Below are 56438 nucleotides of genomic sequence, written 5' to 3' on the forward strand. Positions count from 1 at the left end.
CACCTCGGCGAGGGAACGGCCGGTGGCGGCCGTCTCCGCGGCGGCCCGGCTCACCAGGTCCTTGGCGGCGGCCTTGCCCAGGACGGGTGCGAGCACGGCCGCGAGCCGCTCGGCGACGATCAGGCCGCCGGTCAGCTCGAGGTTCGCGCGCATCCGCCCGGGTGCCACCTCCAGACCGGCCAGCAGCTCGCGCGCGGTGTGCGCGGCGCCGCCGGCCAGCCGCAGGCACTCGCGCAGCGGCTGCCACTCGGCGTGCCAGGCCCCCGCCGAGCGCTCGTCCTCCGAGAGCATGGCCTGCGCCAGTACACCGGCGTACGCGGGCACCTGCAGGGCGGCCGACCGGATCAGCGTGGCCAGCGCGGGGTTGCGCTTCTGCGGCATCGCCGAGGAGACTCCACGGCCCGCCGCGGCCGGCTCGGCCACCTCGGCGGTCTCGGTGCGGGCCAGCGACTGCACGTCCACGGCGATCTTCCCCAGCGCCCCGGTGACCAGGGCGAGTTCGGCGGCCAGCGCGGCGACGGGTGCCCGGTGGCTGTGCCAGGGCAGCAGCGGGGCACGCAGGCCCGTCTCCGCGGCGAACCGCTCCGTCAGCCGCCGCGCGTAGTCCTCGGTCACGGGCTCCCCGCAGGCCTCGCGGTGCAGCCGCTCGTAGGCGACGTAGCCCGCGAGCGTCCCCGCGGCGCCGCCCAGTTGCACCGGCAGGCCCTCGGCGCGCAGCCCGCGCAGCCGGTGCGCCGTATCCTCCACCGCCACCAGCCAGCCGGCCGTCTTGAGCCCGAACGTCGTGGGTACGGCGTGCAGGGCCAGCGTGCGCCCCGCCATCAGGGTGTCGGTGTGCGCCTCGGCCAGCGCGCGCAGCGATCCCGCGATGTGGTCCAGGTCGGCGAGGAGCAGGTCCAGGGTCCGTGCCGCCACCAGCATCAGCGCGGTGTCGAAGATGTCCTGGCTGGTCGAACCGCGGTGGACGTGGTCGGCCGCCGCCGGGTCCTTCGCCGCCACCAGGGCGGTGAACGCCTGCACGACGGCCACCACGGGATTGGCCGCACCCCGGCCGCGTACGGCGAGCTCGCGCAGATCCAGCAGGTCCGCGCGGGCCAGTTCGGTGATGGTCCGGGCGGCGTGCGCGGGAACGTTGCCCAGGTGCGCCTGGGCACGGACCAGCGCCGCCTCGGCATCGAGCAGCGCCTGCAGCCAGGCCCGGTCGGAGGTGGCGTCCTCGGCGGGGGTGCCGGCCCGCACCGGGCTGAGCAGTCCGGCGTCGAGGACACCTGGCGCGATGCCCGACCGGGCGTCCGGCCCGGCGTCCGGATCGGGGGATGGAGCCATCTCTGCGCTCACCTCGTCAGCTCTCCGATCATCTCGTTGTCCGCCCGCAGGTCCTGGGCGAGGCCGAGCACGGCACGGGCGATGGCGTCCGAGTCCTGGAGGGTCACCGAGTTCACCCCGGGACGTATGCCGGCCGCGGTCGCCCAGTGCACGGCCTCCGTGGGGACGCCGAACGCGAAGCGGCGCGGGTGTGCGCGGCCCGCGGCGTCGACGAGCCGGAACGGCGCGCCGGTGACGGTGAGTCCGCCCGTCTCGTACGCCGTTCCCTCCGGGTCGCCGACCTCGTACGGACGGCACTGGCCGGCCTCTAGGAGCCCGCGCAGCAACGGGTCGGCGGTGGCGCGCAGGTCGGTCTGCGGGAGCCGGGCCTCGATCAGCGTGGTGGCACGGATCTCGGAGCCGGGCACCGCCGCGGACTCGACCGTGAAGGTGCCGGCCTGCTCGTCCGCCGCCGCCCGCACGTCGGGGCCGAGCACCTGGAGCACCCCGGCTTCGATCAGCGCGATCGCCTCCTCGATGCGCCGGGCGGGCGGGCCGATGGACAGGAAGGCGTTCAACGGCGTGTACCAGCCGTCCAGGTCCCGCCGGTGCGAGCGGCCGGTGAGTCCGCCGTGGTCGAGGACCAGCCGCAGTTCGTTGCGCAGGTCCCGCAGGACATCGAGCGCCGCCTTGAGAGGGCCGTCCACGTTGCCGGCGCGCGCCGCCCGCAGGTCCTCGCGCAGATGGTCGAGCAGCCAGCCCTCGAAGTCCTCCGGTGAGGAGAAGACCCGCCCCGCGTACGGCCGGGCGATGCGGTTCCAGTCCCAGCGCTCGGCCGCGGCGACACCGAACTCGTCGAGCACGTCCCGCTCCCGCGGGCTGCCCGGCGGTGCGGCGAGGTAGCCGTCCCGCAGCCGCCGCGCGTCCCCGGCTTGGCCGGCGGCTGTGAGCAGCGCGGTGTAGTAGACCGTCTCGACCTCCTTGGCGACCAGTGGCCACACGGTCTCGCGGAAGTCGATCCCGCCGCGCTGCCGGGACCGCTCCCGCAGCTCCTCGATCACTTCGTCGGTCAGGACGGCGGGTTCGTGGCGCCCGTGCGCGCCCTTCTGGTTCTCGCCCCGCGAGTGGAAGGGAAGGCCCCGGCGGGAACCCGCCACGAGGCGGGGTTCACCTCCGGACGGCAGGTAGACGAGCCCACCGGGCCCACCTCCCCTGCCCGGCCCGCCCGGATGCTCTCGCTCCCGCCGGTCCCGCCGGACGAACCGCCCGCCGCGGCCCAGCGTCAACAGGGCCATGTAGTCGAAGAAGTTCAGGCCGAGCCCCAGCAGGGCGACCGTCTCGCCCGGCCGCGTCCCCGACAGGTCCACGTCCGCGGGGTTGGCGGGCGGGACGTGGCGCAGACCGTGCGTCGCGGCGAAGTCGCCCAGGTCGCGCTGGCGGCGCGAGCGCCGCACCGGCAGATGGCCCTGCGCGAGGACGACGGCGGCCAGACCCTCGAGGAGGGTGCCGTCGTCGAGCCGCACACGCTGGGTGCCGTCCGGCTCGTCGTCGAGGGCCACCGCGCGGGCGCGGTGCACGACGGTCGTCAGCCGGTCCGGCGCCGTCGTCGTGACCCGTTGGAAGACCCATTCGAGGTAGTGGCCGTAGAAGGCCCGGGTCGGGTAGGTGTCGGGGCCGAGCGCGCGGGCCTCGGCCAGCACCCGCTCGTCGTGCCGCCGGCCGTCCATCGGGCCGATGAGTGTCAGGAAGCGCGCCCACTCGTACAGGCTCGGGCCGGGGACGAACGCGCCCTCGATCCGCACACTCTCGTCGGTGAACATCGTGACCTGGGAGGCCACGGTGTTCATCAGCAGGTGTTCGGACTGGTCGGTGCGCCACACCTGACCGGCCCCGGGCGGGCAGGGATCGACCACGTGCACGGTGACCGGCCCGCCGTCCGGGGCCGACGCGGCGCTCGCACACAGTCGTTCCAGGACCGATAGTCCGCGGGGCCCGGCTCCGATCAGGCAGACGTCGAACCGTCGGCTGGTCATAGGCACTCTCTCCACTGGGTCGGAAGTCGTCGTGGGCCCGCGCCGCCGGTCCACGGTGGCGGCGCGTCAGTTCCCCGCGGCCGCGCCGCTCAGGCTCAGGCCGCCCGGGACCCGCGGCGGGATCCGGCCGCGCCCCTGCACACCTCGGAGCAGGGCGGCGGTCAGCTGTGCCCTGCCGGCCGGCCGACGCTCGGGCGGGCCCTGGTCCAGGTCCCGCAGGGCGTCCACGACGGCGCCCAGCTCCGAGGCCACCTCTGTCAGCACGTCCGCGACAGCCGCCGCGTTCGAGCCGATGATGTCGGTCCACAGCTCGACATCGCCCGCGGCGATCCGAGTGGCGTCCCGCAAGCCCTGGCCGGCCAGCTGGAGCTGGGGCTCCTCGCCGTGCAGCAGCCGGCCGGCGAGGAGGCTGGCGACGAGGTGCGGGGTGTGCGAGACAAGAGCCATGGCCCGGTCGTGGCGGACGGGGTCCATCACGACCGGCCGCGCACCGCACAGCTCGGCGAGCATCGTCACCCGGCCCACGGCCCGGCCGTGCGCGGTCCCGGCCGGGGTGAGCACCCAGGGCTTGCCCTCGAAGAGGTCGCCCTGGGCGGCGAGCGGGCCGGACTGCTCCCGGCCCGCCATCGGGTGACCGCCCACGTAGCAGGTCAGGTCGCAGCCGAGCGCCGCCGCCTCCCGCTGCGGCCGTGCCTTGACGCTGGCCACGTCGGTGAAGTCGTGGGCCAGCCCGCGCAGTTGCTGCTCGCGCAGAATCCGGGCGACATGCTGCGGGGGCACGGCGATGACCGCCAGGTCCACGGGTGTGCGGGGCATCCCCACCACGCCCGCGCCCATGTCGGCGGCGGTGTGGGCCGCCTCGGGGTTCTGGTCGAGGAGGTGGGGGGTCAGGCCCCGGCTCCGCAGAGCCAGGGCGATCGACGTGCCGATCAGACCGGTTCCGATCACCGCGGCACTGCGCATCAGCTGCGGCGCCACAGCACGGGGAGGAACTCGGGGTCGCCGTAGTCCGGCAGGCCCTCGGCGGTCCGGCGCACCAGGAAGTCGTGGTTGTACGAGACCGGGGTGCCGTCCGAGCGGCGGAACTCGCGGTAGCGGTTGTCGCCGTCCTGCAGGTGGAAGGAGATGGCGCGGCGCGGCCGGTCGCTGACGTTGGATCCACTGCCGTGGTAAGTGCGGCAGTGGTGGAAGCTGACGTGGCCCTTCGGTATGCGCATGGGTATCTTGCGCACGTCGGTGCCGTTGTACGCGGCGTTCTCCTCCAGCATGTCCTCGAGCTCGGAGCGGTCGCGTTCGGCGAAGTGCAGCGAGGTGGCGTCGTTGGCGGCCGTCTCCTTCCAGCGGTGGCTGCCGTCCACCATCGTGATCGTGCCCATCTCCTCGCCGCAGTCGTGGAAAGGGATGAACGCGGTGAGCATTCGCTCGGAGGTGGACGTGGCCCAGTAGTGCCGGTCGAAGTGCCAGGGGACGATGTTCGACTGTTCCCCGGCCACCGGGGGCTTGTAGATCAGGGTGGACTGGAACACCCGGATCTCCTCGGCCTCGGCCAGGCGCGCGGCCACCGCGCCGAGCAGCGGCTTGCGCAGGATCCGGCCGATGGTGTCGTCCTCGTAGTGGATGTAGTCGTTGTGGCGCTGTACTTGTCCGTGCTCGGGCTCCCAGTAGGCCAGCTTGGGCGGTCGCACCGGCAGGGTGCGGTCGCGGTGGCCGGCGTAGAAGCGCTCGCTGGCCGACTCCAGGAGGTCGACCTCCTCGTCGGTGAAGAGCTTCTTCGACAGATACCAGCCGTGCTCGGCGTAATGGGCGACGTCTTCGTCGGAGGGAAGGAGCGCACGCTCCTCGTCGGTCAGGGCGAACAGGGCAGAGTCCTGAACAGTCACTGGTCTTCCTCGGGTACGACGGTTACGGGCGGTTCGGATACGGAACGCCGCGCGCGGCGCCGGCCGCGGCACAGCTCGGGACGCGGCGCGGGTTCCGGTGCGCGGCGTGGATCGCGGACGCGAGTCACGAGTTGCGGCACGCGCCACGGGTGCGGACGCGAGTCGCGAGTTGGGGCGCGGACCACGGCTGCGGACACGATTCACGAGTTGCGGCGCGGACCACGGCTGCGGACACGATTCACGAGTTGCGGCGCGAACCACGGCTGCGGACGGAGTCACGAGTTACGGCACCCACTACGGGTGCGGACACGATTCACGAGGCACGCGCCACGGGTGCGGCGCGAGACACGGATTGCGGCACACGCCACGCGATGCGGACACAGGACACGGGCTGCGGAACACGCCACGCGATACGGACGCGAGTCGCGAGTCGCGGCACACGGACGCGGGACACGGACCCCCGCACACGCCGCGCGAAGCGTACGCGGACGCGGACGCGGTCAGGCCATCGCCTTCTCTCGGGCCACGGCCTCGTAGAGGGCCTTGATGTTGCCGCTGCCGAACGTGCGGGCCCCGTGGCGGTCGATGACCTCCCAGAAGAAGGTCTTCCGTACGTGCATGGACTGGGTGAAGATCTGGAAGACCTGGCCCCAGTGGTCCTGATCGACGAGGACGTTGGTGCGCCGCAGGTCCTCGATGCCCAGCTCGGGGCGGCCCAGGCGCTCGATCAGCTCGTCGTAGTAGGTGTCGGGGGTCTCGAGGAACTTCACGCCGCGGGCCTCCATGGCCGGCACGGTGGCGACGATGTCGTCGGTGAGCAGGGCGAGGTGCTGCACGCCGGCACCGCCGTGGCGGGCCAGGAAGCCGTCGATCTGGCCGGGGCGGCGGTCGGTCACCGGCTCGATCAGCGTGAAGGTGACCTTGCCGGACGGGCTCTGCACCACCTTGGAGTCCATGGCCTGGTCGCCGACCTCGATGAACTCCTCGAAGATCTGGCCGAAGCCGAAGACCTTCTCGTAGAAGGCGACCGTCGACCCCAGCTCACCCGCGGGCAGACAGATCGCCGCGTGGTCCACGGTGTGCAGCAACTGCTCGCTGACGTCGGGGTCGTCGGCGAAGATGTCCATCACGCCGGGCAGGAAGTCCTCCCGGCCTCCGGTGCGCTGTACGAACCGGTGGGCGACGTCGCCGAAGCCGAGCACCGAGGCGGTGACGACCTCGGTTCCGCACCGGCTGTGCACCGCGGGCTGCTCGACGGGCGTGGCACCCCGTTCGACCGCCGTCGCGAACGCCTGAGCGGCGTCGGTGACCTCGAAGGCGATGTTGGCCACGCCGTCGCCGTGCCGGGCGACGTACCCGGCCGCGCGGTCCTCGATGGTCAGCGGGGAGGTGAGCACGATGTCGACGCCGCCCTGGCTCAGCAGCAGGGACCGCCGGTCGCGCAGGCCGGTTTCGGGACCCGCCTGGCCCCGCACGCGGAATCCGAACGCGGTGCAGAGGTAGAACGCCGACTGCTGGGCGTCGCCGACATAGAACTCGATGTGGTCCACGGCTCCGATGTTCACGGGTGTTGCCCTCTCTTCATCGTCATCGTCTTCGTCGTCTTCGTCTTGGGCTTCGTCGGCTTCGTCTTAGGCTTCGTCGGCCTCGTCGGCTTCATCGCTGCGCGCGGGTGCCGGCCGTACCGAACAGCAGGCTGACGTTGTGGCCGCCGAAGGCGAACGAGTTGGAAATGGCGGCCTCGGTCCGCTGCCGCCTGGCCGCGCCTCGTACGTGGTCCAGGTCGCAGGCCGGGTCCACCTCGTCGAGGTTGTGGGTCGGCGGCAGGGTGCCCCGGGCGATCGCGAGGGCGCAGACGGCCGCCTCCACCGCACCGGATCCGCCCAGCAGGTGACCGGTCATCGACTTGGTGCTGCTGACGGCCGGTGACCGGTCCCCGAACACCGCCCGGATCGCCCGGGTCTCGGCTACGTCGCCCAGCTTGGTCGCCGTGCCGTGCGCGTTGATGTAGCCGACCTCGTCGGGTGCGATCCCGGCCGTCGCGAGCGCGCCCCGCATGCTCTGCGCGGCGCCCTCGCCGTCGGGGCGGGGTGCCGTGGGACGGTGCGCGTCGGTCGTGCCGCCCCAGCCGAGGATGTCGGCATAGCCCGCGGCGCCCCGCGCGTCGGCGTGCGCCACGCGTTCGACGACCAGCACACCCGCGCCCTCCGCCAGAACGAACCCGTTGCGGCGGCGGTCGAAGGGGCGGCTGGCCGCCTCCGGGTCCTCCCAGCCGTTCGCCAGCGCCCGGGCATGCGAGAACGCCAGCGCGGAGGTCGGGTTGAGGGGCGCCTCGGCGCCGCCGCACACGACCACGTCGGCCTCGCCGTACCGGATCAGCCGCGCGGCCTCCGCCACCGCGTGGGCACCGGCGGCGCAAGCGGTGGACACGGCCGAACTCCAGCCGCGGATGCCGTGCTTGATGGCGATCCTGGCCGCCGCCATGTTCGGCAGCATGCCGGGCAGCAGATAGGGGCTGACCGCGGTCGGGCCGCGCTGCACGCGCGCGTGGGCCTGCTCCTCGTACGTGGTCAGGCCGCCCGCTCCGCTGGAGACGATCACTGCGACCCGGTGCGGGTCGACGTCGCGGCCCACGACGAGGCCCGCGTCGGCCAGCGCGTCGTCGGCGGCGGCCAGCGCCATCAGGGCGAAGCGGTCGACGAGCCTTCCTTCGCTGGGCGGCAGCACCTCGCTCGCCTGAAGGTCGGGAGCGATGCCGGCCGTGCCCACGGTGCCGTCGAGCAGGTGCCCGGCCGGTGGCCTGCGCAGCCCGGACTTGCCGTGGCAGAGCGCGTCGAAGGTGTCCGCGGCACCGCGGCCGAGCGGGGTGAAGGTGCCGAGCCCCGTGACGACGGCGTTCGACTGCGCGTCGCGTGCGGTCATGCCGCCACCTGCCGGGCCGAGGACTCCTTGCCGAGCAGTTCCCCGTCGAGGAACCGCTTGCGCAGCAGGAACTTGCGCACCTTGCCGGTCGCGCCGAGCGGGATGCGGTCCGGGCTGACCACCACCACGCGCTCGACGGTGCGGGCCACGTGGGGTTCGAGTGCGGCGAGCACCTCGGCCGTGCGGTCGGCGTCCTGGTCGGCCCGCGGGTCGAGCATGAGCAGGACCGAGGTGACGACCCGGCCCTCGTCGGTGGGGACGGCGACGACCGTGCACTCCAGTACGTCGGCGCAGTCGGCGAGGACCCTCTCCTCGCAGAGCATGGTGTAGAGCTTGTGGCCGTCGCCGAGGTCCACGGCGTCGACCGCGCGGTCGACGTGGTAGTAGTAGCCGTCCTCGTCGCGGTAGACGAGGTCGCCGGTGAGGAAGTAGCCGTCCCGGCGAGTGCGGTAGGTCGTCACCGAGTCGTTCCAGTAACCCAGCGACAGGGTGGGCGCGTTGATGGCGAGCTGGCCCACCTGGCCGGTGCCCAGCTTCTCGCCGTCGTCGTCGACGACCGCCACGTCCGAGAAGGCGTGCGGCTTGCCTATGCACCGCCCGTAGCGCTTGGTGTCGGGGGTGTGGGTGATGAAGAACTGGGAGTGACCCATCTCCGAGGAACCCAGACCGTCCACGAAGAACGAACCGGGGCGGTGGACACGCCCCTGGGCGGTGACGGACTCCCGGCTGCCCACGGCGATGAGCTTGCGTATGTGCGCCTCGTGCGCGCAGTCCCCCGTGTTCCACCAGATGCGCACGGAGTCAAGGTCGCGCGTCGACAGGTCCTCGCCGGCCAGTTCCGACCAGGTGGCGGCGAACCCGAGGACGCTCTGCGGCTTCCAGGACTCGATCGAGTCCAGCACATGCGTGCCGGACTGCCGGGAGAGTACGGCCAGTTGGGCGCGGTTGGCCAGGGCGAGGTTGACGGCGATGACGGTGGCCGCGTGCGCCGACGGCAGGGCGCCCAGCATCCGGTCCAGGCCCTGTCCCTTGGGCAGGGACAGGCGATGACGGATGGCCGCGAACAGGCTGTGGTGGGAGTGGGTCACGGCCTTGGGCAGGCCGGTGGTGCCGGAGGAGTGGGTGATGACCACGGGCTCGTTCCCGTGGTGCCGGTACGGCCTGGGGGCCGCGGCGGGGTCGCCCTTGCCCAGTTCGGCCGGGTCGGCGAGCAGTTCGGTGGTGTTCCCCGCCGCGGACAGGGCGTCCCAGTGCGGGGTGTCGGCGATGACCCCGACGGCCCGCAGCCGCTTGATGTACTCGGCCGCCTGCTCGGCGGGAACCCGGCCGTTGATCAGCGCCGGTATGGCGCCGAGCCGGGTGAGGGCCAGGTAGCTGAGCACCTGGTCGGCCCCGTCCGTCACCCATACGGCGACCGGGTCCCGGGGCTGGACGCCGAGCGCGTGCAGCGCGGAGGCCCGGGACGCGACGCGCTCCCCCAGTTCGGCCAGGGTCAGGGCGTGCCAGGCCGGGTGGCCGTCCACCTCGGTGTCGAAGGTCAGGGTGGGAGTGTCGAGGCCGGTGCCACGCTCGAGCAGGGTGGTCAGCACGTTGCCGACCCCCAGCCGTGGGTCGGCCGCGAGTTCCGCGCGCTCGTTCTTCGGATTCATTCCCCGGTGTCTCCAATTTCTGGGTCGGACTGGATCGGGCTGGGGTCGGGCGGGAATCGGGCCGAATCTGGCCAATCTGGCCGAATCCGGCTGGAGGGGCCTCGTCCGTACGGCGTGCCCTTCCGCCGTGCCCTCCCGCCCGCCGCCGAGGGCGCGCGGGCGGGGAGGGCGCGCGGGTCAGGCCCGGGTCCGCCGCGGGCTCACTTGGCCGCGGCGGCGGCGGACGCCCGCTCGACGATCTCCTTGACGAGCCCGGAGACGGTGAGGAGGGCGACGGACTCCATCTCGTCCTCCTCGAACTTCACCCCGTAGGTGTCCTCGACCTGGATGGCGATCTCGGCGACGGACAGCGACTCCAGGTCCAGACCCGCCGGGCCCAGCGGGGTGTCGCCGGTGACATCGGAAACGTCGTAGTTCATGTTTTTGAGGGCCTCGATGATGAACTTCTCGACTTCGGCGGACATTTGATTGACTCCCCTTCATGGACTGGCACCCGGGAATGGCCCCGGACACGGTGACGGTGCTGTGGTGCACCACGGACGGGGATGAGCGCCGCACGGCGCGCGCCCTGCTGCTGCGGAGCGCGGCGGACGTGCTCGGCGTCCCGTTGTCCGAGGTCTGGGTGGAACATGAGCCCGGCGGCCGCCCGTTTCTCGGCGGGGCCGGCGAGGCGCTGCGGGTCAGCGTCGCTCACGCTCGGGGGGCACTGGCGGTCGCGCTGACCGGCAGGGCCGCGGTGGGTGTCGATGTGGAGGTGGTCAGGGGGCTGCGTGCCGACGCGCTGGCCCGGGCCTGGCTGCATCCGGCCGAGGCCGCCTGGATCGGCGGGCTGCCCGAGGCGGAACGGTCAGCGGGTTTCCTGTGGCTGTGGACGCAGAAGGAATCGGTCGGAAAGGCGCTCGGTCAGGGCCTGCGCGGCGGGGGCATGAGCCGTCCGGTGCCGGTGCCGGAGCACTGGCCGCCCGGTGCCGACGAGCCCGTGGTGCCGCGTCCGCTGCCCGGCGCTCCGGAGCTCATGTCCGGGGCGGCGCTGGTGGACGGCGGCCGCCTTGTCGTCGGCGTCGCCGTGGACGGGGACGGGGACGGGGACGCGTCGGGTGCCGCCGGCGACGGCGGTGTGCGGGTCCGGGTGCACCGGGTGTCCTGAGTGTCGTGCGCCCGGGGCGGTCACGCCGAGGCCGCGGACTGCGCGGCGGCGCGCAGGATCTCGGCGTTGCGCACCGGCTTTCCGGTGACGGTGCGCGGGATTTCGGGCAGGACGTGCAAGGCGCGTGGTCGCTTGTACGGGGCCAGGCGGGCCGCGAGCGTATCGGCGAGGCCGTCGAGCGCGGCCTGTTCGCTGACGGTCACGAATGCTTCGATGCCGGTGCCGTGCACGACGACGGCGTCGGTGACGCCCGGCAGCGCGGTGATGGATGCCTCGACTTCGGAGAGGTCCACCTTCAGTCCGCCGACGGAGACCTGCGCGTCGAGTCGGCCGTGGACCGTCAGCAGACCCGTGCCCTCGTCGATGCTGCCCGCGTCCTTCGTGCGCAGCCAGCCGTCCACGAAGCGGGTGGGGTCCGTCGGCCCCACGTACGGGGTGGCGGGCAGGCCCAGCAGGATCTGTCCGTCCTCGACGCGGAGCCTCATGCCCGGCGCCGGTGTGAGGCCGGGCGGGTGGGCTCCGGTGAGGTCGGTGGCGATGACGCCGGCCTCGGTCATGCCGTACATCACGCCCAGGTCGGCGCCGTAGCCGCGGGTGAAGCGTTCCCGGACGTCCGCCTTGACGAGTTCGCCGCCGACGATCATCCGGCGCAGCTGGGGCAGCCGAGGCGGGGTCCGGGCGGCGGCGAGGAGGGCGGCCTGGGAGGGGACGCCGAGGAGGGTCGTCGGCTCGTCGCCCGCCGCGACGGCCTTGAGGATGCCGTCGACCGTCTGCATCCCGGGAAGAACCACCTGGCTCCCGGCGGCGAGGCCGTGCAGCAGTCCGCCGACCAGCCCGAGCACGTGGACGATCGAGGCCAGCACCACCGTGCGCTCGCCTCTGCGCGGGAAACCCTCGAGCCGTGCGTACCGGTCCAGTTCCTGAAGGAGGCTGCCGACCGTGCGGCCGATGACTTTGGAGGGGCCGGTCGAGCCGGAGCTCAGCTGCAGCAGGACGTGGGGTGAGCCGCCCGGGCGGCCGCCGCGCAGCGGGGTGATGCGGGTGCGGACGTCGAAGTGTCCGCGCAGTCTGCCGGTGACCTCCTCGACCGGCTCGACGACCAGCTGCGGCGCGAGGCGGGCGATCGCCTTGCCCACCTCGTACGTGGTCAGCCGGTGGTCGAGCAGGGCCACCTGGGCTCCCGCACGCCATCCGGCGAGCATGGCGACGATGCAGCCCAGCGACGGAGGAACCCGTACGGCGAGGGTGCCGCCGGCCTCCAGGCCGGCCGTCTTCAGGCGCTGCTCCTCGTCCGCGACGAGCCGGCGCAGCTCCGCGCGGCTCACAGGTCCGCCCACATGGAGGGCGACGTCCTGTTCGTCGCCCTCCAGTAATATCCGGTCGACCCAGCTGCCGTCGACGCAAACGGGCCTTTTGGGCACCGTTTCCCCCACTGAAATCCCCACCCATCGAAGAATCGTAAATGGCCTGCCGCACCTTTCCCCGAGGCCGGCAGATTCATCGTTGCTCACTACCTTCGAGTAATCAAGTGAACACTGGAACGGTTATGTGAACTCATACTTACCGGTAGCCCTCAGGGTGATACGGTTTTTTGAGCATGGCGAATCCCCCTCCATCCCGGGAAAGGATGAGCGGGCGGTAACCGGAACAGTCGATTTTTTGGCGCTCAGCGAAGAGTGATCCCCGCGGCGTCGAAACAATCGACACGCGGGGCGCCCATCAGCGCCATGACCTCCTCGAACTCATCCGTGAGTGTCCGCAGAACGGCGGCTGCGCCGGCGCTTCCCGAATGTGCGAGTCCCCATAGGACGGGGCGTCCGACAAACACCGCGTCGGCGCCGAGACACAGCGCTCTGGCAATATCGGCGCCGTACCGAATAGCCCCGTCCAGTATCAGTTGACAATGCCCGGACAAGACCTCGGCAATCTCCGGGAGGGCGTCGGCGGCGGATTGTGCGAAATCAAGCTGCCGACCTCCGTGATTCGACACGACAATGCCCTCGACACCGCACTTCAGGGCAAGCTGGGCGTCCTGAGGTGTGAGCACGCCTTTCAGCACGAGCGGAAGCGACGTGCGTTCGCGGAGCCAGGCGAGATCGTCCCAGGTGACGGAGGCGTCGAACTGCTCCCTGGAATGCCGCGCGACGGCGGACCGTCCCGCCGCGGCGCCGTGCGAGGCGGACATGAGGGAAGGATCGATGTTCACCGCCCGGACATCGTCCGGAACGGCGAAGCCGTTGCGGGCGTCCCGAGGGCGGTGGGCGACGCGTGGCGTGTCGACCGTCAGGACCAGCGCCCGGTATCCGGCATCCTCCGCCCGCCGGACCAGTTCGGCCATCGCCTCGCGCCGTCTGAGCCAGTACAACTGCAGCCACAACGGGCCGGTCGCCGCCGCGGCGATGTCCTCCAGGGTGCGGCTGGCGAACATGCTGACCGTGAGGAGCGCGCCGACGGCACCGGCCGCGCGCGCCGTCGCCACCTCGCCCTCGGGATGGGCGAGGCGGTGGTAGGCCATGGGGGCGATGCCCAGCGGTGCGGCCAGGCGTGCCCCCAGCAGCGACGTACCGGGGTCGCAGTCCGAGACGTCGACCAGACACCTCGGCCGCAGCCGGATCCGGTCGAGGGCCTCGCGGCCGGCCGACAGCATCGACTCGGTTCCGCTACCTCCGGCGAGGAAGTCCCACACCGGACGTGGCAGCCGTTCCCGGGCTGCCGCCTCGTAGTCATGGAGCGCCAACGACACCACTGATCAGACCCCCGTCATCGGTCAGTCGTCCGTGCGATGGTCCGCGGGATCAACCATGTCCCAAACTAACCGCACGGGCGTACACTTACTGAACTCTCCCACATGACCGCACGGTCGTCCACATAATCGGGAAAGCAGCCCGCCGCGACGGCACAAGCCCCCGGTGGGAGGCATCGAGGAGGTGTTCCTTGGCAACCACACGCACGGACGCACGGACCGAGCGCGGCAACCAGACCCGGCGGTCGATCCTTCAGCGAGCCGTCAGGATCGCGTCGGTCGAAGGACTGGAGGGACTGTCGCTCGGCCGCCTCGCGGGCGAGCTCAACCTCAGCAAGAGCGGCGTGTTCGCCCTGTTCGGCTCGAAGGAGGAACTCCAGCTCGCCACCGTGCGCGCCGCGATCAAGATCTTCATCGAGCACGTGGTGCAGCCCGCCCGCGACCTGCCGGCCGGTCTCGGCCGGCTGATGTGCCTGTGCCGCAACTGGCTCGCCTACTCGGAGCAGCGCGTCTTCCCGGGCGGCTGCTTCTTCTACTCGGTCTCGGCGGAGTACGACGCGCGCCAGGGCAAGGTGCACGACGCGGTCGCGGGCGCGCACGGCAACTGGTTCATCCTCGTGGAGCAGACCATCGAGGAGGCCATGGAGGTCGGGGAGGTCCTCGGGGACACCGACGCCGCACAGCTCGCCTTCGAACTCGTCGCGCTCCTGGAGATGGCGAACGCCGAGTCCGTACTGCACGACAACTTCACCTGTTACCGCAGGGCGGCCACCGGCATCGCCGGCCGGCTGCGCAGCGTCGCGACGGACCCGTCGCTGCTGCCCGACACCCTTTGACACCGCCCGCGGCCAACCGGGCCGCGGACCATGGGCCGGAGGCATCATGCCGTTTGATCCCCAGTTGCAGGCTCTGTACGACGCGCGCGCGGCGCAGGGCGTCCGCCCCCTGTACGCCATGACGCTCGCCGAGGCGCGAGCGGCCGATCTGGCCGCCATCCGGGCCGGCGCGGGCACGCCCGAGCCGGTGGAGCAGGTGTTCGACACCTCGATCCCCGGCCCGGCCGGGCCGCTGCCCGTCCGCGTCTACCGGCCGTCGGGCGAGGGCCCGCTGCCGGTGCTCGTCTACTTCTTCGGCGGCGGCTGGACGCTGGGTTCCCTGGACACCGGCGACGGGGTCTGCCGCAGCCTGGCCAACGCCGCCGGCTGTCTCACCGTCGCCGTCGGCTACCGCCTCGCTCCCGAGCACCCGTTCCCCGCCGCGCCCGAGGACTGCTTCGCGGGCGTACGGTGGGCCGCCGCGCACGCCGGCCGGTTCGGCGGCGACCCGGACCGGCTGGCGGTCGGCGGCGACAGCGCAGGGGGCAACCTCGCCGCCGCCGTGACCCTCATGGCCCGCGACCGGGGCGGCCCGGACCTCCTGGCCCAGTTGCTCGTCTACCCGAACACCGACTACCTGGCGGACACCCCGTCCCGCCGTGAGAACACCGACCCGCTGCTCTTCAACGACAAGTCGGTGCACTGGTACTGGGACAACTACCTGGCCGACCCCGAGGACGGCACGCACCCCCTCGCCTCCCCGCTGCGCGCCCCCGACCACTCCGGTCTGCCGCCGGCGCTGGTGATCACCGCCGAGTACGACCCGCTGCGGGACGAGGGCGAGCGCTACGCCGAGCGGCTGCGGGACAGCGGCGTGCCCGTGGAGTCGACCCGCTACCCGGGCATGGCCCACGGCTTCTTCACCATGGCCGGAACGCTCGACGCGGCCCGCCGCGCCGTGGAGCAGGCCGCCGGTCATCTGCGCACCACCTTCGCCGACGCCGTGACGAAAGGCTGACCGTGGCCGACACTCCCTCGCCCCTGGCCCGCACCACCGCACCCGTGGCCCACACCACGGCATCCGTGGCCGACACCACCGCCGCCGCGGCGCAGCCGCACGCGCTCGCCCTCACCGACCTGCACGCCTCGCTCACCGATCCGGTCCTCGACGCGATGAACTTCCTGAACGAAGTCGTCGCGCGCTTCCCCGAGGCGCTCTCCTTCGCGCCCGGCAGGCCGTCCGAGGGCACCTTCGAGACGGAGGACCTGGCACGGTACCTGCGGATCTACACCGACCACCTGGAGCAGGTGCTCGACTGGCCGAGGGACCGGGTGCGGACCCAGCTCTTCCAGTACGGGCGCACCAACGGCATCATCCACGAGCTCATCGCGCGCACCCTGGCCAACGACGAGGGCATCCACGTGAGTCCCGAGGCGGTGGTGGTGACGACCGGCTGCCAGGAGGCGATGCTGCTCACCCTGCGGGCCCTGTTCGCCCGGCCCGAGGACACCCTGCTCGTCAGCTCGCCCTGCTACGTCGGGGTCACCGGCGCGGCCCGGCTGCTGGACATCGCGATCCAGCCGGTCCGGGAGGGCGCCGAAGGACCGGACCCCGACGCGGTCCTGGCCGCCGTACGCCGCACCCGGCGGGCGGGCGGGCGACCCCGTGCCCTGTATGTGGTGCCGGACTTCGCCAACCCGTCGGGCGCGAGCATGACCGTCGACGCGCGCGAACGGCTCCTGCGGATCGCGGCGGAGGAGGACCTGCTGATCCTGGAGGACGATCCCTACGGCTTCTTCGTCCGCGCCGGCGCCGCCCGGCCCACGATGAAGTCGCTGGACACCGAGCGCCGGGTGCTCCACCTCGGCTCGTTCGCCAAGACCGCGCTGCCCGGCGCCCGCGTCGGGTACGTCGTGGCCGACCAGGAGGTCATCGGGACCGCGGGCCGGCGGTCCCTGCTCGCCGACGAACTGTCCAAGATCAAGAGCATGACGACGGTCAACACCTCGGCCATCGGCCAGGCCGTGGTCGGCGGACTGCTCATCGAGTCCGGCTGCCGGCTGCGTGAGGCCAACGCCAGGGCCATCGCCCACTACCGCACCAACCTGAACACCCTGCTGGGCGAGCTGGAGCGGCACTTCCCCGCCGAGCGGCGGCGGGCGCTGGGCGTCCGCTGGAACGAGCCGACGGGCGGCTTCTTCCTCGTCGTCGACGTCCCGTTCGTGGCCGACACCAAGGCGCTCGAACACTCGGCACGGAACTTCGGCGTGCTGTGGACACCGATGAGCGACTTCTACCTCGACGGCGGCGGTGAGCACCAACTCCGGCTGTCATGCAGCTCCTTGACGCCCAATCAGATCGTCGAGGGCGTGGCCGGGCTGGCCCGGTTCATCGAGGCACAGGCGACCGAAGCCGACCCACACCACTAAAACTATACGCACGATCGTGCTAATGTTTTCGTCAGGACACCCACCGCAAGAAGGGACCCGCGTGGATATCCGGAAACTCGACCGGACGGCTGTGCTGGAGACCGTACGGATCCTGCAGCAGGTGGCTGACGAGGACTGGCACCTGCCCACCCCGTGCGCCGGCTGGACGCTGCACCAGCTGGTGTCCCACATGGCGGGCCAGCACCACGGCTTCGCCGCGGCCGCCGCCGGAGGCGGCGGTGACCTCGCCGTATGGCAGCCGAGCGCACTCGGCGACGATCCGGTGAAGACGTACCGCACGGCGGCCTGGGCCGCCATCGACGCCTTCGCCGAACCGGGCGTGCTCACCCGGGAGTTCACCCTCCCCGAGATCAGCACCAGTATCCGCTTCCCCGCCTCGGTCGCGATCGGTTTCCACTTCCTGGACTACGTCGTCCACGGCTGGGACGTGGCCCGGACGCTCGGCGTGGAACTGGACCTGGACGGGGAGACGACCGAGGCCGCGCTGGTGTTCGCCCTCCGGGTGCCGGACGACGAACGCCGGCACGGCCCCGACCCGTTGTTCCGTCCCGCCCTGCCGACGTCGCCGGGCGCGGACCCGCTCGATCTGGTCCTGACCTCGCTCGGCCGGTCCCCCGGCTGGTCCGCTCCGGCCACCCGCTGACCACCGGCCCGACCCACCGACAGGCCCGACCCTCCGACAGGCCCGACACGCCACAGGGAGACACCCTTGCTCACCGAACTCCGCACGCATGTCGCACGGCGCCTGAACCTGCCGCAGGAGGAGGTGTTCGCCGGGCAGCCGCTGTCCGCCGTCCTCGCCGCCTCACCGACCGCCATCAACTCCATCGACCTGCTGGACGCGTTCGCGGGCGCGCTCGCCGACGTCGGCGTCGACGAGGACGTCGAACTGCCGACGATGACCCTCGACCACACCGCCGAAGAGGTCGTCACGGCCCTGGGCAAGCAGCTCGCCGCCACCTCCTCCTGAACGTCACCACCTCCTCGAACGGAAGGCGTGACCCATGCTGATCATGACCGACATCGTCAAGGAGCTGCGCGCCGGAGCGACCATCAGCGACGTGCTGCGCACCCAGCAGAGCTACCACGAGCAGCGGCGCTGGTCGACGGACGCACTCTTCGACGGCCGCCGGCTCGCGCGCCCGGACCCGGGCGACAAGGCCGCCCTGTGGCACGCCGCCCGCGCCGAACTCACCACGCAGCCCGCCGGCATCCGGCTCGCCGTCGACGGCGTCAAGCTCGCGGGCGAGATCCGCGAGTCCAATCCGCTGGGCAGCGACGTCCTGCATGTCGCGGCGGCCTGGTCGGCCCGCTACTGGCTGGAGGAGGAGGCCCATCACGAGGTCGCCTTCGGCCGCCTCATGGAGATGGCGGACATCGACCCGATCGACGAGAGCGAGGTCGTCGAGCACCGCGGGGCGTTCCCGGCCGACAACTACGCCCGGGTATGCGTTCTGCAGGCCTGCGTCGAGATCGAGGCCTGTGTGTCGTACGGCTGGCGGGCCCGCACGACCGAGGACGAACTCGTGCACGACGTCTTCCACACGATCATGAAGGACGAGGTGCAGCACCGGCAGTACTTCGCCTCGTTCGCCAAGGCCCTGGTGGAGTCCGGCGTCTATCCCATCAAGGACGTCCTGTCGATGGCGTACACCTGGATCCGCCCGAACGGCGGCGAGACCTTCGGATCGACACGCGAGGCCCAGACCGAACGCCAGGGCTTCGTCAACTGGTGGGAGCGGACGCGCACCGGCGACGACGAGTTCGCCCTCGGGGGCGACGCGCTGCACGAAGGGTCGGTGCACACCCAGAAGCTCACCAGTGTGTTCGCGCTGGTGCGTGAGGTGACCGGTATCGAGACCCGATCCTACGAGGACCTCAAGCGTGCCTACTTCGCCAGCCTCCGTACGAACGATGTCGACCGGATTCGATCTGCAGTGCGTGGCGGAGCTGCGCGAGAAGGCGCACTTGCGCGATAGCGGGGTGCTGTTCACCGCCGGGGAGCGCGCGCACTGCGCTTCCCGGCCGGACCCGGACGCCTCCTTGGCGGGACTGTTCGCGGCCAAGGAGGCCTTCGTCAAGGCGCTCAGCTCCTCGGCCGCGACGGGGCCGACACCCGCGTACACGTTCCCCGAGATCGAGGTCGTCCACGGACCGGCGGGACAGCCCCGGCTGCGGTTGCACGGCGACCTCGCCCGGTGGTGCGGGGAGCGGGGCATCCTCGGCGAGCTGTCGATCAGTCACAGCGGCGGCATGGCCGGCGCGGTGGTCGTGCTGCTGGCCGAACCGACGACGAGCGGAGGGCACCTCTGATGAACACGGCCACGGCCGCACCCCCGGATCTCCCGCACACCTGCGAGGTCGCCCTGCGGCCCAACGACTTCGACTGGGCCGGGCACCTGAACAACAGCGTGTACGTCCAGCTCCTCGAAACCGGCCGCTGGGAGTGGGGGCTCGCCCACGGCGTCGACCTCCGCGACAGCTCCCTGGTCGCCGTGGTGCTCCAGCTCCGCCTGGACTACCTCCAGGCGGTCGACTGGAACCCGGTGGGCCGCCTCCTCGTCCGTACGTCGCTCGCGGAGCGGTCGGCCTACAGCTTCACGCTGGCCCAGGACATCGAACACCCCGACGGCACCGCGGCCGCCCGGGGCAAGGTCCGCCTCGCCCTCGTCGACCGCCACACCAAGCGGATCCACCGGGCGGACCTGGACGCGATGCTCGCGGTGCCGGGGAGGACGGCGTGAGCGGGAGCGGGCCGCGGGCGGGCGGCGGGCCGGCGGACACGCTGTCCCGGGCACTGTCGGCACAGGCACACCGGGCCGGCGCGACCGTCACCTTCGGCACCTCGTCGCGGCGGGAGGTCCTGCCGTATCCGGTCTTCTGCGAGCAGATCGCGGCGGCGGCCGGCGGGTTCGCGCGGCAGGGCGTACGTCCCGGAGACCGGGTGATGCTGCGGCTCGGCAGTTCGCGCGAGGGGGTGCTGGCCCTGCTGGGTCTGATGCACCTGGGCGCGGTCCCCGTCTCGGTCAAACCGCGTGTCCCCGGGGCCGTGGTGGAGCGGTACTACGACACGGTGAGGCGCCGGCAAGGAGTACGCCATGCCTTCCAGATCGCCGGCCAGGACCTGAACGCGCTCGATCTGGTCCTGCTCCCCCACGCGGACCCCGACCCGGCACCGGGTACCCCGGAGGACCTGGCGTTCGTCCAGTACACAAGCGGCTCCACCGGCGCGCCCCGCCCCATCCCGCTCAGCCACCGCGCGGTGCTGGGCAACATCGAGGCCATCCGCTCCGTCGCCGGCATGCGGCCGGGCCACACCGGGCTCATCGCCCTGCCGCTCCACCACGACATGGGCCTCGTCGGAGTGCTGGCCTCGCTCGTCGAGGGCATCGACCTGGTGATCGAGGATCCGGGCGCCTTCCTCCGCCGCCCCCTGCCGGCGCTGCGGCTCGTGCGGTCCGCCGACCGCGTCCACACCGCCTTCCCCGACTTCATGCTGCGCTACCTGGCGGCCCGTATCTCCGAGGCGGCGGCGAAGGAGGGACCGGATCCGCGTCTGCTCCTGCCCTGGGGCACCGTCTTCTGTGGTGCGGAACCGATCCGCCGGGAGTCGGTGCGCACCTTCCTCGACGCGGTCGCGCCCTGGGGCTTCGACCCGACGGCCCTGGTGTTCTGCTACGGCCTCGCCGAGGCCACCCTCATGGCCACCGCGCACCGTTTCGTGGACATCGCCACCAGCTTCCACACTCAGGGCCCCGCCTCGGCCGCCTGCCTCGGCACCGCCGTGCCCGGCCTCGGCCTGCGTGTCGTGGACGAGTCGGGGCGCGACTGCCCGGAGGCGGAGACCGGGTCCGTGCAGCTGCGCGGTGACACGCTCTTCGACGGGTACGACGGTGCCACCGACCACCGCACCACCTGGTTCGACACCGGCGACCTGGGCCATCTGCGATCCGGCCGCCTCTATCTGAGCGGCCGGCGCGGCGACCGCGTCTCGGTGGGCGGCATGAATCTGTTCGCCACGGATGTCGAGCAGGTGGCGGCGGCGGAGCCCGGAGTCGCGGAGTGCGTCGTCCTGCCGTACGGGGCGTCGTTCGCCGTCGTCGTCGTACCGCGCCGCGGCCAGCGCGTCGACGCCCGCAGGATCGCCGCCCGAGTCACCGCCGACTTCGCCACCGCGCCGGAGGCGGTAGTCGAGGTCCCCCACAGCGCGATCACCCGCACGGCCAGCGGCAAACCGGCGCGCACGTACATGGCGGCACAACTGGAGAAGGGTCTGCTGCGCCGAACCTGAGAAATTAGGGTGTCCAGGCCGTCCTCACGCTCGCGACGCAGCGGGTCGAAGGGACCGTCGGGGCCGAACGTACCGCGCGTGCTCTGGATCAGCACCTGGAAGCCGCGCTCGGCCAGCGGCCGGACCACCGGGCCGGCCGTCGTGCCGGCTCTGCCGTAGGGGATGCGGATGAGTGCGGTCGGCAGGCCGTCACCGCCGGACTTCGGGGCCCAGCGGTCGGCCGGCAGGACCGCCCCGTCGCGCATGGGGACGCGCAGGTCGCGTACGACGGTCAGGTCCCTGGTCAGGGGCGGGGGCGGGGGCAGGGGCAGGGGCAGGCGCAGCATGCGCTGGACGAGGTGGCTGCTCAGGTTCATCGGGGGTGGCCTTCGGGTGTGGGAGCGAGGGAGGGGTGGCTCCGGGCGAGCACCGTCGACACGCGCAGCAAGCGGTCCGCCAGGTCCTCGGGGTCGAGGGGGTCGTCCGCGTCGATCACCCATTCGTTGACGATCGCGCCGGTACCACCCGTGATCATCGCCGCCAGGTCCTCGGCCGTGGCCTCGTCGAGGTCGCCGAACAGCGCTCCCGCAGACCCGTCATGGCGAGCGAGCCGAACAGTCCGTTCAGGGCCCTGGTCATGGGGAAGGCGCAGGATCCGGTGAGCATCGCGCGGTAGAAGGGCCGGTGCCGGGCGAAGTGCCGGGCCATCGCCAGCACACGGGCGCGACGCGCGACGTTCGCGTCCCCGGCCTCGGCCCCGGCCTCGGCGATGAGCTGCCGTTCGACCAGATCGGCCGCGGCCGCCACGAAGAGCGCTCCCGGTCCCCGAACTGCAGGTACACCAGCTGCCGGCTGACGTCCGCGGCGTCGGAGATGTGGGCGGCCGCCGCATGGAGTTCGCCCTGGACACGGGCGACGACTGGCTGACGGTCAACGTCTGGACGCCCGACCCGGACCCGGCCGCCCACCGCCCGGTAGAGGGTGTGGATCCACGGCGGCGTCTACAAGCTGGGCCTCTCCGGCAGCCCGGCTACGACGCCCGGCACATCGCCCGCGACGGCGACGTGGTGTTCGTGTCGCTGAACTACCGCCTCGGCATCGAGGGCTTCGCCCACATCGACGGCGCGCCCGCCAACCGTGACCTGCTCGACCAGGTCGCCGCCCTGGAGTGGGTGCGCGAGAACATCACGGCGTTCGGCGGCGACCCCGACCAGGTGACCGTCCTCGGTAATTCGGCCGGCGCCGGGTCCATCGCCGCGCTGCTGGCCATGCCGAGCGCGGCCGGACTGTTGCGGCGGGCCGTCGGCCATAGCGCTCCGGGCACGTTCTTCTCCGACGCCCTGGCCCGGGACGTCTCAGCCGCGATCGCCGCCGAGACGGGCCTGCGTCCGACGGTCAGGGAGCTCTCCGTCGTGGATCCGCGACAACTGGCGGTGACCGGGCAGGCGTTGGAGCCGAAGATGCGGCAACGTGAGGACCGCTGAGGCTCGTTGGCGCACACGCTGTCCCCGTTCTCCCCCGTCATCCGTCATCGACGGCGAGGTGCTGCCCAGATCGCCCTGGGAGGCGCTGGTCGGTGGTGCGGGGCGCGACGTGGAGCTGATAGCCGGTCACAGCCGCGACGAGGCACATGGTGTGGAGCCGGCGGGCCCGCAAGGGAACCGGCATCCGCCCAGCATCTGGATGCGTGAGGACGCGCTCCTCGATCACCTCTCAGCCTTTCTGTGCGTCCACGTCTTCGGTACGGCACGGCATCAACTGCTCAAAGCTCACACGGGAGTGGTCGATGCGGAGCAACGGGAGCGACACCAGCGGCTGTCGTCCGTGCGGGCGGCCGCCGCGGACTGCGCGGCCAGGAGCCGGCGTCTGCTGCAGAACATGGACATCCTGGACCGGCCTGACCTGCCCGTGCTCCCACGCGGTGTCACCTTCCAGCTCGACCAGCTCGACCAGCTCGACCAGCACGTCCGGAGCGACCGGAGTGTGCTCGAAGCCGAGGCACCCCGGCCAGAACTCGCCGCCACCAGAAGTAGCGAATAAGCGGTCCGGCGTTGCCTGGGAGGCGGGCTTCCCGTGCCCCGGTCAGATGACGTTGACGGCGTCGAGGAAGCGGGCGGCGAGCTCCGTGTCGCCGGTGACCGTCACGTCGCTGTCGCGCCAGGAAGAGCGCTGCGTGCCCCAGTCGGGGAAGGTCAGCGCGGGGGCGGTGATGTGCGCGGCGACCGCGCCGTCGGAGGGAGCCAGGCCGCCTGCCTCGTCGATCCACCAGGTCCCGCCGCCGGGGCCGGTGAGGGTCAGTGCGACGCGGGCGTCGAGCCCGGCGACCGGCGCCTGCGCGACCTGATTGCTCAGTACGGCGATCATCCACGTCAGGACCGCGCGCATCCTGTCCGCATCGGTGGGCGGCACGGGCCGGCCGAGCGCTGGTGCCATGTCGTGGCGCAGGTGGGTGTGGTGGTCGAAGACGAGTGCGCCGCTGATCATCAGGGCTAGAGGGTGGCGGCCGAGTTCGGCCAGCGGTACCCGCATTCGGGCGGCGGGCGTGCGTCTGACGACGTCGAGGAGCGTGGTGGCTCGCCGGCCGGCGCGCTGGTACTCGGTCATCACCTTGGCGCGGCTCCAGTTCCGCCGTCGGTCGACGGGGTTTTCGTTCGCCCGTTCGAGGCTGGTGGCGAAGATCGTGCGCAGCCCGGCGGGTGTGTAGAAGCTCCGCGCCGTCGCACCGATGTGGGCGACGACGTCGGCGATGCGCCATCCGGCCGCGGCGCTGGGCGCGGTCCATTCGTCGTCGGTGAGGCTGCTGGTGAAGTTCAGCATCTCGGCGCGTTCGGCGCGCAGGGCGGCGGCCATGTTCGGCAGGTCCGCCGCGGGCAGGCGATTACTCATGTCGTCTTCTTCTCTGGTGGTGAGGCGGGGCGGCGGATGGCCTGTACGGCCGTGTCGTACAGGTCGAACTGGTCGGCCTGTCCGTCCAGGCGCATCCACTCTTCTGTTGCTGCCTGGAGGCAGGTGATCGCCGCGGCCGCGATCGCGCGGGCCTGCAGGGTGCGGTGGTCGGACTCGGGTAGTCGCGGCTCGATCAGCGGTGTGAGCAGGTCCTGCCAGCGGGCCTGCTTCTCGGCGTGCCCGGCGCGCAAGGATTCGTTGCCGAACAGCAGCGTGATCATCTCGAGCCGACGCTCGGCGGTGAGGTCGATCTCCTCGAGCACCTGGAACGCCACGCGCAACGATGTCCACGGGTCCTCGTCGGCCGGGCGCTCGGCGAGCCGCGCGGCTATCAATTCCCCTTTCTCGGACAGGCCGTTGAGCGCGAGGTCCTCCTTGCTGCGGAAGTAGTTGAACAGGGTCCGTTTGGAGGCACCCGCCGCGGCGGCGATCTCCTCGAGTTTCGTGTCGTCATACCCCTTGGCGGCGAACAGTTCGAGGGCGGTTTTGGCGAGGAGCGCGCGAACCACCGAGCGGGTCTGTTCCCGAAGAGATGCCGGTTTCTGTGCCATGCACCGATGGTACATCTCTTCGCGCAAGGCAATAATTTGCACTCAGTGCAAGAGTGCGTAAAGTGAATGCATGAGCAAAATTGACTATCGCCGCCAGACCGTCATCGTCACCGGAGCAAGCTCCGGCCTCGGCGCGGAATTCGCGCGCCAGCTGGCCCGTCGCGGCGCGGATCTCGTACTCGTCGCCCGCCGGGCGGACCGGCTCAAGGACCTGGCCGACGAACTCACCCGCGCCCACGGCGCCACGGTGACCGTCGTCGCCCGCGACCTCGGCCGGCCCGACGCCGGCCGCACACTGCGCGCCGAACTCGAATCCCGCGGCATCTACGCCACCGGACTCGTCAACAACGCCGGCTTCGCCACCCACAACGCCCTCACCGACGAGGATCCGGACCGCCTGCAGAGCATGATCGCGCTGAACGTCAGCGCGCTGGTCGACCTCAGCCGCGCCTACATCGGCCCGCTGGCCTCCGCCGACACCGGCGTCCTGATCAACGTCGCGAGCCTGCTGGGCTTCCAGCCGACCCCGTACCTGAGCGTCTACGGCGCCACCAAGGCCTTCGTCCTCAGCTTCACCGAATCGCTGTGGGAGGAGACCCACGACACCGGCCTACGCGTCCTCGCCGTGTGCCCCGGCGCCACGAAGACCGAGTTCTACGACGTCGCCGGCAGCCAGTCGGCCGACTACGGCACGAAGCGAGCCACCCCTGCCGACGTCGTCAGGATCGCCCTCGACACGCTCGACCGCCGCTCCGCGCCCCCGTCGGTGATCACCAACGGGCGCCGGCTCGCCCTCGCCAGCAAGATCCTGCCGCGCCGCCTGATGGTCCGGTTCATGGGCCGGATGGCCCGCCGTTAGCCGGCACTGCTCCTCCGCCACCACCAGCAGCAGCCCTCACCAGCAGCAAAGGAACAACAACATGACCATCACAGATGTCACCCCACAGCCCACGGACGCCGAGCGCTTCAGTCACATACTCGCTGTCCAGCGCGCTGCCTACGTCCGCGACGGAGCGCCCTCACTGGCGGCGCGGCGCAGCGATCTGAACAGGCTCAAGGCGGCACTGATCGCCCGGCGGAGCGCCATCGAGGAGGCGATCAACACCGACTTCGGAAATCGCTCGCGACACGAGACCGCGATGATGGAGCTCGGGGGCGTCGTCCAGGGCATCGACTACCTGGAGCGCAATCTCCGGCGGTTCATGCGCCCGACCGGCCGCCACACCGCCTGGCCCATGCGGTTCGGCACCAACCGCATCGAATACCAGCCGCTCGGAGTGGTCGGGGTCATCTCACCGTGGAACTATCCCGTCAACCTCTCCCTGATGCCGGTCGTCACCGCGATCGCCGCCGGCAACCGCGTCATGCTCAAACCGTCGAAGTTCACCCCGGCGACCAACACCGTGCTCGCGTCGGTGCTGAGCGAGGTCTTCCCGCAAGAGCAGGTCACGATCGTCAGCGGCGACGGTACCGCGTTCTCCTCCCTGCCCTTCGATCATCTCGTCTTACCGGAAGCACAGAAGTCGGACGAGCCGCGATGAAGGCGGCGAGCGAGAATCTCGTCCCCGTCACGCTGGAACTGGGCGGCAAGTCTCCGACCATCGTCGCCAAGGGACACGTAACCGACCGGACCGTGTCCGACATCGTCTTCGGCAAACTCCTCAGCGGCGGGCAGACCTGCATAGCCCCCGACTACGCCCTGGTGCACGAATCCGAGATCGACACCTTCGTCGACAGCTACGACCACCTGGTGAAGGCCACCTACCCCGACGGTCCGAACAGCAAGGACTACACCTCGATCGTCAACGACAAGCAGTACGCGATCCTCACCGACCTGATCGAAGACGCCCGTAGCCGCGGGGCACGGATCATCGAGGTCGGTCACCGGCCGGGCGAGGCCGCCCACCGCCCGCACACCCTCGCACCGACCGTCGTGCTCGGCGTCACCGACGAGATGCGCATCGCCCACGAGGAGATCTTCGGCCCCATCCTCCCGATCTTCCCCTACCGCGACATCGACGATGCCATCGACTACGTCAACGCACGCCCACGACCGCTCGCGCTCTACTACTTCGGCAAAAACGACACCGACCGGCGCAAGGTACTCGACCGCACGACCTCCGGCAACGTCACCATCAACGGCACGATCATGCACGTCGGGCAGGACGACCTTCCCTTCGGCGGCGTCGGCGCGAGCGGGATGGGCCAGTACCACGGGATCGAAGGCTTCCGGACGCTCAGCCACCCCAAGGGCGTCTATGTGCAAGGTCGCTGGAACGCCGCCCGCCTCCTGTATGCCCCCTTCGACAGGCGTACCGACGCTCTTCTCAACTTCTTCCTTCGATGACCGGCGCCTTCCGCCGCCAAGGCCCGACCCGCGTCGAAGCACGGGTCCGCGCGTAATCCGCAGGAGCGGCTGGGGTGTGACCCAACTTCACCGGTCTCATCACACCCGCTGTCGCCACCCTGCTCGACAGCGCAGGTCTGCGCTGACGAGCTCGCAAGAACTCGGGCCAGAAGTCGGGCGAGGAACGGCCGGTCGCCGACAAGCGGCCCTGCCGTCCGCCGTACACGAGGCGCGTGCTGAGCCGCATTGCGTGGTGCGGCTCAGGACGGCGGCTTCAACCGTTCGCCACTCCGAGTCGGCATGTGCCGGTCGGGCAGGTGAACAAGCAGGGACGGGCCTTATGGAGCAGCTCCATGAGGCGCGTCACCACGTCGCATCCTGGCTGTCAGTCGAGCGAGGTTGTGGAGCCGGACGGTGACCAGGCCGGCGTGTCGATCGGCGAGTAGTACGTGTCTTTGCGGTCCAAGCGCTCCATCCGGCGACCTGAGTGCTCTTGGAGCACTTCGGCGTGGAGCGGTGCCGCGAACGCGTTGTTCACGACGGTGTATTCGGCGGCGAGTCGTCCCACCGGAGCGATGGCTCCGAAGTCGATCCGGCCGCCCGGGACGTAGAGGTCGTCCCTGATGTAGAAGCGCACCACATTGCCCCAGACGATGTTGCCGAGGCCGTCGGGCGAGGAGAAGATGTGCTCGACGGTGCACTCGAACGCGATGGGCGCCCCCTTGCCAGGCCCACCCGCCGCTGAGCGACACCGAGACCTTCGAGCACGCCCAGGATCTGCTGGCAGGCAAGGGCGCCGGTCGCACGACCCGCGAGCGGCAACGCACCAGCCACCCGTACGTCGTGCGCGGGCTGCTGCACTGCGGGATCTGCGGGCGGCGCATGCAGGGCCAGCGCAGCCGCGACGTCCTGTACTACCGCTGCCGCTTCCCCAACGAATACGCCCTCGCCAACAAGATCACCCATCCCCGCAACGTCTACCTCGCCGAACAAGACCTGATCACCCCACTGGACACCTGGCTCGCGCGAGCCTTCGCCCCGCACCGGCTGCACGACACCATCACCCGTATGCACGCGGCCCAGCCAGATTCCATCCCGGCGCCGGAGGCCGAGGACGCCCTGCGTGTGGTCGCCGAATGCGACGCGAAGATCGCCCAGTGGACCGCCGAGACCCAAGCCCGCCGCACCCAAGCCCTCGCCCAGACGCGCACGCCCACCAGCGAGCACCGACTCAGCAAGGAGGACATCCACGCGATGATTCAGATCACTCGGCAACATCCGCGACGTGCTCGCCGACGCCGAACCACAGGACAAGGCAGACGTCTACCAGAACCTCGGTCTCCGGCTCACCTACGACCCCGCAAAACAGCTCGTGCGGGCCGAGGCTCAGCTCGACCCGCACAAGTTGGGAATACGGTCTGTGTCCGAGGGGGGACTTGAACCCCCACGCCCGATAAAGGGCACTAGCACCTCAAGCTAGCGCGTCTGCCATTCCGCCACCCGGACCAGGTGTCTGCCGCCTTGCCAGGGGTGTACCCGGCGGCGACAGGGACAACAATACCAAGGTTTCGGGGTGGCTTTCACCTGCGTATCCGTCGCGCGAACGCCGACTCCGCAGTCACTGATGACCATGACGACTGTGCTGGTCTCGGCGTCGCCGGTACGCGCCACCCGCCTCCCGGCTGGGTCGGCATCGCCGGCGACGCCGAACCGTCACGGCATGAGATGGTAATCTGGGAAGTTCCCTGGCAGCCTCTCCCCCGCCGGGCCCTGTGTCACGGCGCGCACCAGCAGCTGTCCGCCCACGAACGCCCCGCGCCAGGACGCGCCGAATCCACCGAACAGCTCGTCGCGGTCGCCCCGGGAGCGCGGCTTTCCGTGCCCGACCTTGAACGCCCGGATCTGCGGGGCGAGCCGGTCGAAGGTCGCCCGGTCGTCCGTCGACAGCGCGGCCACCAGCGCACCGTTGGACGCGTTCATCGCGGCCAGCAGCTCCGCCTCCGTGTCGACCAGGACAATGGTGTCGACCGGACCGAACGGTTCCGCATGGTGCAGGGGTGAGGACGGGGGCGGGTTGAGAAGCGTGACCGGTTGGACGTACGCCGAGGTGTCCTGCCCCGGCAGGAACCGCGCGTCGGCCGGCTTGCCGCGGTGCAGCGGTACGGCGCCGCGGTCGACGGCCTCGGCGACCTGGTCGCGCAGTTCCTTGGCCTTGGCCGCGTTGATCACCGGCCCGAAGTCCAGCTCCGGGTAGGGGGCGTCGGGCTGCTCGACGGCGAGCGGGTGGCCGACCCTGAGCGTGCGGACCGCCGGGAGGTACGCCGCCAGGAACTCGTCGAACAGCTGCCGCTGGACGACGAAGCGCGGGTACGCCGTGCAGCGCTGCTTGCCGTAGTCGAACAGCTTGGGGACGACCGCCGTGAGCGCGTCCCAGTCCGTGTAGTTCCAGATGCCCCAGGTGTTGAGTCCTTCCTGTTCGAGTACATGGCGCTTGCCGAGGTCGGCGACGGCCGTGGCCACCGCGGCGCCGGTGTCGCGGCCGCCGACGAAGGAGACGCAGCCGATCTCGGGCGCCCGCACCAGCGCCTGGGACAGCTCGCCTCCGCTGCCGCTGACGAGGGTGACGGGAACCCCCTCGCGGGCGGCGAGCGCCGAGGCCAGCGTCAGACAGGCGACACCGCCGTCGGTCGGGGTCTTGGCGATGACCGCGTTGCCTGCCAATGCCTGTACCAGCAATGCGTGAACGAGCACGCTCATCGGGTAGTTCCAGCTCGCGATGTTGGACACCGGGCCGTCCAGCGGGGCCCGGCCGTCGACCATGGGCTCGATGCCGTCGACGTACCAGCGCACGCCGTCGATGGCCCGGTCGACGTCCGCCTGCGCGAGCCGCCAGGGCTTGCCGATCTCCCAGACGAGGAGGAGCGCGAGCAGTTCGCGGTGCGCGGTGAGGGCGTCGAGGGTGGCGGCGACGCGGGCGCGGCGCTCGTCGAGGGGGATGTGCCGCCAGGCGCGGTGCTGGTCGAGCGAGGCGCGTACGGCCTGGTGGGCGGTGGCCCGGTCCAGGCGCGGCGGCCCCGCGATCGGGCTGCCGTCCACGGGGCTGGTGGCGGGCAGTGCCCGGCCGTCGGCCCGCCAGGCGGAGTCCCAGAGGTTGAGGACGCGGTCGTCCTGGAAGGCCTCGGGGGCGACGGCGAGGCAGCGTTGCCAGGCGTCGGTCCAGGAGGTGCCTGATTTGAGGGTGAGGGTGGTTGCCATCGGGGGTACTCCGCTCTCGGTGCACAGTCGGGGGCGGGTCGTGCGCCGCTATGAGAGACATCAGCGAGGCGCCGGGGCTCCTGACGGTAATCGCGCATTAACTATGAGTGATATCACGCGATGCCCCCAGCTTCGTCAGAACCAGCTGCGCGGTCTCTGTCGGCGTGCTCCCCACATCCACCCCGACCGCCTCCAGCGCCGCCTTCTTCGCCTGTGCCGTGCCGGACGAGCCGGAGACGATCGCGCCCGCGTGCCCCATGGTCTTGCCCTCGGGCGCGGTGAACCCGGCGATGTAGCCGACGACGGGCTTGGTGACGTGCTCGCGGATGTACGCGGCCGCGCGCTCCTCCGCGTCGCCGCCGATCTCCCCGATGAGGACGACGAGTTCGGTTTCGGGGTCGTCCTGGAAGGCGGCGAGGCAGTCGATGTGGGTGGTGCCGACGACCGGGTCGCCGCCGATGCCGACACAGGTCGAGAAGCCGATGTCGCGGAGTTCGTACATGAGTTGGTAGGTCAGCGTGCCGGACTTGGACACCAGGCCGATGCGGCCCGGTTTGGTGATGTCGGCCGGGATGATGCCCGCGTTGGACTGGCCGGGGGTGATCAGGCCTGGGCAGTTGGGACCGATGATCCGGGTGCCCTTCTCCTTCGCGTAGGCGGTGAAGGCGACGGAGTCGTGGACCGGGATGCCCTCCGTGATGACGACCGCGAGAGCGATGCCGGCGTCGGCGGCCTCGATGACGGCCGCCTTGGCAAAGGCGGGTGGTACGAAGACGACGGTGACATCGGCGCCGGTCGACCGTATACCGTCGGCGACCGACCCGAAGACGGGTACGGCCCGGTCGTCGAAGTCGACGGTGCGGCCGGCCTTGCGCGGGTTGACGCCGCCGACGACGTTCGTGCCGGCCGCGAGCATGCGCCGGGTGTGCTTCATGCCCTCGCCGCCGGTCATGCCCTGGACGAGGACCTTGCTTTCCTTGGTGAGGTAGATCGCCATGTCCCGTCTCCTCAGGCTGCGGTGGCGAGTTGGGCGGCACGGCGGGCGGCGCCGTCCATGGTGGTGACCTGCTGGACCAGCGGGTGGGCGCGCTCGTCGAGGATGGCGCGACCTCGGGCGGCGTTGTTGCCGTCGAGGCGCACGACGAGTGGCCGGGTCAACTGGATCGCGTCCAGGGCCTGCACGATGCCGTCGGCCACCGCGTCACAGGCGGTGATCCCGCCGAAGACGTTGACGAAGACGGACTTCACGGCCGGGTCGGAGAGGATGACCGACAGCCCGTCGGCCATGATGCGGGCCGACGCCCCGCCGCCGATGTCGAGGAAGTTGGCGGGTCGGGCCCCGCAGCCGGCGACCACGTCGAGGGTCGACATGACGAGGCCGGCGCCGTTGCCGATGATGCCGACCTCGCCGTCCAGCTTGACGTAGTTGAGGCCCTTGGAGGCGGCCGCCGCCTCCAGCGGGTCGTCGTGCGCGGCGCCCTCGGCTCCCCAACGGGCCTGCCGGAAACGGGCGTTGTCGTCGAGGGTGACCTTGCCGTCGAGGGCGAGGATCTGCCCCTGCCTGGTGCGGACGAGCGGGTTCACCTCGACGAGGACGGCGTCCTCGCGCACCAGCACCTCCCAGAGCCGTATGAGGACGTCCACCGTCTGCGGCGGGAGTCCGGCGGCCTCGGCGATCTGCGTGGCCTTCGCCGAGGTGACGCCCTCGGCCGGGTCGATGTGTATGCGGGCGACGGAATCCGGTCGACTGTCGGCGACCTCCTCGATGTCCATGCCACCCTCCGCCGAGGCGATGGCGAGGAAGCGGCCCGCCGCGCGGTCGAGGACGTAGGAGACGTAGAACTCCGTCTCGATGTCCACGGGTTGGGCGAGCATCACCGTGCCGACCGTATGGCCCTTGATGTCCATGCCGATGATCTGGCGTGCAGTCAGTTCGGCGGCGGCCGGATCGGCAGCGAGCTTCACGCCGCCCGCCTTCCCTCGCCCGCCGGTCTTCACCTGGGCTTTCACGACCACCCGCCCACCCAGGGCGCGTGCGATCTCCCGCGCCGCCTTGGGTGAGTCCGTCACCTCGGCCTTCGGCACCAAGATGCCGTGTTCTTTGAAGAGTTCCCTTGCCTGGTGTTCGTACAGGTCCATTCCGGCTCCTGACTCAAAGTGCCGCACGCCCCCTGGACACCACCCACCGGATGCGGGATAACAAGGTTCATACAGTATCCGTCGACTGTATGCAATGTACCGAGAGAGCGTTCCCACCCCCTACGAAGGGACAGAACTTCGCCATGCCCGACGACACCCAGGACGTCATTTCGGGTGGTCATCTCGTTGCCAAAGCGCTGAAGGCCGAGGGGGTCGACCGCATCTACACGCTGTGCGGCGGCCACATCATCGACATCTACGACGGCTGCGTCGACGAGGGCATAGACGTCGTCGACGTCCGGCACGAGCAGGTCGCCGCCCACGCCGCCGACGGCTACGCGCGCATCACCGGCAAGCCCGGCTGCGCGGTCGTCACCGCCGGTCCCGGTACGACCGACGCCGTCACCGGTGTCGCCAACGCCTTCCGCGCGGAGTCCCCGATGCTGCTGATCGGCGGCCAGGGGGCCCTCACCCAGCACAAGATGGGGTCACTCCAGGACCTGCCGCACGTCGACATGATGACTCCGATCACCAAGTTCGCGGCGGCCGTGCCGGACACGGCCCGGGCCGCGGACATGGTGTCGATGGCGTTCCGCGAGTGCTACCACGAAGCGCCCGGCCCCTCCTTCCTGGAGATCCCGCGCGACGTCCTCGACGCCAAGGTGCCGGTGGAGAAGGCGCGCGTACCGAAGCCCGGCGCCTACCGCGCCTCCACCCGCACCGCCGGCGACCCCGAGGCGATCGAGAGACTCGCCGACCTGCTCGTGCACGCCGAGAAACCGGCCATTCTGCTGGGCAGTCAGGTGTGGACCACACGCGGCACCGAGGCGGCCATCGAGCTCGTACGGACCCTCAACATCCCCGCGTACATGAATGGCGCGGGACGCGGCACGCTGCCGCCCGGCGACCCGCACCACTTCCAGCTGTCGCGCCGGTACGCCTTCTCGAACGCCGACGTCATCGTGATCGTCGGGACGCCCTTCGACTTCCGCATGGGCTACGGCAAGCGGCTGTCGCCGGACGCTACCGTCGTGCAGATCGACCTCGACTACCGGACCGTCGGCAAGAACCGCGACATCGACCTCGGGATCGTGGGCGACGCCGGGCTGGTGCTGAAGTCGGTGACCGAGGCGGCCTCCGGTCACGCTTTTAATGGATACAGCAACGGGGGCGCGTCGAAGCGCAAGGAATGGCTCGACGAGCTGCGCGCCGCCGAGCAGACGGCGATCGAGAAGCGGCTGCCGAGCCTGAAGTCGGACGCCTCGCCGATCCACCCGTACCGGCTGGTCAGCGAGATCAACGACTTCCTCACCGAGGACTCGATCTACATAGGAGACGGCGGCGACATCGTCACCTTCTCCGGGCAGGTCGTACGGCCCAAGTCACCCGGGCACTGGATGGACCCGGGCCCACTGGGCACGCTCGGCGTCGGCGTCCCCTTCGTACTCGCGGCCAAGCAGGCGCGGCCCGACAAGGAAGTGGTGGCCCTCTTCGGCGACGGCGCCTTCTCCCTCACCGGCTGGGACTTCGAGACCCTCGTCCGCTACGACCTCCCCTTCGTCGGCATCGTCGGCAACAACTCCTCCATGAACCAGATCCGTTACGGCCAGAAGGCCAAGTACGGCGAGGAACGCGAGCGCGTCGGCAACACCCTCGGCGACGTCCACTACGACAAGTTCGCCCAGATGCTCGGCGGTTACGGCGAGGAGGTCCGCGACCCCGCCGACATCGGTCCCGCGCTCCGGCGCGCCCGTGAGTCGGGCAAGCCGTCGCTGATCAACGTCTGGGTCGACCCGGACGCGTACGCCCCCGGAACCATGAACCAGACCATGTACAAGTGAGGTGAGCCCGGTGACCACCAAGGCACTCGAAGGCATCCGTGTCCTGGACATGACCCACGTCCAGTCCGGGCCCTCCGCGACCCAGCTCCTCGCCTGGCTCGGCGCGGACGTGGTCAAGCTGGAGGCGCCGACCGGTGACATCACGCGCAAGCAGTTGCGCGACCTCCCGGACGTCGACTCCCTCTACTTCACGATGCTCAACTGCAACAAGCGGAGCATCACCCTCAACACCAAGACCGAGCGCGGCAAGGAGATCCTCACCGAGCTGATCCGGCGCTCGGACGTCATGGTCGAGAACTTCGGACCGGGCGCGGTCGACCGTATGGGCTTCACCTGGGACCGCATCCAGGAGATCAATCCGCGGATCGTGTATGCCTCCATCAAGGGGTTCGGCGACGGCCCGTACACCAACTTCAAGGCGTACGAGGTCGTCGCACAGGCCATGGGCGGGTCGATGTCGACCACCGGTTTCGAGGACGGGCCGCCGCTGGCGACGGGGGCCCAGATCGGGGACTCGGGCACGGGTGTCCACGCCGTGGCGGGGATTCTCGCGGCGCTGTACCAGCGGGAGAACACCGGGCGCGGTCAGCGGGTCAATGTGGCCATGCAGCACGCTGTGCTCAACCTCTGCCGGGTGAAGCTGCGCGACCAGCAGCGCCTGGCACACGGCCCGCTCGCTGAATATCCCAACGACGACTTCGGCGACGAGGTTCCCAGGTCCGGAAACGCCTCCGGCGGCGGACAGCCCGGCTGGGCGGTCAAGTGCGCGCCGGGCGGACCGAACGACTACGTGTACGTCATCGTGCAGCCCGTCGGCTGGCAGCCGCTCAGCGAACTCATCGGCCGGCCCGAGTTGGCCGACGACGTCGAGTGGGCGACGCCGGAGGCCCGGCTGCCAAAGCTCAACAAGATGTTCCAGCTGATCGAGGAGTGGTCCTCGACGCTCCCGAAATGGGACGTGCTGGAGAAACTCAACGCCCACAACATCCCCTGCGGGCCGATCCTGTCCACCAAGGAGATCATCGAGGACTCCTCGCTGGTCGCCAACGAGATGGTGGTCACCGTGCCGCACTCCGAGCGGGGCGAGTTCGTGACCGTGGGCAGCCCGCTGAAACTCTCCGACTCCCCCGTCGAGGTGAGCAGTTCACCGCTGCTCGGCGAGCACAACGAAGAGGTCTACATCGGCGAGCTGGGCCTCGGCGACGAGGAACTGCGCCTGCTCAAGTCGAACGGAGTGATCTGACGTGATGGCCGAAGACCGCCTCCTGAGGGTGCGCACGCTCCTCGACTCCGTGCGGGCCGAGGGACGCACGGCGCTGACCGCGCCCGAGGGCAAGGTGATCGCCGACGCGTACGGGATCGCCGTACCCGGGGAGGAACTGGCGACCGACGTCGACGAGGCCGTGGCGTACGCGGCGCGCTTAGGCGGGCCGGTCGTGATGAAGATCGTCTCGCCGGACATCCTGCACAAGACCGATGCCGGCGGTGTGATCGTCGGCGTCGAGGGCGCCACCGACGTACGGGCGGCGTTCCACAAGATCATCGACAACGCGCGCGCGTACAACCCGCAGGCCCGTATCGAGGGCATCCAGGTGCAGGAACTGCTGCCCCAGGGGCAGGAGGTCATCGTCGGCGCGGTGACCGACCCGACCTTCGGCAAGGTCGTGGCCTTCGGGCTCGGTGGTGTGCTCGTCGAAGTCCTCAAGGACGTCACCTTCCGGCTGGCTCCGGTCGACGCGGACGAGGCGCTGTCCATGCTGGACTCGATCCGGTCGGCGGAGATTCTGCACGGGGTGCGCGGCGCGCCGGCCGTGGACCGGTGGGCGATCGCCGAGCAGATCCGCCGGGTGTCCCAACTGGTCGCGGACTTCCCGGAGATCGCCGAGGTGGATCTGAATCCGGTGATCGCCACGCCGGAGGGCGCGGTCGCCGCCGATATCCGGGTGATCGTCTCCGAGTCGCAGCCGGAATCCCGTCGGCGGTATACACGCGACGAAATCCTGACGACCATGCGCCGGCTGATGCAGCCGACCTCGGTCGCCGTCATCGGTGCCTCCGACGAGCAGGGCAAGATCGGCAACTCGGTGATGCGCAATCTCATCGACGGCGGCTTCTCCGGGGAGATCCATCCGGTGAACCCCAAGGCCGATGACATTCTGGGCCGCAAGGCGTACAAGAATGTCACCGACGTTCCCGGTGAGGTGGATGTGGCCCTCTTCGCGATCCCCGCCAAGTCCGTGGCCTCGGCCCTTCAGGAGGTGGGACGCAAGAACATCCCGAACGCCGTCCTGATCCCCTCCGGGTTCGCGGAGACCGGTGAACACGCGCTCCAGGCGGAGATCGTGGCCATCGCCGAACGGCACGGCGTCCGGCTGCTGGGGCCGAACATCTACGGCTACTACTCCACGTGGCACGACCTGTGCGCCACGTTCTGCACGCCGTACGACGTCAAGGGCGGGGTCGCGCTGACCTCGCAGTCCGGTGGCATCGGGATGGCCATCCTGGGCTTCGCGCGGACCACGAAGACGGGCGTGTCGGCGATCGTCGGCCTCGGCAACAAGTCGGACCTGGACGAGGACGACCTGCTGACCTGGTTCGGCGAGGACCCGCACACCGAGTGCATCGCGATGCACCTGGAGGACCTCAAGGACGGGCGCGCCTTCGTCGAGGCCGCGCGGGCGACCGTACCGAAGAAGCCGGTCGTCGTCCTCAAGGCGGGGCGTACGGCGGCGGGCGCGAAGGCCGCCGGCTCGCACACCGGCGCTCTCGCCGGGGACGACGCCGTGTACGACGACATCCTGAGGCAGGCCGGAGTCATCCGGGCTCCCGGTCTGAACGAGATGCTGGAGTACGCGCGCGCGTTGCCGGTACTTCCCACTCCCCAGGGCGACAACGTCGTGATCATCACCGGGGCCGGCGGCAGCGGTGTGCTGCTGTCCGACGCGGTGACCGACAACGGCCTCACCCTGATGGAGATCCCGCCGGACCTGGACGCGTCCTTCAGGGAGTTCATCCCGCCCTTCGGGGCCGCGGGCAACCCGGTGGACATCACCGGGGGCGAGCCGCCGTCGACGTACGAGGCGACGATCCGGCTCGGTCTCGAGGATCCGCGCATTCACGCGCTCGTCCTCGGCTACTGGCACACCATCGTCACTCCCCCGATGGTCTTCGCGGAGCTCACCGCGCGCGTGGTGGCCGAGTTCCGGGAGCGCGGAATCGAAAAGCCGGTGGTGGCGTCGCTGGCGGGCGACGTGGAGGTCGAGGAGGCCTGCCAGTACCTGTACGAGCGAGGTGTCGTGGCGTACCCGTACACGACCGAGAAGCCGGTGGCCGTGCTCGGCGCGAAGTACCGCTGGGCGCGGGCGGCAGGACTCCTGGGGGGCGGTTCATGAGGTGAGTGGACACGGGGTCGGCGACGGTGCGCGTCGCCGGCCCCGGGACCCGTGCGCACACGAAAGGCATTGGACAGGGGGCGCTGGCCAGAACTTTCGACGCAAGGGGTGCAACACGACATGACAACGACCGACCTGCCGACCTCGGTTCCCTACCGCGAGGTGACCGACGCGAACGGCCGCGTCTACCGTCTCGGTGAGACCGACATCGACATCATGGGCCGCAAACGCAAGTGGATGGTCATCCTGCCATGGGTCGGCATGATGGGCATCAGCTCGGCCGAGTACGCGTTCGCGTCCGCCGAGGACACTCTGCACACAGCGCACCACTGGAACAGCGGGCACATCTTCTGGATGCTGGGCGTCTGGGTCTTCTTCCAGGCGGCGGTGGCCTTCCCCGCGGGCAAGCTGCGGGAGAGCGGCAAACTTCCCGCCCGCTGGGCGATGATGTTCGGCGCGCTCGGCACACTGCTGGGATATCTCTCCCTCGCGTTCGCACCGCATGTGATCGTCGCCTACATCGGCTTCGGCATGTTCAGCGGCATGGGCGCGGGCATGGTCTACGCGACCTGCGTGAACATGGTCGCCAAGTGGTATCCGGAGCGCAAGGGCGGCAAGACGGGCTTCGTGAACGGCGGTTTCGCCTACGGCTCCGTGCCGTTCGTGTTCCTGTTCACCGGCTACATGGACCTCACCAACTTCCGCTGGGTGCTGGTCTGTGTGGGTCTGTTCCTCGCCGCGGTCGTGGCGGTGGCGGGCTACTTCTTCCGTGACCCGCCGAAGAACTGGTGGCCGGCCGACATCGACCCGCTGAAGAAGCCCGACGACGCGCGTGCCCGGCGCGCACTGGAGAAGAACCCGCCGGCCGTGCACCAGTACACCCCCAAGGAGGCATGGAAGACCGGCCGCGTGGGTCTGATGTGGTTCTGTCTGCTGTGCACCTCGGGCGTGAACATCTTCGGTATCGCCTTCCAGGTGCCCTTCGGCGACGAGGCGGGCTTCGCGGGCGGCATCGTGGCCACCGCCATGTCCCTGAAGGCGATCGTGAACGGCACGGGCCGCGGGGTCATCGGCTGGCTGTCCGACCGGTACGGCCGCAAGCAGTGCCTGATCTTCGTCTGTATCGTCCTCGGGCTGTCGCAGTACGGCATTCTGTTCTCCGGGAACATCGGGAACCTTCCGCTGTTCCTGCTGTTCTCGTCGATCTCCGGCTTCGGCGGCGGCGCCATCTTCCCCATGTTCGCCGCGATGACCGCCGACTACTTCGGTGAGAACAACAACGCCTCCAACTACGGCCTGGTGTACTCGTCCAAGCTGGTCTCCGGCCTGCTCGGCTCCGGGATGGGCGCCGTGGTGGTGAGCGCCTGGGACTACGCAGGCGCATTCGTCCTGGCCGGTTCGATCTCCCTCTTCGCGGGCTTCATGGCCCTGTTCCTGCACCCGCCCGGACGCCCCAAGGCCAAGCGCATCGTGCCCAACCCGCACCCGCTCGGTGAGGAGATGACATGACGGCCGGCCCCGTCGCTCGGCAGCGGCCGCATTCGCGCTGCTGCTGCGGCAGCCGTCGCGGGGCGCGACGCGTACTCCTCGACCGGACCGCGGGTTGACGTGTCGCACACGTGAGGAGGCCCTCCCCCGGAGCGGGGAGGGCCTCCTCACGTGTCTACGGCTGTCAGCACTTCTCGCGCAGCGAGTGCAGATGCGCACTCGAACGCCGTGCGAACGTGAAGGACTCGGTCGGATTGTCGTGCTCCGCCTGCCAGTGGTGGGCGAATCGCTGGCCGCGCAGCCGGGTCACGGCGGAGATGAACCGCTGGTAGTCGATGTCGCCGTCGCCGACGTCGACCATGCGGTATCCGTACTGGTTCGCCGGGTCGCTCACCCCGTCCTTGACGTGGAAGAGCGGGTAGCGGTCGGGCTGCTTCAGGACGTAGTCCAGGGGTTCGAAGGGTGCGGGCGTGCCGTCGGGCCGCTTGGAGAAGCGGAACTGTCCGGAGTACGCCCAGTAGATGTCCATCTCCAGGTACACGAGGTCGGGGTCGGTCTCGGCGAGGAGGACGTCGTAGAGACGGACCTTGGGGTTGTCGGTGGCGAAGGAGAACTCCTCGGAGTGGTTGTGCTGGTAGAACTTCATGCCGCGTGCCCTGGCCGCCGCGCCGTAAGTGTTGAAGTCCTCGGCCGCGCGCTTCCACGCGTCGACGGTGGAGCCGTAGCGGAACGGGCCGGAGGCGGTGCCGATGTGCTTCAGGCCGAGCGCCTGGGCGTCGTCCAGGACCTTGGTGAGGTTCTGGGCGAAGGTGTAGGCGTTCGGGTCGCTCGAGTAGTAGCCGACGTGGCTGCCGATCGGGTTCAGGCCGTGGTTCCTGGCCAGCCGCTTGAGCTGGGCGAGAGTGATCGGGCCCGCCGCTCCCTGCGTGTATCCGGCGAACTCGACCTCGTCGTAGCCGTACTTCTCGAGTTCGGCGAAGACGGGGGCGAAGCCCAGCGTGGAGACCTTGTCGCGCAGGCTGTACAGCTGGATGCCGAGCCGGCCGGGAGGCAGGACGGGACGGCCCCGGCCCGCGGCGGAGGTTTCTGTGGCGGTGGCTGCCGTGGCGGGGGACGCGGCGGCGCCGAGCAGCGCGGCGGCGGTGGCGCCGGCGGCGACGCCGAGCATGCCTCGTCTGCTGAGGCGGTGGGCCAGTTCGGGGTCGTGCGCCTTGCTCGTTCGGGCCGTGCGAGGTGTGCGGCTCATCTGGAACTCCTCCAGGTCACGGGGCGTTGTCAGTGGTGAGTGCTTCACTTGTGACCAGTCAGGAAAGACCGGCCAGTTGGAGCAGTAGTGCTTTCACGTCGGTGGCCGCGACGCGGTCGCCGACAGCGCGGGGGGTGGAGCAGATGAGGAGCGGACCGTCGTCGCTCGTGGGAAGGCGGCCGTGGCTGCCGCGAATAGGTGAGGGATCCAGGGGCACGACCGCCATGCGGTAGCGCATGCCGAGCTTCTTGCGCGCCAGCGCCGTGGCCGCCTTGACCTTGACGTAGGGGTCGAGCGGGTCCATGAACAGTTCGACCGGGTCGTAGCCGGGTTTGCGGTGGATGTCGACGAGCCGCGCGAAGTCGGGCGCGCGGGCGTCGTCGAGCCAGTAGTAGTACGTGAACCAGGCGTCAGGCTCCGCTACGGCGACGAGTTCGCCCGAGCGCGGATGGTCGAGGTGGTGGACCTTCTTGCCCTCGTCGTCGAGGAGTTGCTCGATGCCGGGCATGCCGTCGAGGACGGCCCGGACCGCGTCGAGGTCTTCTGGCCGGCGGACGTAGACGTGGGCGATCTGGTGGTCGGCGACGGCGAAGGCGCGGGAGGCCATCGGGTCGAGGTACTCCATGCCGTCCTGCGTGTGCACCTCCAGCAGCCCGGCGCGGCGCAGGGCGCGGTTGATGTCGACGGGACGCTCCGCGCGGGTGATGCCGTACTCGGACAGGGCGACGACCGTACGGCCCTCGGCTCGCGCGTCGTCCAGGAGCGGGGCCAGGGCTGCGTCCAGGTCGGCGGCCGCTTTCAGGGAGCGCGGGTCGTCGGGCCCGTGCCGTTGCAGGTCGTAGTCGAGGTGAGGGAGGTAGCAGAGCGTCAGGTCGGGGTGCCGGGTGCGCGTGATGTGCCGGGTGGCGTCGATGATCCAGCGACTGGAGACCAGGTCCGCGCCGGGTCCCCAGAAGTGGAAGAGGGGGAAGGTGCCGAGTTTGTCGGTGAGTTCGTCGTGCAGGGTGGCGGGGCGTGTGTAGCAGTCGGGTTCTTTGCGGCCGTCGGCGTAGTAGATCGGACGGGGGGTGACGGTGATGTCGGTGTCGGCGCCCATGGCGTACCACCAGCAGATGTTGGCGACCGTGTAGCCGGGGTGCGCGCGGCGGGCGGCGTCCCAGAGTTTGTCGCCGGTGACCAGGCCGTTGTGCTGACGCCACAGGAGTACGTCGCCGAGTTCGCGGAAGTACCAGCCGTTGCCGACGATGCCGTGCTCCGACGGGTGGGTGCCGGTCAGGAAGGTGGACTGGGCGGCGCACGTGACGGCGGGCAGGACGGCGCCGAGCGGCGCACGGGAACCGGACTGCGCGAGGGCCTTGAGGTGCGGCATGTGGTGGAGAAGACGGGGGGTGAGGCCGACGACGTCGAGGACGAGGAGCGGGGTCGGGCCCGGGGCGGTCCGGTGGGTGCTCATGGCTGTTGGGCGGGTGCTCATGGCAGCTCCTTCAGGCCGAGGTCCGTCAACAGGTCGCGGGCGAGGGCCAGTTCGGCGGCGATGCCGTCGGCGAGCTGGGCCCGGCCGCGGGGCCTGAGCTCGGGCGGGAGGGCCTGCCAGGTGTAGGTCTCGACCTCGAGGTGGTGGGTGAGCGGGTGCGGGCCGCCGACGAGCCGGGTCAGGGCGGCCTTCAGAACGGGGAGCGTGGAGGTGAGGGGCGCGGCGGGGGCCGCGTGCAGCGGAACGTGGAAGTGAGCGCGCCACGGGGCCGCGTCAGGAAGGGTGTCGCCCGCGAGGGCCTCGCCGAGGTCGTCGGTGCCGCGCAGGCCGGAGGACGTGGCGGTGCGGGTCTGGTGCAGGAAACGGGGTTCGTCGAACGCGGCGAGAGCGGCGCGGACCTCGGGGAGATGGGGGTGTTCGGCGTGCAGGGCGGCCGAGAGCTGTGACTTGACGACGGGGATGCCGGCCCCGGCGAGCGCGTCCAGGGCCGAGTGCGGGTCTTCGAAGGAGGTGGCGAGATGGCAGGTGTCGACACAGATACCGATCCGGTCGTGGCCGATCGCGGCCAGCGGGGCGATGGCGTCGCCGGTGGTCTCGACGACGCAGCCGGGTTCGGGTTCCAGGCCGACGCGGATGGAGCGGCCGGTCAGTTCCGCCAGGGCGTCCAGACGCTCGGCAAGGCCGGCCAGGTGGGCGCGGGCCGTCTCCGCGCGCTCCGCCGCCGACGCCCCGTCCGCCGGTGCGGAGCCGGGCGGTGCGGGCAGGACGGTGCGCCAGGTGAGCGGCAGGGTGGAGATGCTGCCCCCGGTGACGTCGTCGGGCAGGAGCCCGGCCAGGACGCGGGCCAGGGCAGTGGTGTGGTCGAGGCGTTCGGGGTCGGCCCAGTCCGGCTTGTACACGCGGTACTTGACCTCTTCGGCGCCGAAGCCCTGATACGGGAAGCCGTTGAGGGTGACGACCTCGAGGCCGCGCCGATCGAGTTCGGTGCGCAGGCCGCGCAGGGCGGACGGGTCCGTGACGAGGGCGTGCGCCGCGTCTCTGGCGAGCCACAGGCCGATGCCGAGTCGGTCACGGCCGAGACGGCGGCGGACGGGTTCGCAGTGGTCGCGGAGCTGGGCGAGGACGCCGTCGAGTGTTTCAGCGGGGTGGACGTTGGTGCAGTAGGCGAGATGGACGGTGGTGCCGTCGCGGTGGCGGAAGCGCATGCCCTACTCGCCCCCGCGCAGGATGGAGTTGCCCTCGTGGGTGGCCTGCTTGGCCGCGACGTCCAGGGCCAGGCGGCCGCTGAGACCGTAGAAGGCGACGGGGTTGCGCCACAGCACCCGGTCGACGTCGTCCTCGGTGAAGCCCTCGGTGAGCATCAGGTCGCCGACCTTGCGGGTCTTGAGGGGGTCGCTGCGGCCCCAGTCGGCGGCGGAGTTCACCAGCACCTGCTCGGGTCCGTAGACGCGCAGGATCGCGACCATCCGCTCCTCGTCCATCTTGGTGTCCGGATAGACGGAGAAGCCCAGCCAGCAGCCGCTGTCCTTGGCCTCCTTGACGGTGGTCTCGTTGAGGTGGTCGACCAGGACACGTTCCGGAGCGAGGGCGGACTCCCGGACCACATCGAGGGTGCGGCGCAGGCCGGCCAGCTTGTCGCGGTGCGGGGTGTGGACGAGCGCGGGCAGCTCATGGTCGGCGGCGAGCTGGAGCTGCGCGGCGAGGGCGGTGTCCTCGGCTGGGGTCATCGAGTCGTAGCCGATCTCACCGACGGCCACGACCTGGTCCTTGACGAGATACCGGGGCAGTTCGTCGAGGACGGGGACGCAGCGCGGGTCGCCCGCCTCCTTGGGGTTGAGGGCGATCGTGCAGTGGTGGGCGATGCCGTACTGCGCGGCGCGGAAGGGTTCCCAGCCCAGCAGGGAGTCGAAGTAGTCGAGGAAGGAGGCGGGTGAGGTGCGGGGCTGGCCGAGCCAGAAGGACGGCTCGACGACGGCGCGGACGCCGGCGGCGTACATGGCCTCGTAGTCGTCGGTGGTCCGTGACGTCATGTGGATGTGGGGGTCGAAGATGCGCATCAGGACTCCTTGCCGTCGAGGCCGCGGATGCCGTGCTCGGCCGGCGGTGGGGGCGTGGGGTCGGTCAGGGCCAGGACGCGGTGGAGGTCTTCGGGGACGGGACGGCCCGCGGCGGTGCGTTCGGCGGCATAGTCGCCGAGCATGCGGGCGAGTTCGCCGTCGGCGTGGGCGCGCCGCTCCAGGTCGGCCACCTCGGCCACGGGCACGCCGGTGAAGAGGCATTTCAGGACGGCGTGCCGCCAGTGGTGGGCGGCGAGGTGCCGGGCGGCGTACGGGCCGAGAGCGGCGGCCAGGAGTCGGGTGTCGTTGGTGCGCAGGGCGTCCTCGACGAGCGGGACGGCCTCGGGGCCCGGCACGAGGTGGGGCAGGGCGTGCAGGACGGCGCGGCGTTCGGCGGCGGTGCCCTGAGCGTAGACGCGGGCGAGAGCGTCCGGGTCGGCGCGGGCCGCGTGCAGGATGAGGACACGGACGGCGTCGGCGTGCTCGGAGCCGCAGCGGCGTCCGGCCTCGGCGAGGCGCAGCTCCCACACGGAGATGGGTCCGTGCGTGCCGGGATGGGCCGCGGCCTCGTCGAGGGCCCGGTCGAGCCAGGTCCGGGCGGCTGAGCCGAGGTGGTGGTTGACGTGGCTGCGCAGGTCGTCCAGCGGGGTGCGGGCGAGGGTGGTGCCCTGGGTGTCCGCCGCGGGGGTGTGCGGGGCGGCATGGGGGTGGGTCATGAGGTTTTCCCTTCAGGGGTGGCGGAGGGCTCGCCTGGGGGTGCGAGGAGCGGGGTGCTCGGTGGGACGGGTGGGCTGGGCGCGATGGGCCGCGTCGAGGCCCTGGAAGCCGCCGCGGTGGCTGCCGCTCGGCGGAGGAACGGAAGGGAGAGCGCGGCGAAGTGGGGGCCCGCGTGGGAGTGGCGGGGCAGTTCGACGACGGTCAGGCCCTGGTAGCCGGCGGCGGACAGGGCGGCGAGTACGGACGGGAAGTCGATCTCCCCGTCTCCGAGAGGGAGGTGCTCGTGGATGCCGCGGCGCATGTCCTCGATCTGGACGTGGCGCAGCCAAGGAGCGGCGGCGCGTACGCAGTCGGCGGGTGGGAGCGGCTCGAGGCACTGGCAGTGGCCTATGTCGAGTGTCAGGCCGAGGTGGTGCGGGTCGCCGAGGGCGCGGCGGAGGTGGTGGAAATCCTTGAGAGTGGCGAGCAGATGGCCCGGTTCCGGTTCGACGGCCAGGGGGATGCCGGCGGTGGTGGCGGCGTCCAGGATGGGGGCGAGGGCCTCGGCCAGACGTTTCCACGCCGTGTCCGTGTCCGTACCCGCGGGCGTGATGCCGCTGAAGCAGTGGACCGCGTGGGCGCCGAGGTCGGCGGCGACCTGCACGGCACGGATCAGCAGGTCGACGCGTCGGGCGCGGTCGTCCGGCTCGGGGTCCAGCAGAGAGGGGCCGTGTTTGCGACGCGGGTCGAGCACATAGCGGGCGCCCGTCTCCACGGTGACCGTCAGACCGAGCGCGTCCAGCCGGTGCGCGAGACGGCGGGTACGGGCGGGCAGGTCCGGGGCGAGCGGGTCGAGGTGCATGTGGTCGAGGGTCAGCCCGACGCCGTCGTAACCGAGGTCGGCGAGGAGGGCGAGAGCGTCGTCGAGGCGGAGGTCGGCGAGGCCGTTGGTGCCGTAGCCGAAGCGAAGGGAGGTGGTGGAGGGAGGGAGGGTTTCGGGGGTCATGTGATGCTCACCTTCCTCGCGAACCTCTTTGCGATCGGGGCAAGTACCGCGGTGAGCAGTGCCGTGGCGGTCGCGCCGGAGCGGGCGGAGAGTGCGGCCTGGAGCGGGATCATGGCGCGGATGCCGCCGCTGACGGCTCGTTGGGTGAGCGGGGGTGAGGGGTTGAGAGCGGCGTGGAAGTAGGGGCGGGCGGCGGTGGCGGCGTAGGCGGCGGCGAGAGCCGTGCGCGGGGCGGCGGACGGCGAGAGCCGAGGGCGAGGGGAGCGGGCTGGGTTCCGTTCCGGCAGGTCGAGCCGGACGCGCCGGTTCGGTCGCTCGGGACGCCCGGGCGGGGGCACGGTGGTGCCCCGGCTGGTGGGCGGGCGCGTCAGGAGCCTGGTCAGTACGCCGGTCGTGGCGAGTGCTGCCAGCGCGGCGAGGGGTGAACCGCCCTGGGTCTCCCGGCGTGACACGGTCGTGACCGCGAGGGTGTGTGCTCCGAGGAGGGCGGCGGACGGAAGGGCCCGGCGGACGCCGTCGGCGAGGCGCGCAGAGCCCGCCGTGACCCCCGTATCACCCGGGCTTGTCCCGCCGCCCGTCGTGGCTGCCGCACCGAGGAGCAGGTCCAGGCCGCGCGCCGCCGCCATGGCGAGCGGGCCTGCCGGGGTGCTCTTCAGGGCGAGGTCGTAGGCCCAGACCGTCGCTGCGAGAGGGGTCGCGACGGCGAGGGCGGGGCGGCCGGCGCAGGCGGCCAGGGACAGGCCCGCGCCGGTGAACGCACAGGCTGCCGCCAGGGCCGCCGTGGGGCGAATGCGGCCGGAGGGAAGGGGGCGGTGCGGGCGTTCCGCCGCGTCCTCCTGCCGGTCGGCCCAGTCGTTGAGGGCCATGCCGGCCTCGTACAGGCACAAGGAGGAGCAGATGGCGAGCACAGTGCGGGGGTTGGGGTGGGCTGCGGCTGCCGCCGCACCGGCGAGGGCGTCTCCCGGGACGGTGAACAGGGCCGGGAGGCGGAGCAGTTCGGTCCAGGCCTGCGCGCCGACGGCGCGACTCGGTCCCACGCCGACCGCCCCCATCCCGACCAGGCCCGCGCCACTCGCGCCCACACGGCTCGCGCCCGCACCATTCGGGCCCACGCGTGCCGGGCCGATCGGGTGCACGCCGTTCGGGCTCGGGGCATCGCGCCGGCCGCTCACCGGCCCTCCCCCGAGTGCTCGTCCGCCCGCCGCTCCACCGTGCCGCCGCCCCGCAGCCGCTGCGCGAACCCCACCAGTGCCGCGTACTGCTCCCCCAGGGCCGACGGCCCTTCCCCCACCGGATCCTTGAAGTAGAACCCCAGCTCGGACAGCGGTCCGGACAGGCCCCTCTCGTGCGCGCGGGAGACCAGGCGGGCCAGGTCGAGGACCAGGGGTGCGGCCAGGGCCGAGTCGCAGCCCTGCCAGATGGTCTGCAGGATCATGCGGGCGCCGAGGAAGCCGTCGAAGGCGATGTGGTCCCAGGCGGTCTTCCAGTCGCCGAGCGCGGGGACGTCGTCGATGTGGACCTCGCCCTCGGGTGTCGTGCCGAGGGTGTCGGCGAGGACCCGCTCCTTGCCCGCGTTCTTCGCCGCCGCGGTGGCCGGGTCGGCCAGGGCGGCACCGTCGCCGCCGCCGAGCAGGTTGGTGCCGGACCAGGCCCGGACCGCGAGCGCCCGCTGCGCGAACATCGGGCCCAGCACCGAACGCAGCAGCGTCTGCCCGGTCTTGCCGTCGCGGCCCGCGTACGGCAGCCCCGACGACTGGGCCGCCTGGGCCAGCGCGGGGTGGTGCAGGCCGGTCGAAGGGGTGAAGTTCACGTACGGGCAGCCCGCGCGCAGGGCCGCCGCCGCGTACAGCGAGCTGGCGGGGAGTTCGGCGCCGATGGGCGCCGGTTCCGTGGAGGCGACGTTCATCACGACCGCCCGCGCGAGGCCCTGCCGCCGTACGAAGTCCCGTAGATCGTCGGCGAAGGCGGTGATGAGCTCCTCCACGTCCCGGGTGTCCCCGGGGAGTGGGCCGCCCGGCCTGATCTCCCGGTCTGCTGCGGCCAGTTCGGCGCCGATGGCGGTCGGGAGGCCGTGCGGCAGAACGCCTCCGGCCGCCAGCGTCTCCGCGCGCTTGGGCAGGGGGCAGTCCACCGTGTCGTGGCCGCCGAAGACGAGGGACGACAGGGCCGGCAGGCCGCTGTCGGCGAATTCGGGTGTCTCGGTGATCAGTCCCGTCGGCGGGTGCAGGCCCGCGGTCACGGCGGCGCATCCCGCGACGACCGTGGTGGCGACGGAGCCCCGTGCCCCGATCAGCCAGACGCCGACGCGTGGTGGGGAAACGGACGCGGACATGGGCAGCCTCCTCGTCGAACGCCTGGTATGCGACGAACACCTCGTGTGCACACACGCCTCGTATGCGAGCCCGCGGGGCGGGAGCGCCCCTGGCGGGCGAAGACGGCGGGCGGGAGTCCGGCGTCCCCCGCCCGCCGCCGCTCAGTCGCCCTGCACGGGCAGTTCCTTGATCCGGATGTCACGGAAGGACACCTGGTCGTCGGCTCCGTGGTTCTGGATGCCGACGTGCCCGTCCCGCAGGCTCCGGGCCGGATCGGTGTTGGTGAAATCGTTGATCTTCACGCCGTTGAGCCACACGCGCAGGCGTTCGCCCTCCACGCGGATCTCGTACGTGTTCCACTCCCCCGGCGGATTCAGCGCGCGGTCGCGCTTCTTCAGGTCGGCGGACCGGAAGCCGTAGACGGACCCGGTGGTCTTCTCGGGTACGTCGGTGGCGTCGATCTGGATCTCGTAGCCGTTGTTCACGGCCGACCACGGGTCGTCCGAGGGCGGGAAGCCCACGAACACACCGGAGTTGTCGTCGCCCGACTCACTGGCCATCTTCCAGTCCAGCTTCACGGAGTACGCCCCGAAGCCCCGGTCGGCGTACCAGAGCATCCCCATCCCGCCCGACGACGTGATCGTGCCGTCGTCGTCCAGGGTGAAGGAGCCCGGGCCGGCCTGCTGCCAGCCCTCCAGCGAGCTGCCGTCGAAGAGCGGACGGTATCCGGTCTCCGGTCGACAGTCCGCCTGGACATCGCCTATCGCATACCGGATTCCGCCTGTCAGATGTCGACGGAATGCGGGCTCCGCGAAGGACTCCTTCGTGTGACCGCCGCCCGTGTAGAAGGCGCGGCCGCCCTGGTAGTTCTGGCACCAGGCGATCGGGTGATCGCCGTGCATGGTGCCGCCGGTGTACGACGACTCGTCGAGCGAGGCGAGGACGTGGGCCCGCTCCCGGGGGTTCGAGCGGTAGTTGTACCACTCGTCGGTGCGCTCCCAGGTCCTCGAAAGGCCCGAGGTCGCCGGGTGGGCGCGATCCTCGACGTGGACCTTCGCGGGCTGGATCGCCGGGTGCGACTGGAAGTAGGCGCCGGCCAGGCCGCCGTAGAACGCCCAGTCGTACTCGGTGTCGGCGGCCGCGTGAATGCCGACGTAGCCTCCGCCGCGGTGGATGTAGTCCTCGAAGGCCCGCTGCTGGGCGGGGTCGAGGACGTCGCCGGTCGTCGACAGGAACACGACCGCGTCGTAGCGCCGCAGGTTGCGTGCGGTGAACGCACTCGCGTCCTCGGTCGCGTCGACCGTGAAGCCGTCCGTCTCGCCGAGTTGCTTCACCGTCGCGATGCCCTCGGGGATGGAGTCGTGCCGGAAGCCGGCCGTCTTGGAGAAGACCAGCACCCGTTTGTCGTCCGCGGGTTGCGAGGCAGCCGGTTCCGAGACGCAGCCCAGCAGCAGGGCCGCGCCCACAACGGCGGTACTCAGTCTTCGGGTTGGGCGCATCATCGTCACCTCCGGTCAGCTCGTCGTGAAGGTGAAGTCGTCGACGTCGTACAGGGCTCCCGTGCCACTGCCCTTGAAGACCAGATAGAGCGTGGTCGTGCCGCGGGGGGCGCGCGCGAGGTCGGCACTGACGTCCTGGAAGGTGTCCCAGCCGCCGGTCACCGGCACTTTCGCCTTGCCGAGCAGGGTGCCCGTCGAGGACCCCGCACGGACCTCGAGGGTGCCGCCCGCGCCGCCGGACGAGATGCGCGCGGTGATCGACTTGGCGTTGCTCAGGACGTACGGCGTGAAGGAGATCCAGTCGCCGTTGTTGATGTCGCCGACCGTCTCGCCGCCGTGCGCGGTGTCCTTGGTGATGACCGAGACGCCGGAGCCGTTTCCGAAGTGTTCGGCCTGGCGGTGCTTGGGCTGGGTGACGTTCTGGTCGTGGGTGGTGAGCGGGGCCTGGCCGCCGCCTCCGCCGTCGGTGTACTCGGCGTCGAAGACACCGAAGATGTTGGCGTCGTCGTCGTGGCCGCCGTCGGCGCTGGTCTGGATGGTGCCGGTGCAGCCGTTCGCCGAGGTCACCGGGTGGCCGTGGCTGTCGTGGCCGAGGATGAAGGTGACCTTGACCTTCGCGCAGTCGATGTTCCTGCCGTCCTCGACGTCGGTGACGCGCACCTTGAACGGGATCGCGTCACCGAAGCTGAACAGCTGCCCGTCCTTGGGGAGTTCGAGCGTCACCTTCGGCGCGGTGTTGCCCACCACGATCTGCACACTCGCGCTGCCGGTGCGGCCGCTCGGGTCCTTCGCGGTCAGCGTCGCGGTGTACGTGCCGTTCTTCTTGTACTTGTGCGTCGGGTTCGGCTGCGTCGACTTGCCACCGTCGCCGAAGTCCCAGCTGTATGTGAGGGCGTCACCGTCCTGGTCGGTCGTGCCCTCGGAGGAGAAACGTACCCTCAGCGGCGCCTGCCCCGATGTCAGGTCGGCGGCGGCCTGCGCGACCGGGGAGTGGCCGTCGGTCGCGTTCTCGATACGGTACAGGGCCGAGTGCTCATCGCCGCCGAACCAGGCGGTGCCGTAGTCGAGGACGTACAGCGCCCCGTCCGGGCCGAAGGCCATGTCCATCACCTGGGTGCCGGTCCACGGCACGTCGTTGATCGACTGAACGGTGCCGTTGCCGTCGCTGCTGATTCGCTTGATCCAGCGGCGGCCGAACTCCCCGGCGAAGAAGTCCCCGTCGTACGCCTCGGGGAATTTCACCGGCGAGTCGAGAGAGGCGTCGTAGTGGTAGACCGGGCCGCCCATCGGCGACTCGGAGCCGCTGCCGAACTCGGGCAGGGAGCCACCGTCGTACGGTATCCAGGCGGACTGGGCCGGGGGCAGGTCGGTGAGGCCGGTGTTGTTCGGCGAGGTGTTCTTCGGCGCTCCGCAGTCGAAGGCCGCTCCGGATGCACCCGTCGCGAAATCGTATTCAGTGTACGGGTCATTGTCGCCCGTGCAGTACGGCCACCCGAAGTTCCCCGGAGCGGTCACCCGCGCGAACTCGACCTGACCGGCCGGTCCGCGGGCCGGGTCGGCGGCGCCTGCGTCGGGGCCGTAGTCGCCGACGTAGAGGATGCCGGTCTTCTTGTCGACGCTGAAGCGGAACGGGTTGCGGAAGCCCATCGCGTAGATCTCGGGCCGCGTCTTGTCCGTGCCGGGCGCGAAGAGGTTGCCGTCGGGGACGGAGTAGGAGCCGTCGGCGTTCACCTTGATGCGCAGGATCTTGCCGCGCAGGTCGTTGGTGTTGCCGGCCGAACGCTGGGCGTCGAACGCCGGGTTGCGGTTCGCGCGCTCGTCGATCGGCGTGAAGCCGTCCGACTGGAAGGGGTTGGTGTCGTCGCCCGTCGACAGGTACAGGTTGCCCGCCGCGTCGAAGTCGATGTCGCCGCCGACGTGGCAGCAGATGCCGCGGGAGGCGGGGACGTCGAGGATCTTCTTCTCGCTGGCGTTGTCGAGGGTGCCGTCGGTGTTCAGGACGAACCGGGACAGCCGGTTGACGCCGTCGAAGGGCGCGAAGTCGGCCGCGGTGCCCGTCTCGGGTGCGTCGCCCGCCGGGGTGTTCAACGGGGGCGCGTAGTAGAGGTAGATGAAGCGGTTGGTGGTGAAGCCGGGGTCGACGCCGATCCCTTGGAGGCCCTCCTCGTCGTGGGAGTAGACGTCCAGCTTGCCGGCGAGTTTGGTGTTGCCCGCGGCGTCGGTGAGGCGGAGTTCACCGTCGCGCGAGGTGTGCAGGACCGAGCGGTCCGGGAGGACGGCGAGCGACATGGGCTCGCCGACCTCCGCCTCGCCCTTGGCGAGGGTGACCTGCTGGAAGTCCTCGGCCGCGGCAGCCCCCTCGTCGGCGACGGCTGCGCCGGCCTGGGGTGCGTTGAGGGTGAGGGTCGCGCCTGCCAGCAGTGCGCCGCTGAAGAGCGCCACCGCTTTGCGGAAGGACAGGCGTCGTCTGTGGGTCTCGTTTCTGTCGGTGCTGGTGGTGCGGTCGTTCCCGTGCACGGGTGCCTCCAGAATGGGGCCGGTTGTACGGGCGGGTACGTACGCCGGGATGCGCCGTCATCCCGGAGAGCGAAGGAAGATCAGTTGCCGAACGCCGCGTCGAAAGAGGCCGACGGGGGCTCGAAGTCGTATGCCTTGAGGCGGGTGAGGGCCTCGGGGGCGCCCTGGAGCCGGTCCATGCCGGCGTCCTCCCACTCGACCGAGACGGGCCCCTGGTAGTCGATGGAGCGCAGCATCCGGAAGACGTCCTCCCAGGGGACGTCGCCATGGCCGGCCGACACGAAGTCCCAGCCGCGGCGCGGGTCGCCCCACGGCAGGTGGGAGCCGAGGCGGCCGTTGCGGCCGTCGAGCCGCTTGCGGGCCTCCTTGCAGTCGACGTGGTAGATCCGGTCGCGGAAGTCCCACAGGAAGCCGACAGGGTCGAGGTCCTGCCATACGAAGTGGCTCGGGTCGAAGTTGAGTCCGAAAGCCGGTCGGCGGTCGACCGCATCCAGTGTGCGTACGGTCGTCCAGTAGTCGTATGCGATCTCGCTCGGGTGGACCTCGTGCGCGAACCGCACGCCCTCGGCGTCGAAGACGTCCAGGATCGGGTTCCAGCGCTCGGCGAAGTCCTCGTAACCGCGCTCGATCATCGACTCGGGGGCGGGCGGGAACATGGCGACCAGGTGCCAGATGGCGGAGCCGGTGAAGCCGATGACCGTGTCGACGCCGAAGGCCGCCGCGGCGCGCGCGGTGTCGGCGATCTCGGCTGCGGCCCGCTGCCGTACGCCCTCCGCCTCACCGTCGCCCCAGATGCGGGCCGGCAGGATCGCCTGGTGGCGTTCGTCGATGATGGCGTCGCAGACCGCCTGGCCCACCAGGTGGTTGGAGATGGCCCAGCACTTCAGTCCGTACTTGTCGAGCAGGGCCCTGCGGGAGTCGAGGTACGACGGGTCTGCAAGCGCCTTGTCGACCTCGAAGTGGTCGCCCCAGCAGGCGAGTTCGAGTCCGTCGTAGCCGAAGTCGCGGGCGAGACGGCAGACCTCTTCCAGCGGGAGGTCCGCCCACTGGCCGGTGAACAGCGTGAACCTGCGCGGCATTTCTCTGCGCCTCCTCAGACCGCGATGGGCGTGTAGACGGAGTTCTTCTCGGCGCTCTCCTCCACCGCCGCCAGCACGCGCTGCACCTGCAGCCCGTCGGCGAAGGAGGGTTCGGGTTGCCGCCCCTCGGCGATCGCGTGGACGAGGTCGCGGGCCTGGTGGACGAAGGTGTGCTCGTAGCCGAGGCCGTGGCCCGGCGGCCACCAGGCGTCCAGGTAGGGGTGGTCGGGTTCGGTGACGAGGATGCGGCGGAAGCCGGCGTGCGCCCCGGGTTCCGTACCGTCGTGGTATGCGAGCTCATTGAGGCGCTCCAGGTCGAAGGCCAACGAGCCGCGCTCGCCGTTGAGTTCGATGCGCAAGGCGTTCTTGCGGCCGGTGGCGTAGCGAGTGGCCTCGAAGGAGGCTAGGGCACCGGAGGTGAAGCGGCCGGTGAACAGGGCCGCGTCGTCGACGGTGACCTGTCCACTGCCGACTGTAGACACGGCGGACAGGCCGCCGGTGGGTCCGCCGGGCAGCGGGCGCTGCCGTACGAAGGTCTCGGTCAGCGCGGAGACGCCGGCCAGCCGTTCGCCGGCCAGGTACTGGGCGAGGTCGACGATGTGCGCGCCCAGGTCCCCGAGCGAGCCGGAGCCCGCCTGTTCCTTGCGAAGCCGCCAGGTCAGCGGGAACTGCGGGTCGACCAGCCAGTCCTGAAGGTACGTCACCCGCACGTGCCGCAGCGCTCCGAGCCGACCCTCGTCGACCATCCTCCGGGCCAGCGCGGTGGCGGGCACCCGGCGGTAGTTGAACCCGACCATCGCCAACCGGCCGCGCCCGTACGCCGATTGTGCGGCCGTCACCATGGCCTCGGCCTCCTCGACGGTGTTCGCGAGGGGTTTCTCGCACAGAACGTGCTTTCCGGCGGCGAGCGCGGCGAGGGCGATCTCGGCGTGGCTGTCGCCGGGAGTGCAGATGTCCACGAGGTCGATGTCGTCCCGTTCGATCAGGGCCCGCCAGTCGGTCTCGGTCGTCGCCCAGCCCTGCCGGTCGGCCGCCGCGCGCACAGCGGCCGCGTCTCGCCCGCAGACGGCGGCCAGGACCGGGCTGAGCGGCAGGTCGAAGACGCGGCCCGCGGTGCGCCAGCCCTGGGAGTGGGCGGCGCCCATGAAGGCGTAGCCGACCATGCCGACGCGCAGGGGCGGCTTCTCGGCTCCGGGCCCTTCTGACTGCTGGGGCTGTGCCATGCGGAGTGTCCTCCTCGTGGTCGTGGCGCGGTGGGGGGTGCGGCCCGGCCCGTGGGCGGGGCGGGCTCCTCGGAGGGAGGGCTCACTTGAAGCCGGTGGACATGTACTGGTCGACGTTGGTCTTGTCGACGACCGCCGAGTAGAGCGTGAGCGACGCCGGGATCTCGTATTCGGCGAGGCCGCTGACCCCCTTGGCCTGGCCGAGGGCGCGGGCGAGGTCGATCGCGGAGGCGGCCATGGTCGGTGGGTAGAGGACGGTCGCCTTCAGGACGCCGTTGTCCTGCTTGATGGCCTGGAAGGCGGAGAGCGCGCCCGCGCCGCCGACCATCAGGAAGTCGTCGCGCCCGGCCTGCTCGATGGCGCGCAGCGCGCCCACTCCCTGGTCGTCGTCGTGGTTCCACAGGGCGTCGAACTCCGACTGCGCCTGGAGGAGTTGGGCCATCTTGGCCTGCCCGGACTCGACGGTGAAGTCGGCGGCCTGGCGGGCGACCTTGCGGATGTTGGGGTAGTTCTTCAGCGCGTCGTCGAAGCCCTGGGTGCGCTGCTTGGTCAGCTCCAGGTTGTCGAGCCCGGCGAGCTCGATGACGCGGGCGTTCGCCTTGCCCTTGAGCTTCTCGCCGATGTAGTGGCCGGCGTTGAGACCCATGCCGTAGTTGTCGCCGCCGATCCAACAGCGGTACGCCTGCGGCGTGTTGAAGATCCGGTCGAGGTTGACCACGGGGATGCCCGCGCGCATCGCCTTCAGGCCGACCTGGGTGAGCGCCTTGCCGTCGGCCGGCAGTACGACCAGGACGTCGACCTTCTTGTTGATCAGCGTCTCGATCTGGCCGATCTGCTGGGCGGTGTCGTTGGAGCCCTCGGTGATCTCCAGCGTGACGTCGGAGTACTTCTTCGCGCGGTTCTTGGCGTTGTCGTTGATGGCGTTGAGCCAGCCGTGGTCGGCCTGAGGGCCGGCGAAGCCGATGGTGACCTCCTTGCCGGGCTTGTCCTCGGCGGCCGGCTGGTCGTTCGCGGCGGGCTCGTCGCTGTCCGGATCATTGCTGGTGCAACCTGTGAGAAGGGCACCGGCCGAGACGGCGGCGGTCCCGAGGAGCAGTCCTCTGCGACTGGTGAAGCGGCTGGTGAAAGACGTCGGCTCTGGCATGGCGGTGAACCCTTTCCTCAGGTCGTGCTCGCGGTACGGCGCTGGACCAGCACGGCGGCGACGATGATCGCGCCCTTGGCGATCTGCTGGACGTCGCTCTGCAGGTTGTTCAGGGCGAAGATGTTGGTGATCGTGGTGAAGATCAGGACGCCGAGCACGGAGCCGGTGATGGTGCCGCGGCCCCCGCTGAGGAGCGTGCCGCCGATGATCGCGGCGGCGATGGCGTCGAGCTCGTAGAGGTTGCCGTTGGTGTTCTGGCCGGAGCCGGACAGGATGATCAGCAGGAAGGCGGCGATGCCGCAGCACAGTCCGGACAGCAGGTAGAGGTACAGCCGCTGGCGGCGTACGTCGATGCCGGCGAGCCGGGCCGCCTCCGCGTTGCCGCCGACGGCGACCGTACGGCGTCCGAAGGTGGTCCGGTTCAGCACCAGCCAGCCGATGATCGTCACTACCGCGAACACCATCACCAGCGGCGGAACGCCGAGCACGTAGGAGTCGCGTTCGCCGAGGTCGAGGATGCCGTCGACGGTGACGATCTGCGTGCGGCCGTCGGTGATCTGCAGGGCCAGGCCGCGTGCGGAGGCCAGCATGGCGAGCGTCGCGATGAAGGGGACCATCCCGCCGTACGCGATGAGCAGTCCGTTGACCAGACCGCATCCGAGGCCGACGAGGACCGAGGTGAAGAGGATGCCGCCGAAGCCGTACTCCTGCGTGGCGACCGTGGTCGCCCACACCGAGGCCAGCGCGACGATCGCGCCGACGGAAAGGTCGATGCCGCCGGAGGTGATGACGAAGGTCATCCCGACGGTGACGACGCCGATCACCGAGGCCTGGGTGAGGACGAGTTGGAGGTTGCGGGTGTCGAGGAACTCGTCCGGCTTGGTGATGCCGCCGATGAGGATCAGTACGGCGAGCACGCCGAGGAGGGAGAGGGTGCGCACGTCGGCGCGGAACACGAGGGCGCGCCAGGCGGGGGCTTGGGCCGCCGGGGGTACCTTGTCGGCACTGTCC

The 56438-nt window shown here is 70.7% G+C and carries 52 protein-coding genes, 1 tRNA gene and 1 pseudogene (1 of these 54 running past the window's edge); 20 read left to right on the forward strand and 34 right to left on the reverse strand.

What is annotated here, in order from left to right:
• The 8 genes from CLM62_RS02375 to CLM62_RS02410 form a co-directional block, all read right to left on the reverse strand.
• The coding region (locus CLM62_RS02375) for a lyase family protein (RefSeq protein WP_107483749.1) at positions 1 to 1326 on the reverse strand (1326 nt) is incomplete at its 3' end.
• 8 nt (positions 1327 to 1334) lie between these two features.
• Positions 1335 to 3338 carry an FAD/NAD(P)-binding protein gene (locus CLM62_RS02380; RefSeq protein WP_095748205.1) on the reverse strand — a complete coding sequence of 668 codons (2004 nt, stop codon included), beginning with the start codon at positions 3336 to 3338 and terminating at the stop codon, positions 1335 to 1337.
• A 66-nt stretch (positions 3339 to 3404) separates the two neighbouring features.
• Entirely contained in the window at positions 3405 to 4301 is an 897-nt protein-coding gene (locus CLM62_RS02385) for a prephenate dehydrogenase (RefSeq protein WP_095748258.1), read from the reverse strand.
• Complete coding sequence (locus tag CLM62_RS02390) at positions 4301 to 5218, reverse strand: phytanoyl-CoA dioxygenase family protein (RefSeq protein ID WP_218835536.1); 918 nt, start codon at positions 5216 to 5218, stop codon at positions 4301 to 4303. The genes CLM62_RS02385 and CLM62_RS02390 overlap by 1 nt, the downstream gene beginning before the upstream one ends.
• A gap of 500 nt (positions 5219 to 5718) precedes the next feature.
• Positions 5719 to 6783, reverse strand: a complete 1065-nt coding sequence (hppD, locus tag CLM62_RS02395) for a 4-hydroxyphenylpyruvate dioxygenase (protein ID WP_095748206.1) — start codon at positions 6781 to 6783, stop codon at positions 5719 to 5721.
• A 91-nt stretch (positions 6784 to 6874) separates the two neighbouring features.
• On the reverse strand, positions 6875 to 8140 hold the full coding sequence (locus tag CLM62_RS02400; protein WP_095748207.1) for a beta-ketoacyl synthase: 1266 nt from the start codon (positions 8138 to 8140) through the stop codon (positions 6875 to 6877).
• Entirely contained in the window at positions 8137 to 9789 is a 1653-nt protein-coding gene (locus CLM62_RS02405) for a class I adenylate-forming enzyme family protein (protein WP_095748208.1), read from the reverse strand. The genes CLM62_RS02400 and CLM62_RS02405 overlap by 4 nt, the downstream gene beginning before the upstream one ends.
• Positions 9790 to 9989: 200 nt before the next feature.
• Positions 9990 to 10253, reverse strand: coding sequence for a phosphopantetheine-binding protein (locus tag CLM62_RS02410; RefSeq protein ID WP_095748209.1), 264 nt, complete (start codon positions 10251 to 10253; stop codon positions 9990 to 9992).
• A 17-nt stretch (positions 10254 to 10270) separates the two neighbouring features.
• Between CLM62_RS02410 and CLM62_RS02415 the strand changes: the two genes are divergently transcribed.
• On the forward strand, positions 10271 to 10936 hold the full coding sequence (locus CLM62_RS02415; RefSeq protein WP_095748210.1) for a 4'-phosphopantetheinyl transferase superfamily protein: 666 nt from the start codon (positions 10271 to 10273) through the stop codon (positions 10934 to 10936).
• Positions 10937 to 10956: 20 nt separating this feature from the next.
• Here CLM62_RS02415 and CLM62_RS02420 read toward each other — a convergent pair whose 3' ends face one another.
• Complete coding sequence (locus tag CLM62_RS02420) at positions 10957 to 12357, reverse strand: fatty acid--CoA ligase family protein (RefSeq protein ID WP_257003623.1); 1401 nt, start codon at positions 12355 to 12357, stop codon at positions 10957 to 10959.
• 245 nt (positions 12358 to 12602) lie between these two features.
• Positions 12603 to 13679, reverse strand: coding sequence for an alpha-hydroxy acid oxidase (locus CLM62_RS02425; protein WP_257003624.1), 1077 nt, complete (start codon positions 13677 to 13679; stop codon positions 12603 to 12605).
• Between the two features lie 191 nt (positions 13680 to 13870).
• Between CLM62_RS02425 and CLM62_RS02430 the strand changes: the two genes are divergently transcribed.
• The 9 genes from CLM62_RS02430 (at position 13871) to CLM62_RS02470 (ending at position 21236) form a co-directional block, all read left to right on the forward strand.
• Positions 13871 to 14515: a TetR/AcrR family transcriptional regulator gene (locus CLM62_RS02430; protein WP_095748212.1), complete on the forward strand. Its 645-nt coding sequence runs from the start codon at positions 13871 to 13873 to the stop codon at positions 14513 to 14515.
• 46 nt (positions 14516 to 14561) lie between these two features.
• Positions 14562 to 15512, forward strand: coding sequence for an alpha/beta hydrolase (locus tag CLM62_RS02435; RefSeq protein WP_095748213.1), 951 nt, complete (start codon positions 14562 to 14564; stop codon positions 15510 to 15512).
• A 2-nt stretch (positions 15513 to 15514) separates the two neighbouring features.
• Positions 15515 to 16924: a PLP-dependent aminotransferase family protein gene (locus CLM62_RS02440; protein WP_095748214.1), complete on the forward strand. Its 1410-nt coding sequence runs from the start codon at positions 15515 to 15517 to the stop codon at positions 16922 to 16924.
• A 61-nt stretch (positions 16925 to 16985) separates the two neighbouring features.
• Positions 16986 to 17588, forward strand: coding sequence for a TIGR03086 family metal-binding protein (locus CLM62_RS02445; protein ID WP_257003625.1), 603 nt, complete (start codon positions 16986 to 16988; stop codon positions 17586 to 17588).
• 66 nt (positions 17589 to 17654) lie between these two features.
• Entirely contained in the window at positions 17655 to 17915 is a 261-nt protein-coding gene (locus CLM62_RS02450) for a hypothetical protein (RefSeq protein WP_095748216.1), read from the forward strand.
• Between the two features lie 34 nt (positions 17916 to 17949).
• Positions 17950 to 18924, forward strand: coding sequence for a hypothetical protein (locus tag CLM62_RS02455; RefSeq protein WP_095748217.1), 975 nt, complete (start codon positions 17950 to 17952; stop codon positions 18922 to 18924).
• Positions 18914 to 19258 (forward strand): holo-ACP synthase, encoded by a 345-nt coding sequence (locus CLM62_RS02460; RefSeq protein WP_257003626.1) that lies wholly within the window; start codon positions 18914 to 18916, stop codon positions 19256 to 19258. Before CLM62_RS02455 ends, CLM62_RS02460 begins: the two co-directional genes overlap by 11 nt.
• Complete coding sequence (locus CLM62_RS02465) at positions 19258 to 19689, forward strand: thioesterase family protein (protein WP_095748219.1); 432 nt, start codon at positions 19258 to 19260, stop codon at positions 19687 to 19689. The genes CLM62_RS02460 and CLM62_RS02465 overlap by 1 nt, the downstream gene beginning before the upstream one ends.
• Positions 19686 to 21236, forward strand: coding sequence for an AMP-binding protein (locus CLM62_RS02470; RefSeq protein WP_095748220.1), 1551 nt, complete (start codon positions 19686 to 19688; stop codon positions 21234 to 21236). The genes CLM62_RS02465 and CLM62_RS02470 overlap by 4 nt, the downstream gene beginning before the upstream one ends.
• A 17-nt stretch (positions 21237 to 21253) precedes the next feature.
• On the opposite strand, the pseudogene CLM62_RS50920 reads toward CLM62_RS02470, so the two are convergent.
• From CLM62_RS50920 to CLM62_RS50625, 3 genes and pseudogenes are all read right to left on the reverse strand, one after another.
• Positions 21254 to 21592, reverse strand: a pseudogene (locus CLM62_RS50920) (CocE/NonD family hydrolase); the annotation flags it as partial.
• Positions 21589 to 21750 carry a hypothetical protein gene (locus CLM62_RS50620; RefSeq protein WP_218835538.1) on the reverse strand — a complete coding sequence of 54 codons (162 nt, stop codon included), beginning with the start codon at positions 21748 to 21750 and terminating at the stop codon, positions 21589 to 21591. The gene CLM62_RS50620 and the pseudogene CLM62_RS50920, both read right to left, overlap by 4 nt.
• On the reverse strand, positions 21747 to 22022 hold the full coding sequence (locus tag CLM62_RS50625; protein WP_218835539.1) for a hypothetical protein: 276 nt from the start codon (positions 22020 to 22022) through the stop codon (positions 21747 to 21749). The genes CLM62_RS50620 and CLM62_RS50625 overlap by 4 nt, the downstream gene beginning before the upstream one ends.
• Positions 22023 to 22105: 83 nt before the next feature.
• Between CLM62_RS50625 and CLM62_RS50925 the strand changes: the two genes are divergently transcribed.
• Both CLM62_RS50925 and CLM62_RS50930 read left to right on the forward strand, forming a co-directional pair.
• Positions 22106 to 22699 carry a carboxylesterase family protein gene (locus tag CLM62_RS50925; protein ID WP_257003627.1) on the forward strand — a complete coding sequence of 198 codons (594 nt, stop codon included), beginning with the start codon at positions 22106 to 22108 and terminating at the stop codon, positions 22697 to 22699.
• A gap of 58 nt (positions 22700 to 22757) precedes the next feature.
• Positions 22758 to 23255, forward strand: coding sequence for a hypothetical protein (locus tag CLM62_RS50930; protein WP_257003628.1), 498 nt, complete (start codon positions 22758 to 22760; stop codon positions 23253 to 23255).
• Positions 23256 to 23297: 42 nt separating this feature from the next.
• Here the strand turns inward: CLM62_RS50930 and CLM62_RS02490 are convergent, their stop codons facing one another.
• Complete coding sequence (locus tag CLM62_RS02490; RefSeq protein ID WP_095748221.1) at positions 23298 to 24101, reverse strand: maleylpyruvate isomerase family mycothiol-dependent enzyme; 804 nt, start codon at positions 24099 to 24101, stop codon at positions 23298 to 23300.
• Positions 24098 to 24712 carry a TetR/AcrR family transcriptional regulator gene (locus tag CLM62_RS02495; RefSeq protein ID WP_179381900.1) on the reverse strand — a complete coding sequence of 205 codons (615 nt, stop codon included), beginning with the start codon at positions 24710 to 24712 and terminating at the stop codon, positions 24098 to 24100. Before CLM62_RS02495 ends, CLM62_RS02490 begins: the two co-directional genes overlap by 4 nt.
• Positions 24713 to 24782: 70 nt before the next feature.
• Here CLM62_RS02495 and CLM62_RS02500 point away from each other — a divergent pair, with 70 nt between their 5' ends.
• From CLM62_RS02500 to CLM62_RS50640, 3 genes are all read left to right on the forward strand, one after another.
• Positions 24783 to 25571 carry an SDR family oxidoreductase gene (locus tag CLM62_RS02500; protein WP_095748223.1) on the forward strand — a complete coding sequence of 263 codons (789 nt, stop codon included), beginning with the start codon at positions 24783 to 24785 and terminating at the stop codon, positions 25569 to 25571.
• A gap of 61 nt (positions 25572 to 25632) precedes the next feature.
• Positions 25633 to 26253 (forward strand): aldehyde dehydrogenase family protein, encoded by a 621-nt coding sequence (locus CLM62_RS50635; RefSeq protein WP_218835540.1) that lies wholly within the window; start codon positions 25633 to 25635, stop codon positions 26251 to 26253.
• Positions 26250 to 27059 (forward strand): aldehyde dehydrogenase family protein, encoded by an 810-nt coding sequence (locus CLM62_RS50640; RefSeq protein WP_218835541.1) that lies wholly within the window; start codon positions 26250 to 26252, stop codon positions 27057 to 27059. Before CLM62_RS50635 ends, CLM62_RS50640 begins: the two co-directional genes overlap by 4 nt.
• 385 nt (positions 27060 to 27444) lie before the next feature.
• On the opposite strand, the gene CLM62_RS02510 is transcribed toward CLM62_RS50640, so the two are convergent.
• Complete coding sequence (locus CLM62_RS02510; protein ID WP_095748224.1) at positions 27445 to 27696, reverse strand: hypothetical protein; 252 nt, start codon at positions 27694 to 27696, stop codon at positions 27445 to 27447.
• A 206-nt stretch (positions 27697 to 27902) separates the two neighbouring features.
• Here CLM62_RS02510 and CLM62_RS52875 point away from each other — a divergent pair, with 206 nt between their 5' ends.
• A complete protein-coding gene (locus tag CLM62_RS52875; protein WP_373559098.1) occupies positions 27903 to 28499 on the forward strand; it encodes a zinc ribbon domain-containing protein in 597 nt (198 codons plus the stop codon).
• Here CLM62_RS52875 and CLM62_RS02515 read toward each other — a convergent pair.
• The 4 genes from CLM62_RS02515 to sucC all read right to left on the reverse strand — a co-directional run bounded on the left by CLM62_RS02515 (position 28481) and on the right by sucC (position 32453).
• A tRNA-Leu gene (locus CLM62_RS02515) sits at positions 28481 to 28565 on the reverse strand. The genes CLM62_RS52875 and CLM62_RS02515 overlap by 19 nt on opposite strands.
• 207 nt (positions 28566 to 28772) lie before the next feature.
• A complete protein-coding gene (locus tag CLM62_RS02520; RefSeq protein WP_095748225.1) occupies positions 28773 to 30314 on the reverse strand; it encodes an aldehyde dehydrogenase family protein in 1542 nt (513 codons plus the stop codon).
• 97 nt (positions 30315 to 30411) lie between these two features.
• Complete coding sequence (gene sucD / locus CLM62_RS02525; protein WP_095748226.1) at positions 30412 to 31311, reverse strand: succinate--CoA ligase subunit alpha; 900 nt, start codon at positions 31309 to 31311, stop codon at positions 30412 to 30414.
• 11 nt (positions 31312 to 31322) lie between these two features.
• Positions 31323 to 32453: an ADP-forming succinate--CoA ligase subunit beta gene (gene sucC, locus CLM62_RS02530; protein ID WP_095748227.1), complete on the reverse strand. Its 1131-nt coding sequence runs from the start codon at positions 32451 to 32453 to the stop codon at positions 31323 to 31325.
• Between the two features lie 143 nt (positions 32454 to 32596).
• Here sucC and CLM62_RS02535 point away from each other — a divergent pair, with 143 nt between their 5' ends.
• The 4 genes from CLM62_RS02535 (at position 32597) to CLM62_RS02550 (ending at position 39195) form a co-directional block, all read left to right on the forward strand.
• On the forward strand, positions 32597 to 34294 hold the full coding sequence (locus CLM62_RS02535) for a thiamine pyrophosphate-binding protein (RefSeq protein WP_095748228.1): 1698 nt from the start codon (positions 32597 to 32599) through the stop codon (positions 34292 to 34294).
• Positions 34295 to 34304: 10 nt separating this feature from the next.
• Positions 34305 to 35537, forward strand: a complete 1233-nt coding sequence (gene frc, locus CLM62_RS02540; RefSeq protein ID WP_095748261.1) for a formyl-CoA transferase — start codon at positions 34305 to 34307, stop codon at positions 35535 to 35537.
• A gap of 4 nt (positions 35538 to 35541) precedes the next feature.
• On the forward strand, positions 35542 to 37686 hold the full coding sequence (locus CLM62_RS02545) for an acetate--CoA ligase family protein (RefSeq protein WP_095748262.1): 2145 nt from the start codon (positions 35542 to 35544) through the stop codon (positions 37684 to 37686).
• A gap of 120 nt (positions 37687 to 37806) precedes the next feature.
• Entirely contained in the window at positions 37807 to 39195 is a 1389-nt protein-coding gene (locus tag CLM62_RS02550) for an OFA family MFS transporter (protein WP_095748229.1), read from the forward strand.
• A gap of 163 nt (positions 39196 to 39358) precedes the next feature.
• Here the strand turns inward: CLM62_RS02550 and CLM62_RS02555 are convergent, their stop codons facing one another.
• From CLM62_RS02555 to CLM62_RS02620, 14 genes are all read right to left on the reverse strand, one after another.
• Positions 39359 to 40420 (reverse strand): sugar phosphate isomerase/epimerase, encoded by a 1062-nt coding sequence (locus CLM62_RS02555; RefSeq protein ID WP_095748230.1) that lies wholly within the window; start codon positions 40418 to 40420, stop codon positions 39359 to 39361.
• A 58-nt stretch (positions 40421 to 40478) separates the two neighbouring features.
• Positions 40479 to 41894 carry a nucleotide pyrophosphatase/phosphodiesterase family protein gene (locus CLM62_RS02560; protein ID WP_095748231.1) on the reverse strand — a complete coding sequence of 472 codons (1416 nt, stop codon included), beginning with the start codon at positions 41892 to 41894 and terminating at the stop codon, positions 40479 to 40481.
• On the reverse strand, positions 41891 to 43099 hold the full coding sequence (gene eboE, locus CLM62_RS02565; protein ID WP_095748232.1) for a metabolite traffic protein EboE: 1209 nt from the start codon (positions 43097 to 43099) through the stop codon (positions 41891 to 41893). Before eboE ends, CLM62_RS02560 begins: the two co-directional genes overlap by 4 nt.
• A 3-nt stretch (positions 43100 to 43102) precedes the next feature.
• Entirely contained in the window at positions 43103 to 43951 is an 849-nt protein-coding gene (locus CLM62_RS02570; protein ID WP_095748233.1) for a TatD family hydrolase, read from the reverse strand.
• Positions 43951 to 44667, reverse strand: coding sequence for an EboA domain-containing protein (locus tag CLM62_RS02575; RefSeq protein ID WP_095748234.1), 717 nt, complete (start codon positions 44665 to 44667; stop codon positions 43951 to 43953). Before CLM62_RS02575 ends, CLM62_RS02570 begins: the two co-directional genes overlap by 1 nt.
• Positions 44664 to 45653: a sugar phosphate isomerase/epimerase gene (locus CLM62_RS02580; protein WP_095748235.1), complete on the reverse strand. Its 990-nt coding sequence runs from the start codon at positions 45651 to 45653 to the stop codon at positions 44664 to 44666. Before CLM62_RS02580 ends, CLM62_RS02575 begins: the two co-directional genes overlap by 4 nt.
• Positions 45650 to 46705 (reverse strand): SCO3242 family prenyltransferase, encoded by a 1056-nt coding sequence (locus CLM62_RS02585; RefSeq protein WP_095748263.1) that lies wholly within the window; start codon positions 46703 to 46705, stop codon positions 45650 to 45652. The genes CLM62_RS02580 and CLM62_RS02585 overlap by 4 nt, the downstream gene beginning before the upstream one ends.
• A gap of 116 nt (positions 46706 to 46821) precedes the next feature.
• On the reverse strand, positions 46822 to 47985 hold the full coding sequence (locus tag CLM62_RS02590; RefSeq protein WP_095748236.1) for an inositol-3-phosphate synthase: 1164 nt from the start codon (positions 47983 to 47985) through the stop codon (positions 46822 to 46824).
• Between the two features lie 141 nt (positions 47986 to 48126).
• Positions 48127 to 49464 carry a ThuA domain-containing protein gene (locus CLM62_RS02595; protein ID WP_095748264.1) on the reverse strand — a complete coding sequence of 446 codons (1338 nt, stop codon included), beginning with the start codon at positions 49462 to 49464 and terminating at the stop codon, positions 48127 to 48129.
• 15 nt (positions 49465 to 49479) lie between these two features.
• On the reverse strand, positions 49480 to 51981 hold the full coding sequence (locus CLM62_RS02600; protein WP_095748237.1) for a PQQ-dependent sugar dehydrogenase: 2502 nt from the start codon (positions 51979 to 51981) through the stop codon (positions 49480 to 49482).
• An 80-nt stretch (positions 51982 to 52061) separates the two neighbouring features.
• Positions 52062 to 53060, reverse strand: a complete 999-nt coding sequence (locus CLM62_RS02605) for a sugar phosphate isomerase/epimerase (protein ID WP_095748238.1) — start codon at positions 53058 to 53060, stop codon at positions 52062 to 52064.
• A 14-nt stretch (positions 53061 to 53074) separates the two neighbouring features.
• Positions 53075 to 54283 carry a Gfo/Idh/MocA family protein gene (locus CLM62_RS02610; RefSeq protein WP_095748239.1) on the reverse strand — a complete coding sequence of 403 codons (1209 nt, stop codon included), beginning with the start codon at positions 54281 to 54283 and terminating at the stop codon, positions 53075 to 53077.
• Between the two features lie 82 nt (positions 54284 to 54365).
• Positions 54366 to 55427, reverse strand: a complete 1062-nt coding sequence (locus CLM62_RS02615) for a substrate-binding domain-containing protein (RefSeq protein ID WP_095748240.1) — start codon at positions 55425 to 55427, stop codon at positions 54366 to 54368.
• A gap of 17 nt (positions 55428 to 55444) precedes the next feature.
• Positions 55445 to 56438: the 3' portion of an ABC transporter permease gene (locus tag CLM62_RS02620; protein WP_095748241.1), read on the reverse strand. 26 nt of this gene lie beyond the right edge of the window; the window shows 994 of its 1020 coding nt (coding positions 27-1020); the start codon falls outside the window, past its right edge; its stop codon occupies positions 55445 to 55447.

The organism is Streptomyces sp. SA15 (assembly GCF_002291145.1).
Lineage (GTDB): Bacteria > Actinomycetota > Actinomycetes > Streptomycetales > Streptomycetaceae > Streptomyces.

Bases quoted from the DNA above. Each gene is read 5' to 3' on its own strand.
- CLM62_RS02380 (WP_095748205.1), bottom strand. From the start codon at position 3,338: ATGACCAGCCGACGGTTCGACGTCTGCCTGATCGGAGCCGGGCCCCGC.
- CLM62_RS02385 (WP_095748258.1), bottom strand. From the start codon at position 4,301: ATGCGCAGTGCCGCGGTGATCGGAACCGGTCTGATCGGCACGTCGATC.
- CLM62_RS02400 (WP_095748207.1), bottom strand. From the start codon at position 8,140: ATGACCGCACGCGACGCGCAGTCGAACGCCGTCGTCACGGGGCTCGGC.
- CLM62_RS02405 (WP_095748208.1), bottom strand. From the start codon at position 9,789: ATGAATCCGAAGAACGAGCGCGCGGAACTCGCGGCCGACCCACGGCTG.
- CLM62_RS02410 (WP_095748209.1), bottom strand. From the start codon at position 10,253: ATGTCCGCCGAAGTCGAGAAGTTCATCATCGAGGCCCTCAAAAACATG.
- CLM62_RS02415 (WP_095748210.1), top strand. From the start codon at position 10,271: ATGGACTGGCACCCGGGAATGGCCCCGGACACGGTGACGGTGCTGTGG.
- CLM62_RS02435 (WP_095748213.1), top strand. From the start codon at position 14,562: ATGCCGTTTGATCCCCAGTTGCAGGCTCTGTACGACGCGCGCGCGGCG.
- CLM62_RS02455 (WP_095748217.1), top strand. From the start codon at position 17,950: ATGCTGATCATGACCGACATCGTCAAGGAGCTGCGCGCCGGAGCGACC.
- CLM62_RS02465 (WP_095748219.1), top strand. From the start codon at position 19,258: ATGAACACGGCCACGGCCGCACCCCCGGATCTCCCGCACACCTGCGAG.
- CLM62_RS50620 (WP_218835538.1), bottom strand. From the start codon at position 21,750: ATGATCACGGGTGGTACCGGCGCGATCGTCAACGAATGGGTGATCGAC.
- CLM62_RS50925 (WP_257003627.1), top strand. From the start codon at position 22,106: ATGGAGTTCGCCCTGGACACGGGCGACGACTGGCTGACGGTCAACGTC.
- CLM62_RS02490 (WP_095748221.1), bottom strand. From the start codon at position 24,101: ATGAGTAATCGCCTGCCCGCGGCGGACCTGCCGAACATGGCCGCCGCC.
- CLM62_RS02495 (WP_179381900.1), bottom strand. From the start codon at position 24,712: ATGGCACAGAAACCGGCATCTCTTCGGGAACAGACCCGCTCGGTGGTT.
- CLM62_RS02500 (WP_095748223.1), top strand. From the start codon at position 24,783: ATGAGCAAAATTGACTATCGCCGCCAGACCGTCATCGTCACCGGAGCA.
- CLM62_RS50635 (WP_218835540.1), top strand. From the start codon at position 25,633: ATGACCATCACAGATGTCACCCCACAGCCCACGGACGCCGAGCGCTTC.
- CLM62_RS50640 (WP_218835541.1), top strand. From the start codon at position 26,250: ATGAAGGCGGCGAGCGAGAATCTCGTCCCCGTCACGCTGGAACTGGGC.
- CLM62_RS02520 (WP_095748225.1), bottom strand. From the start codon at position 30,314: ATGGCAACCACCCTCACCCTCAAATCAGGCACCTCCTGGACCGACGCC.
- sucD (WP_095748226.1), bottom strand. From the start codon at position 31,311: ATGGCGATCTACCTCACCAAGGAAAGCAAGGTCCTCGTCCAGGGCATG.
- sucC (WP_095748227.1), bottom strand. From the start codon at position 32,453: ATGGACCTGTACGAACACCAGGCAAGGGAACTCTTCAAAGAACACGGC.
- CLM62_RS02535 (WP_095748228.1), top strand. From the start codon at position 32,597: ATGCCCGACGACACCCAGGACGTCATTTCGGGTGGTCATCTCGTTGCC.
- CLM62_RS02545 (WP_095748262.1), top strand. From the start codon at position 35,542: ATGGCCGAAGACCGCCTCCTGAGGGTGCGCACGCTCCTCGACTCCGTG.
- CLM62_RS02550 (WP_095748229.1), top strand. From the start codon at position 37,807: ATGACAACGACCGACCTGCCGACCTCGGTTCCCTACCGCGAGGTGACC.
- CLM62_RS02555 (WP_095748230.1), bottom strand. From the start codon at position 40,420: ATGAGCCGCACACCTCGCACGGCCCGAACGAGCAAGGCGCACGACCCC.
- CLM62_RS02560 (WP_095748231.1), bottom strand. From the start codon at position 41,894: ATGAGCACCCGCCCAACAGCCATGAGCACCCACCGGACCGCCCCGGGC.
- eboE (WP_095748232.1), bottom strand. From the start codon at position 43,099: ATGCGCTTCCGCCACCGCGACGGCACCACCGTCCATCTCGCCTACTGC.
- CLM62_RS02570 (WP_095748233.1), bottom strand. From the start codon at position 43,951: ATGCGCATCTTCGACCCCCACATCCACATGACGTCACGGACCACCGAC.
- CLM62_RS02575 (WP_095748234.1), bottom strand. From the start codon at position 44,667: ATGACCCACCCCCATGCCGCCCCGCACACCCCCGCGGCGGACACCCAG.
- CLM62_RS02580 (WP_095748235.1), bottom strand. From the start codon at position 45,653: ATGACCCCCGAAACCCTCCCTCCCTCCACCACCTCCCTTCGCTTCGGC.
- CLM62_RS02585 (WP_095748263.1), bottom strand. From the start codon at position 46,705: ATGGGGGCGGTCGGCGTGGGACCGAGTCGCGCCGTCGGCGCGCAGGCC.
- CLM62_RS02590 (WP_095748236.1), bottom strand. From the start codon at position 47,985: ATGTCCGCGTCCGTTTCCCCACCACGCGTCGGCGTCTGGCTGATCGGG.
- CLM62_RS02595 (WP_095748264.1), bottom strand. From the start codon at position 49,464: ATGCGCCCAACCCGAAGACTGAGTACCGCCGTTGTGGGCGCGGCCCTG.
- CLM62_RS02605 (WP_095748238.1), bottom strand. From the start codon at position 53,060: ATGCCGCGCAGGTTCACGCTGTTCACCGGCCAGTGGGCGGACCTCCCG.
- CLM62_RS02610 (WP_095748239.1), bottom strand. From the start codon at position 54,283: ATGGCACAGCCCCAGCAGTCAGAAGGGCCCGGAGCCGAGAAGCCGCCC.
- CLM62_RS02615 (WP_095748240.1), bottom strand. From the start codon at position 55,427: ATGCCAGAGCCGACGTCTTTCACCAGCCGCTTCACCAGTCGCAGAGGA.